Here is a 57,671-nt window from a genome sequence, read left to right as displayed (position 1 = left end):
TCCTGCCGCAACCCGATCGGATCGCCGACGCGGTCCGCGAGGTGCTGTACCGAAAGGGCTGATCGGTCATGGCCAAGATTCTCGATATGCCGAAGCTGTCCCCCACGATGGAGGAGGGACAGATCAGCGTCTGGCACAAGAAGGAAGGGGACACGATCGGCGTCGACGATCTGCTCGCCGAGGTCGAGACCGACAAGGCGACGATGGAGTATCGGTCCTTCGACAAGGGCACGATCCTCAAGATCCTGACGCCGGAAGGCAGCGTCGTGCGCCTCGGACAACCCGTGGCGATCATCGGCGCGCCGGGCGAGGACATCTCCGCGCTCGTCGCGAAAGCGGGCGGCGGAGCGCCGGCCCCGGCGCCGGCTCCAAAGGCAGAAGCTGCGCCCGCGCCTGCGCCTGCGCCCGCGCCCGCGCCTGCCCCCGCGGCCGCGCCCGCTCCCCCTCCGGCGCCGGCTCCCGCAGCCGCTCCCGCCCCCGCTCCGGCTCCCGCAGCCGCCCCCGCGGGCGAACCTGGGCGCGTAAAAGCCTCGCCGTACGTCCGCAAGCTCGCGCGGGAACGCGACCTGAGCCTCGCCGGCGTCACGGGCTCGGGCCCCGGCGGCCGTATCGTCGCCCGCGACCTCGACACGCTCCCGAAGGCCGCGCCGGCCCCGGCCCCCGCGGCCGCGCCCGCCGCTCCGGCGCCCGTCGCCGCGCCGGGCGAGCTCCTCGCGCCCGAGGTCCGTCCGCTCAGCATGATGCGCAAGGCCATCGCGCGGCGGCTCGTCGAGTCGAAGCAGACGGTCCCGCATTTCTATCTGACGATCGACGTCGACGCCGATCCGCTGAGCGCGCTGCGCGAGCAGATCAACGCCGAGCTCGCCGCCGCCGCGGAGGCCGGCAAGGACGCGGCGAAGATCTCCCTCAACGATCTGCTCGTCAAGGCCTGCGCCATTGCATTGCGCCGCGTGCCCGAGTGCAACGCGCAGTATTCGCCCGATGCCATTCTCGTGCACCGCCGCGTCGACATCTCGGTCGCCGTCGCCGTGTCCGAGGGACTCGTCACGCCCGTCGTGCGCGACGCCGACAAGAAGAGCATCACCACCATCGCCGCGGAGATCCGCGACCTCGCCTCGCGCGCCAAAGCGAAAAAACTCAAGCCCGAGGAGATGGCGAACGGCACGTTCTCCATCTCGAACCTCGGCATGTACGGGATCGACGAGTTCTCCGCGGTCATCAACCCGCCCGAGGGCGCGATCCTGGCCGTCGGCCAGGTGCGGCGCGAGCCTGTCGTGAAGGGCGACGCCGTGGTCCCCGGTCGCCGCCTCGCGATGACGCTCTCCTGCGATCACCGCGTCATCGACGGCGCCGTGGGCGCGACGTTCCTGAAGGCGCTGCGGGCGCTGATCGAGCGCCCGATGCAGATCCTCGTCTCCTGACGAGGTGAACAGGGTGCGCCCCCGACGCGGGGCGCACCCTCCTCCACTTATCCAATCACGGATTGGCCTGGCAGTTGCGGCGCGTGAGCCACTCGACCACGGACCGCACCATCGGCCGATAGCCGAACGCCGGCGACACGATGTCGTCGAGGTTCGCCGGACAAACCGAGCCGACCACCGCCTGATCGCCGAGCGCCTTGAAGAGCGCGAGCGGCCGGGTGCCCGGGTAGGCCTTGGCGCGGACTTGCAGCGTGCGCTGGCCGCTCGTGGGGTCGACCGCGCAGAGCGGGTTGTCGTTGTTCGACTCGGAGCAATCGCACGCCGAGAGGTTCGTGTCCGTGCAGTCGCGTTGCTCGCCCGGCAAGAGCGGCAGGATGCACGCGTACTGGAGATCGTCGTTGTCGATCGTCCACTCGTGCCCGTTGATCGGGTTCGCGTTCGGCATCGACGCGTCCACGAGGACGTCGCCGGTGATCGGGTTCGTCCCGACGCGCTTCGCGACCGACTGGATCATGAGCGGATCGAGCGGCGGCACGTTGCTCGCGGGGTCGCCGAGGATGACGTCCCAGGTCGACGCGCCGCTCGCGTTGATCGGCGCCGTGAGCTCGGCCGCGGACTTGAAGCCCTTCGAGGCGTCGGTCTTGTCCCGCGCCACGTCCTGCCAGGGCACGCCCACGAGGCCCGTGACGAGGACCTTCTCGGGCCCGCGGATGGCCGTGAGGTTATCGGTCGGGTCGAGGTCCGAGAAGAGCGGGTTCGGAACGAGCTCGCCGGCCCGGTTCGTGATGAAGGCCAGGCTGAAGGCCTGCGCGTATCGGTCGATCGGATACATGAAATCGATGCCGAAGCGGCGCTTCTGATCCCAGCAGCGCAGGTTGATGTCGTCCTCGTCGACGGTGTAGAGCGCTGGACCGCCGTTCGGATCCATGCACGTCGGATCGGCGGGGCAGTCCCCGGCCGCCTGGCCGCACGATTTGCAGCACGGATCGTTCGGATCGATCGCGCATTCCTGCCGCGCGCGCGGCAGCCGCACGTTCGTCGCGCCGATGCGGAGCTGGTTGACGTAATAGAACTGCCCGTACTCCTTCGTCGAGCAATCGTTCTCGTCGGTCAGCATGAGCACGGTGAGCAGCGAATCCGGCCGCAAAAACTCTGCGCGTTGCTGCAGGAGCACCGTGTCGACGCCCTGTGGCGTCGCCTTGCCGTCGATGACCGAGATGCTCTCGTAGGGCTCCGGATCCACGAGGAAGCGGTAGATGCTCTCGAGCTGCGACTCATAACCGCAGCCGATCTGCCCGACGCCGATGACCATGTCGCGCAGCGTCGGCACGAGGCCGCCGCCCATGCCGTCGTCGACCTGGTCCTCGCCCGGCGGGTTCTGCTGCTGGTTGGGATCCCAGGCGAGGAAGCCTTTGTTCGCGTACGTCGGCACCTGCCCCGAATTGCATTGATCCGCGCGCGAGAGCAGGTGGCCCTTGTCGTTGTTCGTCGTGTTCGGGTTCGGCGAACACTCCTTGCTGTTCGGATCGATGCTCGGGCACGCATCCGAGCCGTGGCCGCCGATGCTGGAGCTGATGACGCCGATGTGGATGTCCGTCATCGGCTCGAAGGCGCGGAACGTGCCGCTCGGACAGGCCTCCGCGGGCCCGCTCGGCTGCGTCTGCGCGGGCACGCCCTGCGCGTCGATGCACGGCGGGTTGACGACGCCCTGCACGAGGTCGGGGATCGCGCGCGCCAGGATGCTCTGCTTGTCGGCCATGCTGCGCGAATTGTCGATCGCGAAGAGCAGATCGAGCCGCTCGGCCGCGACGCACGCCGCGGAACCGCCGCTGCCGCCGCTGCCGCCGCTGCCGCCGTTGCCGGCGCCGCCCGCGCCGCCTTCACCGCCTGCGCCGCCGCTGCCGCCGGTGTTGATGCCGCCCGTGCCGCCGGCGCCGCCCGTGCCGCCGGTCCCGCCCGTTCCACCGGTGCCGCCCGTCGCGCCGGCCCCGCCCGTGCCGCCCGTCCCGCCGTTCCCGCCGCCCGTCACCCCGCCGTTGCACCCCGCCGCGAACGCGAGCACCGCCGCAAGGCCGAATCCGAAGATTGTCCCACGTCGACCGATCATGTCATGCCTCCTTCTAAGGATAAGGCGTGCGCCAGGAAACATGCATGAGCGGCGACCGTCAAGGGCGCAGCAAATCGCGGGCGCCGTCGGCGACGAATTGCACGGCGATCGCCGCGAGGATGAGGCCCATCACGCGCTCGAGGATCGCCACGCCGCTCTGCCCGAGGACGCGTTGCACGAGCGAGGCCGCGCGCAGGATGAAATAGGCCGCGACAAACGTGATCGTGACGGCGAGCAGGACGGGCACGGCGTAAAGCAGGTTCCGCGTGTTGCCCTGGGACATGAGCACCATCACGCTGGCGATGGATCCCGGGCCGGCGAGCAGGGGCATGGCGAGGGGCACGAGCGCCACGTCTTCCTTGCGGGCGCTCTCCTCGGTCTCCTCGGGCGAGGTGCGGGTGCCCGGGCGCTTGGCGCGGAGCATGTCGAGCGCGGTGAGCATGAGCAGGAGCCCGCCCGCCACGCGGAAGGCGCCCAGGCTGATGCCGAAGATCTTGAAAATGACGCCGCCGAAGATCGCGAACGTCATGAGGAGGAAGTAGCCCGTGAAGCAGGCGCGGCGCGCCATCTGCCGGATCTTTTCGGGCGGATCGTTCGACGTGATGGCGAGGAAAATCGGCACGACGCCGATCGGGTCGACCACGAAGAACACCGCCGAAAGGGCGACAAAGAAAAACGTCACGAGCTCGGTCAAGGGCGCATCCTGCGGATGCGCTCGCTATAGACCCGGAACGGGCGAGGCGCCAGGCTCATGGGCGGCGCGCGGGTTGACGTGCGGCAGACGCCGCGGTATCTCGCCCTTCCCATGTTCCGCGTGACCGAAGAAGTGCGGTTTTGTTATGGCCACCGCCTGCTCGACTACGAGGGCCCTTGCGCCCGCATCCATGGCCACAACGCCCGCGTCGAGATCGAGCTCTCGGCGCCTTCGCTCGACCGCAAAGGGTTCGTCGCGGATTTTTTCGACATCGAGAAGGCCGGCAAGGAGTGGATCCTCGCGCAGTTCGACCACCGCCTCATCCTGCGAGAGGACGACCCCGTCATTCCGTTCCTGAAGCAGGCGGGCGAGGCGTTCGTCACGCTCCCGGTGAATCCGAGCGCCGAGAATTTCGCCAAGCTCATTTTTGATCACCTGCGCGCGCACGGCTTGCCCGTCACGGCCGTGTCTTTTTACGAGACCGACACGGCCATCGCGACGTACGAAGAGCGCTAGGTGTTTCCCATGAACAAGGCAGCCCTCGTCACCGGCGCAGGCAAGCGGATCGGCCGCGCCATTGCGATGATGCTCGCGCGCGAAGGTTTTTCCGTGGCGGTCCATTATCATCGTTCGCGCGAGGACGCGGAGCACCTCGTCGCCGCCATCGAATCGGCCGGCGGGCGCGCGGCGGCGGTGGGAGCGAACCTCGCGGACGAGGTGGAGACGGGCTCGCTCGTGGATCACGCGACGGCGCTCGTGGGGCCGCTCGTGGCGCTCGTGAACAACGCCTCGACGTTCGAGTACGACACGCCGGAGACGGCCACGCGCGAGACGTGGGATTTGCACATGGAGGCGAACCTCCGGGCGCCCTTCGTGCTCACGCAGCAATTCGCGCGGCGCTTGCCCGGGGGCGTGGAGGGCGCGGTGGTGAACGTGCTGGATCAGCGCGTCTGGAACCTGAGCCCGCATTACACGACGTATACCGTGAGCAAGGCCGGGCTCTGGGCGCTCACGCAGTCGCTCGCGCTCGCGCTCGCGCCGCGCATCCGGGTGAACGCCGTGGGCCCCGGGCCGACGCTGCCGAGCACGCGTCAAACGCCCGAGCAGTTCGCCGCGCAATGCGAGAGCATGCCGCTCCGCCGCGGGGCCACGCCCGAGGACGTCTGCGACGCCGTCCGGTATCTGCTCACGGCGCGCGCGGTCACGGGGCAGATGATCGCCGTCGATGGCGGCCAGCACCTCGGCTGGGCCACGCCGCCGCCGGATTCGATACCCGATTGATCGTGGAAGGCCCGCGCGGCGGGCGTCGTGCGGCGGGCGATCCGTGTTATCGAGGGGTATGACCCCGACGGCGATCCCCACGGCCCCCGGCGAGAACCTGCTCGGCCACGCCCACCACTTCCAGAGCGACCGGCTCCCCTTCTTCCGGCGCGTCGCCGACACGGGCGACGTCGTCTCGGCCCGGATGCTCCACCGCACCTTCTATTTCGTGAACGGCCCCCAGACCGCGCACGAGATGCTCGTGGAGAAGGCGCGCAGCTTCGAAAAATCCCCCGGCATCCGCATCCTGCTCCACGATCTCGCGGGCCAGGGCCTCTTCACGAGCGAGGGGGATCTCTGGCGGCGCCAGCGCCGCTTGCTCTCGCCGCTCTTCCACCCGACGCAGCTCCAGACCTACGTGAGCGCGATGAACGGCGAGGCCCTGCGCGCCCGCGAGCGGCTGCGCGAGGGCGAACGCACGGATCTCGCCGCCGAGATGACGCGGATCGCGATGAGCGTCGTCGGCCGGACCCTCTTCGACGCGCGGACCTTCGACGAGGCCGACGAGCTCGGCGAGGCGCTCACCGTCGCGCTCGGCTGGGTGAACGACCACATGGGCACGCCGTACATGGTGCTGCAGGTCTCGGCGCTGGAGATGACCGAGGTCCTCGACGGAAAACTCCCGCCGTGGCTCGAGGACGTCCGCGCCCGCGCCCGCGCCGCGCTCGACGCGCCGATCTTCATGCCCGGCCGGAGCGAGCCCAAGATCGTGCGGGCCCTCGAGGTCCTCGACAAACGTATCCAGGCCATGATCGACGACCGGCGCGCGAGCCACGTCGCTCGAAATGACCTGCTCACGCGGCTCCTCCATGCACGCGACGCGGATCTCGGCGGCGAGGGCATGAGCGACAAGCAGGTCCGCGACGAGGCCAATACGCTGTTCATCGCGGGGCACGAGACGACGGCGACCGCGCTCGCCTGGTCGTTCTACCTGCTCTCGCGCGACCCCGCCGCGCGGGCGAAGGTGCAGGCCGAAGCCGACGCGTTCGGCCCCGAGGGCCCGACGTCCTACGACCCCGAAAAGCTCGCCTACACGACGCGCGTCTTCAAGGAGGCGCTGCGCCTTTATCCGCCGGTCATCGTGCTCCCGCGGCGCTCGCTCGAGCAGGTCGAGCTCGGCGGCCACAGCTTCCCCGAGCGGACCATCTTTTTCGTGAACGTCTACGGGATGCACCACCGGAACGACTGCTTCGCCGATCCCGAGCGGTTCGATCCGGACCGCTTCACCCCGGAGAACGAGGCGAAGCGCCCGAAATCAGCCTGGATCCCGTTCGGCGTGGGGCCCCGCGTATGCATCGGGAACCATTTCGCGTTGATGGAAGGGCCCGTCGTGCTCGCCACGTTGATGCGTGGTTTGTCCTTCGAGGTCGAGCCGCAAGACATCGAGCCCGAGACGTTCGCCACGCTCCGCCCGAAAGGCGGCGTCTGGGCGCGCGTCCGCCGCCGCAGCGCTTGACCCCCCTCCCCGCCCGCCACCCCGCCTCCCCCCTCTCCCCGTAGCTCCCCCACTCCCGCTCCCTGCCTTCGGGATGCATGCGTATCCTTGCGCACATTGTCTACACAAAAGTTTGGACGAAGCTTGCACAACGTATGAACAAACGATATTCCATAGAATGTTCGCTTCACAAAATAGCGAGCAGGGACACATCTACCCTTCGATCGAAGGCCAGGTTCAGGAGTACCGACCGTGAAGCAAGAGCTCCTCCGTTCTCCGCACGTGATGCTGGGCGCTGCGCTGCTCGTTTCGTCCCTCGGAGGCCTGGGCGCTTGCCAGAAGGCCGAGGAGGAGGCCCCAGAGGCCCCGGAGCCCGCCGTCGTGGCGCCCGGTCATTGCGTGTACACGAGCCCCTTCACCCAGGCCGAGGAGTGCCGCGACTACACCGGCAAGGGCTGGTCCGCCGAGACCGCCGAAGCCGATTGCAAGGCGCTCACGAAATCCACATTCACGAAAGCCGAAGCCTGCACCTACCCGAAGACGCTCGGGCGATGCGTGCTCGACGGCGGGACGGACGACGAATACAGCATCGTCTTCCCCGGCGAAGACACGGCCCAGTGCGCCTCGACCCAGCGCGGCTGCGAGCTCTTCGGCGGCGGCAAGTTCCTCCCCGACGCATGCGAAGGCGTGATCGACGAGCCAGGCAATCCCAATCCGGGGGCATCGGTCTTCCACTGGCCCGAGCAGGTATGCGTGGACCCCAAAGCCGGCGAGCCCGCAGGCCAGAGCAGCGGCAAGGTCTGCACGTTCGGCGCCATCTCGGGGTGTACGGAGCCCGGTCGAAAGTACACTGATTACGCGTCCTGCGAGCCAGTCCTAACGCAGCGCCCCTACTGGCCGGCCCCGCCCTCCGATTTCAAAACCCCCGAAGACGATCCGCGCCACTCAGACCCACAATGGCTCGGCGAGCTCGCATGGGTGACAGAGCAAGTCGAGTCGTGCGGCTGCGTATGTTGCCACTCGGAGAAGGCCGCCCCCGCAGAAGGTCCGTCGAACTGGTACATCGAGGCCAGCCCAATCTGGACCGACAGCTTCTATCCAACAGGCCTCGCACTCGCCGCCGGCTGGGTCTCCTCGGCCGCACTCGGCGCCTATCCGCCGGACCAGAACAACGGTTTCTCCCGCGACACCGCCGGCCTCCCAACCACAGACCCAGCGCGAATGATCGCATTCTTCGAAGGCGAGCTCCTCCGGCGCGGATACAAGAAGGAAGATTTCGCAAACGAAACCCCCTTCGGCGGGCCCCTCTACGAACAGAGCCTGTACGTGCCGAGCGATTGCGAAGCCGGCCAGGGCGTCGACGCCGCCGGCAAGATCACCTGGACCGGCGGCGACGCCCGTTACGTTTACATCTTATCAGCGGACGCCAAGGCCCCAGGCGCGCCGCCGAACCTCGACCTGCCCGAAGGGACGCTCTGGCGGCTCGACGTTCCATGGACCGCCGCGCCTGTGAAGAGCGGTATCACCTACGGCGAAATCCTGCCAAACACGAAGCAGGGATATCCCGTCGAAGGCAGCCCCGAGAAGCTCGTCCCGGGCACGAAATACTATCTATACGTGTGGGCAGACGTCGCCGTCCCGATCACGCGGTGTCTGTTCAACGTTCCACTTTGAGGAGCGGAGCGGGGCGGAGCGGGGCGTTGCCCCGCACCCCAGCAGGGGGCTGTCCGCCCCCTGCACCCCGGACCAGGCACGGCCTGGACCGAAGGCGTAAGAACTGCGCTCCGCGCAGTTCTTACGACGGGCCCGTGGCAAGACCATGAAGGTCGTCGCACGCAACGGCACGTTGTCGGTTGAACCGTTAACGCCGCGGTCTTGCTTGGCAGGGATGTCGCCGATCTTGCCACCGGCTGTTCGATGAACTGCGCATCGCGCAGTTCATCGACCCCGAGTCCAGCGCTTGCGCTGGTCCGGGTCCAGGGGTGGACAACCCCTGGTCGGGGGTCCGGGGTGAAACCCCGGGGTTACGCCCGGACAACCTCGATGACCACCGGCGGGCGGGGCCGCGCGGAAGTGCGCTGGCCGGTCTTCGCTTCGTGCCACGCCTCGAGTGCCCGCAACGCGTTTTTCGGGCCGACTGAATCCACGAAGGCGCGTGCCGCGCCGAATGCTGACCAATCGCGCTCCCGGTGCGTCACGGCGTAGGGGCCTCGTTCATCGAGACCGCCTTCGTCGAATGCCTGGAACACCTCGATCATTCGGCCGTCACGAACGCTCTTGCAACCGAATTTTGCGAGCTCCTCGCCGGTCGGCAAGGGGCTCACGAGATATGTCTCCGTGACGAGTGTTGCGCCACAGAGAATTGCTCCCGACACCTTGGAGATGGCGTCGAGCCATGCCGCGGAGGCGGCTGCCGTCTCGTCTTCTTCGTCGCCCCCTTCGAGCTCTGCCACGAGTGCCTCGAGGTCGTCCCGCTCGATCCGGCCCCACCGCCGTACCCACTTCTCACGACCGCGGCGGGGCCTGCGTTGACCATCGGTCGGATCGGCTGATTTGGATCGCATCGCGGGGTCTACCTGCTCCTCTGCACGATCCGAGCCCCGGGGACCTGGCGGAACCGCCACAGGGGGACGACCTCGGAAGATCGGGCGGGCGAGCCTCTACCGGGAAATCCGGACCACCGCAAGTGTTCTTTCGCGGACGTGACGTTCTCGCCTCGGACACACTCGTTCTTCCCATCTGCCCGGGACCGTGTGTAGAACGGCCGCCGCCCGCATGCGTACCTCCTCGTTCGAATGGATCGCCGATGACGGCAAGCCGATCTTCGTGCGTGTCTTCTCCCCTGACGAAGGCGCGAAGCCCCTCGGCGTCGTCCACGTGTCGCACGGCATGAGCGAGCATGGCGCTCGTTACGCGCGCGTTGCCGAGGCGCTCACGGCGCGTGGGCTCGTCGTCGAGGCCCACGATCATCGCGGCCATGGGCACACGGCCAAGTCGAGCGACGAGCTCGGTTACTTCGGCCCGGGCGATGGGTTCGGCCGTGTCGTCGCGGATCTGCGTGGCCTGCTCGCGCGCGCTCGTATGGCGTACGCTGGCCTTCCGCAGGCGCTCCTCGGCCATTCGATGGGCTCGCTCATCGCGCAGGGCGTCTTGCCCGAGGAGGGCGGCAAGCTCGCTGCCGTGATCCTTTCGGGGACCAACGGACCGCCGAGCATGATGGCGCGTGCGGGCGTGCTCGTGGCGAAGGCCGAGCGCGCGCGGCTCGGCGAGCGTGGCAAGAGTGCGGTGATCCAGGGGATGTCGTTCGACGCGTGGAACCGCACGTTCAGCCCGAACCGCACGCCCTACGACTGGCTGTCGCGTGACGCGGCCGAGGTCGACAAGTACGTCGCCGACGCGCTTTGTGGCTTCTCGGCGACGACGACGTTATGGGTGCAGCTCCTCGGCGCGATGCCCTCGCTCGCGCATCCGGGCGCGCTCGCGCGGATTCGGAAGGATCTGCCGGTGTACGTGGTCGCGGGCTCGGAGGATCCGGTCCACGAGCGGACGAAGAACCTGCGCGGGCTGCTCGACGCGTACGCGAAGGCGGGACTTTCCGATGTGACGTACCGCGTCTACCCGGGCGCGCGTCACGAGTTGTTCAACGAGACGAATCGGGACGAGGTGATCCGCGAGGCTGCGGAGTGGCTCGCCCGCAAGCTCGCGCGGTAGTCAGGGCACGAGCACGGCGTCCCCTTCGATCACGATGTCGTCGAACGTCCGCGCGGTCGGGTGACCCTCGATGGGCGGAGCGCCGTACCGGACGAGCGCGACCCGCAGGAGCCCGGCCGCGCGCGCGGCGTCGAGCTCGGCCTTCACGTCCGACAGAAAGAGCACCTCGTGCGGCTGGACCTCGAGCGCGGCCGCGATACGCGCGTAGGACGCGGGATCGGCCTTCTTGCCGGTCGTCGTGTCGAACCACGCGTCGAAGAAGCCCGAGAGATCCCCCTCGATCGTGTGCGCGAAGAGGAGCTTTTGCGCGAGCACCGACCCGGACGAGAACACGGCGATCCCGAGCCCACGCGCCTTCCACCGCGCGAGCGCGCCGGGGACGTCCGGGTACACGTGCGAGCGATACGCCCCCGCGTGATACCCCTCCTCCCAGATCATGCCCTGGATCGCCTTGAGCGACGTTGCCTTGCGGTCCTCGTCGATCCAGCGGAGCCAGAGCGTGATCACCGCCTCGTCGGACAGACCCGGATCCCCCGCCTCGGCCCGCGCCGCGTCGAGCGCCACAGCGACACGCGCCTCGCCCGCGTGCGTCCGGACGAACGATGGCAGCGCCCTTCGCGCGTGGACGAAGAGCGTGTTCGTCACGAAGCTGATCGACGTGGTGGTGCCCTCGATGTCCGTGACGATGCGCTTCACCATGGCGCGCCCTGTGCGAGGGTGTCGGCGTCGGGGAAACGCCGCGCGATCTCGTCGCCCGTGAAGGTTCCGATCCAGCCTGCGGGCGTGCCGAAGAAGCGAATCGCGCAGAAGTCGGGCTGCGTGCCCATGTCGAACCAGTGCCGCGTGCCGGCGGGGACCGAGATGAGATCGCCCCGCTCGCACCGCACCGCGAGCACCTGTCCGGCGAGGCGCAGGTAAAACACGCCGGCGCCGTGCACGAAGAAGCGGACCTCGTCCTCGTCGTGCGTGTGCTCTTCGAGGAATTTTCCGCGCGCCGCCTGGGCCTTCGCGGGCCAGCTCGGATCACTCGGATCCGGCGAGAGGCGCGCGACGTCGACGGAGGGATAACCGCCCTCGCGGCAGAGTTTTTCGATCGGCGCGTGGTATGCGGCGAGGATCTCCTCGGTCGTCGCCGAAGGCGTGAACGAAAAGGAAGCCTCCCAGGCCTCGAAGCGGATGCCTACGTCGCGCAGGATCGCCGCGATCTCGGCGTGGTCCTGCGTGGCGCGGACGAGCGCTCCGGGAGTGTTTTCCCGAAAGACGTGGATCGAGCTCACGCCTGGAGGATCGACCCAAACCGATCCTCGCTGCAAGCCCGTTCACGCGCTCAGTAATTCACCTGAATCTGGAGCCGCACGAGGCGCCCACTCTCCTGCGGATAAGGCGGCTCGGGGTAAGTTCGCTCGGCGATCGTGTAGGCGGCCGTGGCCTCGACGGCCGGGATGGGCTGCCATTCGAGGCCCATCTCCAGCTCGCGGACCTTGTAATGCGGCGCGTTCGTCTCGAACTTGCGCCCGCCGTCGTAGAGCACGCCGCGAACGTAGGGCACGAAGTTTCCGATCTTCGCCATGGCCATGACGTACCCGCCGTGGAGCGGACGCTCGACGACGCGGTCCCCCACGAGCTCCGGTCCGCGACCGATGTTGTATTCGGCCTGCAGGCCGATCGGCTGCGGATACAGGACGAACGAGGCGTGGGCGCGGATGTCGCGGATCTCGTCCGGCGCCGTGACGTCGTCCGAGGTCTTCACGACGAATTTGCCGGCATACCCGCCGCCGCCGATCTCCACGATCTGCTTGCCGATCTGGAACGGCCAGGTGATCCGACCGACGACGTGCGGCGTGTCGTTCCGCTCCTTCTGGTTCGCGGTCTGCCCATTGTACACGCCGAGCGCGATGACGCCGTAATCACCCGATCCCTTGAGCCCGTCGTCGACGAGCGCCTTGAACCGCTTGCGAATGCGCTCGGGGGCCCAGTAGAAGAAGATGCCGAGATCCCGCTCGTCCTTGACGGCGCTGTTCAATGCGTCCGAGCGATCGAACGGCGCGCGGTTCTGGCTCGACTGCATGTTCTCGAAGCCGTACGGCACCTTCGACTGCCCCACGCGGAAGCGGAATTCTTTTTTCTTGTCGAGGGCGATGTCCGCGTACCAGTCGCGCAGCGTGGGCACGTGGTACTGGTCGGAGACGACGGTCGCGAAATCGGGCTGGATGTACACGAAGACGCGCTCGTGCACGTCGCCCTGGAGGATCAGGCGGGCGCGGCGGATCAAGAAGCCGCCGTCCTTGCCGATCGAACGATCGCCCTGGGTGTTGACGAGTCGCTCGTTCGTCGCGCCGAGCTGGTTGTACCGGACCTGCGAGTAGCCGCGGATCTTGATCTTGTCGTACCAGTGCTGCGCGGCCTTGCCCGCGCCCTCGCCGGGCTTCGGCTTTTCGGGTTTGGCCGTGGGCTTCGGCGCGGGTTTGACTGCGGCGGGCACCGCGGGCGGGATCGTGGCCAGCGCGATCTCCGATCGGGGCGCGGCGGGGATGTCCTCCGCGGCCGAACGCGAAGACAAAAGAAGACCAAAAACCGCGGCGAGGGCCGAGCGCGCGGCCAGACGTGCGAGCGACATGGAAGGATTCCGGGGAAGTCCCGGCCTTTCTTCTTCTGACGCCCCACGCTAGGCGACTTCGGTGACGAACTCGTTACGGCTTCGTCGCGACGCCGTTACCGTTTCGTTTGCATTCGTTACAGTTCGGAGAAGTTGGGTGACGCCGCGCTCAGCGCTTGCCGTGCAGCACGCACTCGAGGAGGAACTCGATCGCCTCCACGTGCCGGGCCGCCTCGGTCGGCGTTTCGCCCCATGTGTAGAGGCCGTGTCCTGCGAGCAGGTAGCCGTAGACGCAGTCGTCGCCGCCGAGCTCTGCGTCGACTTGTGCGGCGAGGCGCGGGACGTCCTGATCGTTTGGGAAGATGGGCAGGCGGATCGAGGTCTCGTGCGTGTTCACGCCGACGAGGGCCTTGAGCATCTCGAAGCCGGAGAGGACGACGTATCCCTCCGCGATGAGCGCGCGTGACAGGACCGTGGCAGCGACGGAGTGCGTGTGCGCCACGGCGGTGACGCGCGAGCGGCGCCGGTAGATCTGCGCGTGGAGCGGCGTCTCGGCCGAGGGGCGGCCTTCGGTGAGGGGGGTTCCTTCGAGGTCGACGACGAGCAGGTCCTCGGCTCGGAGCGCGCCTTTGTCGAGACCGCTCTTCGTGATGACGAAGCGATGGGCGTCGAGGCGGACTGAAAAATTGCCGCTCGTTGCTGGGGCCCAGCCTCGCGCGTGGCAGCGACTCGCGAGCGCGAGCAAGGTGGTCGCGGCGGACTCGGGGAGGCGATGTTCCTGCACGCTCGACCCTACCCGGCCGGGGCAACGCGAGCAAGCCCTGGCATGTCTGGCCGAGGGGAGGTCCTCGCTTGACAATTCCGGCCGACTTTGCTGGCCTCGCGGCGTCCACGCGGAGATTTCCGTAGGAATGGGGCGGCCTCGGGTCGCTCGGCCGCTCTCGCCGATGTCTGCGTTCGAAGCCCTCCCAAAACGTCGCATCCCGTGGCTTGCCGCCTTGCTCCTCGGGATCCTCCTCGTGATCTCCCTCGTCGGTGTCCACCTCGATTCGCCGACGATGGACGAGCCGGTCCACCTCGTGCGGGGCCTGTCGTACTGGTGGATCCGCGACACCAGGCTCGGCTACGCGCACCCGCCGCTCGCGGACGCCTTGCTCGCGCTGCCGGCCGCGCTCCTCGGCGACCGCGTCGATCTGACCTCGTTTCCAGCGTGGGCCGACGCGGACACGGGCAAGCTGGCCGAGCAATACTTCACGGCGCACTGGGCGGCGGCGCGGGCCGAGCTCGTCATTGCGCGGCACGTGAACGTGCTTTTTTCGTTTCTGCTCGGGCTGTACGTGTTTCGCTTCGCGCGGCGGAGGGCTGGGGATCACGCGGCCCTCTTCGCGCTCGGGCTCCATTGCCTGCACCCGACGCTCCTCGCGCACGGCCGGCTCGTCACCACGGATTTGCCGATCGCGCTGGCCACGACGATCGCCGTGGGCGAGGCGGCCGAGCATTTCGAGCGGCCGCGGCTGCGGACGGCGATCACCACGACGCTCGCGGTGGCGGCGGCATTCTGCATCAAATACAGCGCGGCGTTCCTGGTCCCGCTCCTCGTCTCGCTGGGACTTTTTTTCGCTTGGCGCGGCGGCGCCGAGGGTGATGCGCCCACGCGGCGCGCGAGGCTCGGCCGGTTCGCCGCGCATGCCTTCGCCGTCACGCTCGCCGCGGTCCTCGCCGTCAATGCGGCGTATGGGTTTCAGCGCACGGGCTGGACGGTCGCGCGTATCCTCGCGGAGCCCGAGCCGCAGAGTTACATCTCGAAACGGGCGAATCATCGGCTCCTCGAAGAGCGCTCCCCGCTTGCGCGCCTGCCGCGCTGGCTGCCGGTGCCGCTTCCGTACACGTACGTCTTTGGTTTGTCGATGGTCTCGGTGCAGGGCCGCGACGGGCATGCGACCTATTTCCTCGGCCAGCGCGCGGACGGCGGCTGGGCCGGGTATTTCCCGGTCATGCTCGCGATCAAGAATCCGCTCGCCGTGCTCGTCTTGCTCGGCGTCGGGCTCGCCCGATCGATCCGCCGCCGCGCCGCGCCGGATCGCGTGGCCGGCACGCTCCTCGCAGCGTGTGGCCTCTACCTCGCCATTTCCATGGGCTCGAAGATCAACATCGGCGTGCGTCACGTCCTGCCGGTGGTGCCGTTTTTCGTCCTCGGCGCCGGGACCGTCGCCGCGCAGCTCTGGCAGGAAGGGACGCGCCGGACGCGGACGCTGCTCGCCTTGCTCGGCGCCGGCACCTTTGCCTCGGCGATTGCGTGGTATCGCCACCCCGTCGGGTATTTCAATGCCCTCACCCTCGGCCCCGTCTTCGGGCCCAAGGTCAGCGTCGTCGGCGAGGACTGGGGGCAGGACATGGCCGACGTCGCCGCCGCCCTGAAAGCCCGGAACCTCGGGCCCGTGTATTACCACCGTTATGGCTGGATGATGGCCCGCGAGCTCGAAGCGAACGGCATCGAATACGAGCGCCTTCGTTGCGGCGAGCGCCCCGGCCCCGGCGTCGCCGTCGTTCACGCCGTCACCCGCGCCCGGAGCCCCGGCTGCCACCCCGAGCTCTTCGCGAAGGCGCCGCTCCTCGTCGTGAACGGACGCCTCTTCGTCTACGCCCTCGACGCACCCGATCGCCCTGCCGCACCCGCGCCGCGTCCACGCCTGCGGTTCGTCCCGCCTCCCCCGCCGAGCAGCGCCTCCCCCGACGACGAGGACTGAATCCGCAAGCGTCCGCACGAGATCGCTTGACAGGTCGACCTTGGCCATGTACTGATATTGAACATCACTTTCATTATCAACGAGCACGCCACCCCGACCCAGACCCCAGGAGCACGACCATGTCTTGTCCCGCGAAGGCCTCTTCTTGCGCCCCCGTGACGCTCTCGCGCGGTCCCGTCGCCCGCGTCGACCATTGCCCGCAGTGCAACGTGATCTCGATCCACCTCGGCGCGACCTCGATCCGGCTCGAACCTGCGGCCTACGAGGCGCTCTGGGGCACGTTGTCCCACGCGCTGCGCGTGCTGCGCGGGCTCACCGAGGCGCCCGAAGCCGCGCCGACGATGTGGACGTCGTCCGGTGGGAGCGCGTAGCTAGAAACCCAGGTCGTCCGACATCCGCCGGCCTGCAGGCTTGGCCGGCGGCGATGCCGGTGCGGTCGGCTTGCGCTGCCCGGCCCACGGATCCTCCAGCTCCAGGCTACGCGTCGGAGGTGCAGGAGACACGGGAGACGCGGACGGCGAGACCGGTGAACCAGCCGGAGCGGCCCCCTCCACCGCTTCGAGCTTCGCCCGCCCGTTCTTCACCGTCGCCTTGATCTGCCCCGCGTCGATCATCGCCTGCGCCCGCGCCGCGATCGCCTGCGGCGACTCGGCCGTCGCGCGCGCGCGCTCCCGCTCGGCGATCCCCGCCCGCTCGATCCGCTCGAGGTTCTGCGCGACCTCGTCCTGCTTGCGCGCGACCGACTCCGCCTTCGCCGCGGCCTCGCGCCCCACCTCGCCGATGACACCCGCGAGGTAGGAGAGCTGCTGCCCGACGTACATCTGCCGCCCTTCGAGCGCCGCGAGCCGCGCCTCGGTCGCGCGCGCCTCGGCCCTGAGCTTCTGCACCTCCGCGAGCGCCATGTCGCCCGCGGTGTTGTCCACGCACCCGACGCACGCGAACGAGAGCACCCCGGCGCAGGGCACGAGGAGGCGAACGAGGATCGCAGAGAGCAGCTTCGAAGCCATCGAGGGCGCGATGCTACCGCGCGCCGAGCATGCAAGGAAAGGCCTCGTGCAGGCTCCCTCACGGCCCTTCCCTTTACGCCTCGACGCGGGTCGGGCATCCTCGGGGGCGGCGAGCTCCATGGACGTACCCCGCGGCGCTCGTTTCGAAGACCCTTGGAGACCCTCGACCCGGCCCTTTCGAGCCTGATCACGCGCCCCCCGGAGCAGAGGCGCATCGGCCCCTTCGTCCTCGTCGAGCAGCTCGGCGCGGGCGGATACGCGCCGGTCTGGCTCGCGCGCGAGACCTACGGCAAGGCCGAGCTGCGCACCGCGGCCGTCAAGCTGTTCTCGCTCGAAGTGAACGCGAGCGATCGCAGCCGCATCCTCGAAGAGGCGCGCGCGCTTTGCCGCGTCGAGCACCCGAACGTGGTGCGCTTCTACGCGCTCGCCGTCGACGAAGCGGCCGGGGTCATGGGCCTCGCGATGGAGCACGTCGCCGGGCGATCGCTGGAGGACCGGATCGAGGCCGAAGGAACGCTCTCCGTCGACGAGACGTTGCGCGTGGGTGTGGCCATCGCCTCCGCGCTCGCCGCGGTGCACGGCGCAGGCCTCGTGCACCGCGACGTCAAGCCGAGCAACATCGTCGAGGAAGCCGGCGGCGCGTACAAGCTCATCGATTTCGGCATCGCGTCGGCGTCCTCGACCCCGGCCGCCGTGGAGGACGTGATCCCGGCCGAGCCGGACGACGGCATGACCCCACGCGCGCTCGCCGCGACCGCGCGGATCTCGGGCCGCATCACGGGCACGTATGGCTACATCGATCCCGCGGTCTTCGGCGCGGGCGCGCCACCCTCGGCCGCGAGTGATCTCTACGCGCTCGGCGTCACGCTGCATCGTTGCCTCTCGGGCGCGTTGCCCGCCGAGCGCTTCGGCGGCGACGGCGCGCTCGATCCCGGCGTGCTCACGGGGTACGCGCGGCCTTTGCCGCTCGCCGCGCGCATCGAAGGTGTCCCGCGCGCGCTCGCCGAGCTCATCGATCACCTGCTCGCGCCGCGCACCGAGGACAGGCCTCCGCGGGCCTCGTGGGTCGCGCATCACCTCGAGCAGATCCGCCGCGATCTCGCGGGCCGCGCGCGCGTCTTGCCCGACGAGGACGAGGGCCCGTTCCGGGGCCTTCGCCGCTTCGAAGCGCGCGACCGCGACGTCTTCTTCGGCCGCACGCCCGAGGTCGCGGCCGCGATCGAGCTCTGCCGCGGCCGTGGCCTCATCGCGCTCGTCGGCCCCTCGGGCAGCGGCAAATCCAGCCTCGCGCGCGCGGGCATCTTGCCGGCGCTCGCCGAGGGCGGGATCGTCGGCTGGCCCGAGGTGTGGGACACGGCCATCGCCGAGCCCGGACGAGATCCACGCGCCGCGATCGCCGCCGCGCTCGCGCCGTTCATCCCGAACGCGGCCGAGCTCGCGCCGGGCCCGCTCTGCGAGGCGATGGCCCGGCGCGCGAGCGAGGAGGAGCGGGGCATCGTCCTCTTCGTCGATCAGCTCGAAGAGCTCGTCACTACCTCGTCGGCCGGGAGCCGCGAAGAAGCGGCCGCTTTGCTCGTGCGCATCGGCGCGCAGCCCTTGCCCGGCGTGCGCGTGATCGTCGCGGCGCGTAGTGATCTCTTGCATCACCTCCTCGCGATGGGGGATCTCGGCAACACGATGGCGCGTGGCCTCTGCCGCGTGGAGCCGCTCTCGCCGACGTACTGGCGCGACAGCGTCGAGCGCGCGCTCGCGTCGTATGGCTACGCGCTCGAGGACGCGGCGCTCGCGGAGGAGCTCTTCGCGGGGATCGACGCGACGGCCGGCGCGATGCCGCTCGTCGAGTTCGCGCTGACCGAGCTCTGGAGCGCGCGCGACAAGGGGAAAAAGCTCCTCTTGCGCTCGGCGCTCACGGCCGTGGGCGGCGTCGAGGGCGCGCTCGAGCGGCACGCCGAGGCGGTGCTCGCGTCGATGGAGCAGGCCGAAGAGGGCTCGATCGAGGCGGCGCGCGCCGTCTTGCTCGCGCTCACGACGGCCGAGGGGACGCGGCGCGTGATGAGCGTGGACGAGCTCGCGGCGATCGCGGGGCCGCAGGCGCGACGCGTGATCGAAGCGCTCGGCGAGGCGCGGCTCGTGGTGCCGGCCGAGGGCCCCGAAACCTCCGTGACGCTCGCGCACGAAGCGCTGCTCTCGCGCTGGGGCCGGCTCGCGTCGTGGATCGCCGAGGCGAAGGGCGATCGCATGCTCGCCGAGGAGATCGAGCACGACGCGGCGCGCTTCGATCGCGACGCGGAGAGCGCCACGCTCTGGCGAGGGCGGAGGCTCGAGTTCGCGAAGGAGCTCCTCCGGAAAAACACGGTCCGTTTGTCGGCGGCGGCCGAGCGGTTCATCCACGCGAGCGTGCGCGTCTCACGGCGGGGCACGGTGCTCGCGGCGACCGCGGGGGCGATCGTCGCGGCGTCGATCGTCGTCGGCGGGCTCGGGTACGTGCGGGCCGTGCGCGCGGAGGAGCGCGCGGCGCAGGAGAAACTCGAGCGCGAGCAGAAAGAACGCGCCGAGGCCGAGCGGAACGACAAGGAAAAAGCCAAACTCCTGGAAGAGGTCCGCGCGACGGCGGCGCTGAACAAGGACCTCGAAGAGCGCATCCAGAAGACGCTCTCCGGGCCCACGCAGCCCGATCCGCAGGCCACCACGTCCCCGTCCACGAACCCCGCGCCACAGCCCGTGCTCGCGAACGTGGCGCAGGGCGGAAGCCCCATCCCCAAGGCCGCCTCGCCCGCGCCCGCGGCCCCGACCTCGACCACGATGCCGGCGAGCACGTCCGCGCCCTCGGAGACGACCCCGCCGGCCCCGAGCGGCGCCCCGGCCCCCACGGCGCCGAAGGCCGACGCGAAAGGCCCCGTCACGAAACCGGACGACGAATTCTAGTGATGCGTGTCCCCCGAAACGCCCTCGGAATCGGCCTCGCGATGCTGCTTGGCGCCGCCGCGCTCCTCGCGCCGCGCCCCGCGTCGGCCTGCGGCCCCTACCCGCCGCCGCGCGTGCTCTCGCCTGCGGACAAGGCCCTGGCGATGAGGCTCTTCCAGGAGGGCCGCGCGCTCGAAGGCGAGGGCAAACTCGAACGAGCCCTCGCGCGTTACCTCGCCTCCCGCGACATCCTCCCGCGCAAATCGAACACCAAGAACGCCGCCGTTTGCCTCGACAAGCTCGGCCGCGCGGCCGAGGCGATCCCCCTCTACGAAGAGGTCCTCGATCGATTCCGCAGCGAGCTCACGCCCGAGGAGCAAAAAGCGCTCATCGACGACGTGCGGCGCCTGCGCGGCCTCGTCGCTACGCTCCACGTCGTCGACGGCGAGGGCGCCCTTTACGTCGACGGAAAAGAAATCGGCCCGCTGCCGCGCGAATGCCCGCTGTATCTGCCTGCCGGCCACCACACCGTGCGCGTCAACCGCCGGGCCGTGCTGCTCGATCACGACCTGCCGGCCGGCGAATCGCTGCGCATCGTGGTCGGCTCGGCGCCGCCGGACCCGCCCCCGGCGCGCTCGCAGGGCTGGTTCGCCCAGGCCTTCGGCGGCCCCGCGCTCGGCGGCTCCATGGACAGCAATGCCGAGCGCGACGCCCAGAGCATCTGCACCGACCATTGCCCCTTCGCGAGCGGATTCCTCGCCGGCGCGCGCGGCGGCTACATCACGGCGAACAACGTCTCCGTCGAGCTCTTCACCGGCTTTTTCTCCGTCGAATCGACGTTCGAACGCACGATGACGCGCGACGTCCGGGTCCCGGACGGGAGCTCGATCGTCACGTACACGCTCTCGCACCGGCTCTCCCTGCGCGGCCCGTTCATGGGGCCGGCGGTCGGGTATCGGCTCGACCTCGGTCCGCGCTTTCGGGCCGTCTTCCGCGGCTCCCTCGGCCTCGTCGCCGCGCAATCCTCCGATCCGGTGAGCGGCACGGGCCGCGACGATCGTGGCCATGCCTCGCAGCTCATGTTCACGGGCACGAGCACCGTCCTCCGCTCGGCGCCCACCTTCCTCATGCCGGAGGTCGGCATCGAGGCGAAGCTCGGCGGCGTCCGCGTGGGTTTGTCCCTCGGCTACATCCTTTTCCTGACCCAGGGAAACATCTTCAATGGCCGCGCCTTCGACGCCGTGGCGCCCTGCCCGCCGTCCGGCGACAACGGCGTCGCCTGCGCGCCGGAGACCGTGGCCGACGTCTCCGGACAAGGGCTGCAGACCGCGCACGGCCTCATGCAGCTCTGGGTCCCTCAGCTCACCTTCGGCTTCTTCCCCTGAGCGCCGCCGCGATCCCGACCATCACGAACAGCCACGCGCCTCGCCCCTCCCCCTCGCCGCCGCGCGCCGCGCACGAATACATCGGCGGCGGGCCGTCCGGCACGAGCATGGGCCCGCAGAATCGCTCTTTTTTGCAGACCAGGCTCACGGGGCAATCGACGTCCGACGAGCAACGCTCGTAGCACTGCGAGCGGCGGCAAACCCCGGCGTCGTCGTCGCCGCACGGAGCCCCCTCCGTGTCGCATTGATCGGGGAGCTGCACGCAGAAGCCCTCGACGCCGCACGTATAGGTGTGTTTGTCCGGCACCCGCGGAGTGCACGGGTCGAACCCGGCGCCCTCGCTGCACCTGCATTTGCCGCCCTGGCACGCGCCGCTCGGGCAATCCGTGTCGAATTGGCAGTGCGGCGGAGCGGGCAGGCATTCCGTATCCGGACAGACGTAACCGCAGGGGCAAAGCGCGGGGCTGTTCGGGCACTTCCGCAACTCGGCCTCGCAAATGTTGCCGCTTCCGCCGGCCCCGCCCGCCGGGGGCGTCTCGGGCCGCAGCGATGCGCGCTCGTCCACCCCGCCGGCGCCGTCCCCGGACGCGCCGAGCAACGCGCCGAGGCAGACGATCGCGAGGATCACCCGCTGCGAGAAGCGTCCCCGTTCCGCCATCGCCCCCTCACCTCTTCCTCGGCCGCGGCAGATCATACTCTTCCAGCCGGGACACCAGGGTCCGCCGCGAAATCCCCAGCATCTCGGCCGCGCGTGTCTGGTTGTGGGCGCATTTCTCCAGTGCGTCGAGGATCCGCTGCCGCTCGTTGATCCCCTTCAGCGCCTCGCTCACGTCGGACTCCGAGATCGGCTGCGTCGCCGTCCATACCACCCCCGCGGGGGGCGCCGCGGTCTTGTCCGGCGACGGCCTCGGCGACCGCGCGATCCGCGGCGGAAGGTGCTCCGGCAGCACGGTGTCGCCCGCGCAGAGCACCGCGGCCCGCTCCATCGCGTTCTTCAGCTCGCGCACGTTGCCCGGAAACGCGTGCCGTTCGAGCAGCTCCCGCGCCTCCGTCGCGATGGAAGGCTCGCCCTTGCGCTCGAGCTTCTTCCACGCGTCCTCGAGGAAAAACGCTGCAAGCTGGCTGATCTCCGCTTTCCGCTCGCGCAGCGGCGGCACGACGAAGGTGATCCCGTTCAGCCGGTAGAAGAGGTCCTGCCGGAACGTCCCGCGCAAGGCCTCGGCCTCCAGATCCCGGTTCGTGGCCGCGATGAACCGCACGTCGACGGGCCGCGGCGCGACCGCGCCGATCCGGAGCACCGCGCGATCTTCGAGCACGCGCAGGAGCTTCACCTGCACCGAAGGCGACAGCTCGCCGATCTCGTCGAGCAGCACGGTGCCTCCGTCGGCGGCCTCGAAGAGCCCCTTCTTGTCCTCGGTCGCGCCGGTGAACGAGCCCTTCTTGTGCCCGAAGAGCTCGCTCTCGAGCAGCGTCTCGCTGAGCGCGGCGCAGTGCACGGCCACGAACGGCTTGCCCCGCCGCGGCGAGGCCTCGTGAATGGCCCGCGCGAGGATCTCCTTGCCGACGCCGGTCTCGCCGAGCAGGAGCACGTTGAACGGCGACCCTGCGGCCCTGCGCGCCTCCTCGTACAGCGCGCGCATGCTGGGATCCGCGACGACGACGCGGCTCATGGCCCCGCGCCGCGCCTCGTCGGACGCCTTCGTTCCCTCCTCGTGCCGCGCGCGCCGGACGACGGCGATGACGGATCCGAGGACGATACAATCTCCCAGCTCGACGAAGAACGTCTCGCCTGGCGCGCGATGCACGCGGCGGGTCTCGACGGCGCTGCCCTTGTCCTCGCTCTTGCGCACGAACGTGCCGTTCGCGCTGCCCTTGTCCTCGATGCGAAGCACCGGCCCGACGTGGAGCACGGCATGCCGGCGCGAGACGGACGCATCGTCGATGCGCACGTCGTTGCCCTCCCCGCGCCCGATGGTGACACTGCCGGCTTTGGGCAGGGCGGTGGCCGCGGCCTCGTCTCCCGCGGCGTACACCACGAGCTCGAGCGCCCCTCGTTGCTCCTGCCGATCCACCTGACCCATCCTGTCGTGTTCTCCGAGGGCCGAGGGTACGGGAAAACGAGGGCCGGAGGAAGCGGCGCGTCAGGGGGGTGGGATGGGAGGGGGGTGGGATGCGAGCGTGGGCGGAAGCGGAAGCCACGGGTCGACACTCCCCGAGGCCCACCCCTGCCGCGGTGTGTGCGTCGCGCCGGCGGCGGTCGATCCTATCACTCGACGGATGCCCGGCTCGATGGTTCGCCGCTTGCGATGAGAGCCAGCGAGCCTCCATGTTCATGCAGCAACGTGGACCCCTCACGCATCTCGCAACCGGACGGGAAGGAGTGTCTCTATGGATCGATTTGCCATTGCCTCCATGTTGGCGATCGGCCTCGCGTCGGCTAGCCACACGTCCCTCGCGGCAGACCCTGCCGCGCGCGACGACGCTGCCGACATCGAGCGAGGTGTGGATTCCCTTGCGGTCATCAGCCATGTCGACAGCATGTGCCAGATCTGGGTCAACGGGACATTGCGGGCGACCATTGGTCCCTTCGGAAACAGCGGCGTCCTCACCACCGCGCCGAGCTCCCGCGCTTCCCGACTCGAGCTCATGGCTCGCTGCGACAATGCGATCTATTTCAAGGTCCTCGACGAGAGCCGCCGTCATTGCGATTTCACGATCGATCCGAGGGTGGAGGGAAACGAGCTCGTCGTCGGGCCCTGCGACAACTGAGCGCCCGCGGGCTATCACGCGTGTGCGCGACGCGGCATCTCGTCATGGCGGTCCTTTCCTGCCTTTCGGTCGCCTCTTGCGGGGCGCCCGCCGAGGAGCCTCTCGCCGCGGCGCTCCCGATCGTCGGCGGTACGCCCGTTCCCGCCGAGCAATGGGACAGCGCCGTGGCCATCACCCGCCGCGGGCTCATCACCTGCTCGGGCGCGCTCGTGCACCCGCGCCTCGTGGTGACGGCTGCGCATTGCGTGCGCGGTCTCGACGATCCGGAAGCCTTGCAAAAAGCTTTCGTGCATGTCGGGCGGGGCGCGGAAGGCGGCGCCGCGCGCCCCACGGTGGCCATCGCCCGGGCCGTCATGCATCCGCTGTACAGGAAAGCCAGCCCCGAAGACCTCTTCGGGCGATACGACGTCGGTCTCGTGATCCTCGCGGAGCCACTTCCTGCGATTTCGACGCCGCCGCTCTTGACCGACGTCGTGGAGACGCGGGAAGCCCTCGCGAAAGCCCGGGAGATGCTCCTCGTCGGCTACGGCTTCCGGACGCCCGCGGAGGACGGCTCCGAATACGGGCTCAAATACGCCGCGTGGACCCACATCGTCGCGGTCGGCCGGGGCGAGCTGCGGGCCGGGGGCGCGCGGGCCGATGCTTGCGGCGGAGATAGCGGCGGCCCGGCCTTCGTGCGCCTCGAAAGCGGCGCGTTTCGACTCGTGGGCCTCGCGTCGCGCGGGCCCGTCCCCTGCGCCGACGACACCAAGCCGGGCAAATGGAGCGTCCTGCGCGAGACGATATGCTGGATTCAGGAGGAATCCGGCATCGATCTCGCTCTCGGGGACCTGGATTGCGCGCCCCCGCCGCGCTCCTTTCAGGAACATCCAGAGGGAGAATCGTCTTCGGCCCTTTGCGACGCCATGGAAAACATGGGCCCTGGTCCGGCGCGCACGCTGCGCGCCCTCGCCGCAGCGCTCGGGGAGCCGATTGCAGCGGGGGGCTTGCCGGATTGCCAGCGCATCGAGGGGCGCCTCGCCGCGACGGAATCGCTCTCGCTCGACAACCTGGCGCTGACGGACCTCTCGCCGCTCGCTGGGCTCGCCGGGATGCGCCGCCTCTCGCTGCGCGGCAACTGGCTGCGGTCGCTCGCGCCGCTCGAACGCCTGCCTGATCTGCAATGGGTGGACGTCACGGCAAACGACGTGGACGACCCGGAGCAGGTGCGACGGCTCGAGGCGCGCGGCGTCACGGTGGTGGGCGGGGAAGCGCAACTCGCGCCGTGGGAACGGTGAGCCGCGCTCGCGCCCCTGGGTTCGTTCCTTCGCGCGTCAAGCCGAGGGGCATTCCCAGAGGTTTTGGAGGTACGAGCACGGCAGGCAGCCATCCGGAGTGCAGTAATCAGCGGACGAGCCGGGCAGCTCCGTGGCGCTCACAGAACACGTATTGTTCCCTCTCGGGCCAGGGGTGACCACGAGCGACCTCGGCTGCAGGTTCCGGTGGCATTTGTAGATACCCACGGGCGCGCTGCCGTGCATGGCATCCGCCGCCTCCGCGGGGGGCGGCTCGGCCGAGGGCCCCGACACGCCGTCGCCTTCGTCGGACACGCAGCCGTTCACGAAGGCGAGCGCAGCGAGCAGCGCAAGCCCGAATCCGGCCAGGAGAGGGCGACCCGATGGATGAGGATTGTGCATGATGGCCTCCCTTTTCGAGCTCATCGGAGCGGCTGCCGATAGGGGCATTTCAAAGAAATTCTAAGATCCTGGCAATCCGGACACGTCATGAAGATGCCGGAGCCGCTGCAAAAGAGCTTCGAAGAACCCGCGAGCACCGGCGCAAAGAACGTACAGCTCGAGTTCCCCCATGGGCCGGGGTAGGCCACCATGGACGCGCTGATCAGCCCCCCGCTGAGGGTGCATCTGAAGATGCCCACGGGAGCTGGGGTTTGCAGGTCCGCCTCGGCCTCCGCGCTGGATGGCTCGAGGGATTGTCCCTCCTCGTCGTCGGCCTCCTCGGGCGCGCAGCCATGCACGAGGGCGAGCGTCGCCATGAACGCCATACCGAACCCGCTCCGGAGAGAGCGACCCGCTGGATGAGAATTGTTCACGATCCCCTCCTTTCTTCAACGAGGGTCGGCGCGCCTGCGCAGCGCCGACGCCCCCGAGCGATTGATTGCAATGACGTGCCCCCCGCACCTCGCGTCGAAAACGAGCCCTTTCGCGCCCTCGAAACGCGCCACCTACGGAACCATCAAGCATCCGAGCGAGAGTCGGAGGGCTCTGCAGTCCGGGCAGGTGCCCGCGAAGGGGGGAGTCACGATGGAACTTTGGCAGAACCTCCTCGATGAGCGGCGCCGCTCCGGGGCGGCGATCCTGCACGTCGGCTGCCCGCCGGAGGCGGTGAAGACCTCCAGGGAGCCGAGCATCAGTCCCTCCGCGAGAGAGCATGTATAAACGCTTCGGGCCTCTCGGCTCTCCAGGTCCTCCGTGGCCTCGCCGCTCGATGGGTCATCGGTTTGTCCGTCGATATCCTCCGCCCCACAGCCATTCGCGAACGCGACCGCGGCCAGAAGGCAGAGCCTGGACACGGTTGGAAGGACGCGAGACATCGCGTATCGCCTGTTCATGGGTTCGCTCCTTTGTCGATGTCGATCGCGGCGGGACCGATCAACCTCGGTTCATGAGCCGATCGGCACGAGGAAGCATCCTTCCCTGAGGTCCTGGCAATCCTGGCAGGAAAGGAAGGGGAATGCTCCCGAGCAATACTCACGCGAGGATCCGACGTACTCCGGCTGGACGATGCTGCACGTTCCACCGGGCCGCACCACCAGCGTGGACAGGATCAACCCTCCTCCCGTCGTGCAAGTATAATGGCCGACGGGGAGGATGCTCACCAGGTTTTCGGTGGCCTGGTCAGCGGATGACTCGGATTCCCCTGCGACATCCTCCGAAGCGCAGCCATTCACGAGCGCGAACATCCCCACGAGCGAGAGGCCGAAACCGAGCCGGAGAGCGCGACCCATCTTATGCAGAGTGCTCATGCTTGCCTTCCTTTCCGATCGAGGCCCAGCGTGCCAACGCGGCGTCGGCGAACCTCGATCGTCTAGGGTGCAATCTAGATGCCGTGGCGCATCTGTAACCCGGGGGCCCAATGCCATGCAGCGCCGCCCACGTGCACTCGCTTTGAAGGCCTCGGCCTCGAGGGCATTGCCGGATGCGTCGAGCTGGACGAGCGCCGCAAGGTTTTTCCCGCTGGGCATGAGCGGAATACGGACGGCTTTGCCAGCGAGGCCCGTCACCGCGGCAGGTGAATGCCGTGAGGCCCTGAGCATTCTCCCGATCTCGATGGGGTCATCACGCCCGGCACGTCGAGCGGCCAGGCCAGAGGGAGAGAGGCCGAGCGCGGCCTGAATTTCCCTGTCGGCCGCCTCGAATCCGCCCCCGCCTTCGGCAGAGCCCTCTTGTCGGTGTGGATCCAGGCGGCGCAGAAGGGCGTGCCTGGCTGGCCAGCGGCGAGCTGGTTCCCGGCGCCTCCTGGGCGGGAGACGCCGCGGGGATCACTCAGCCGTCATTCCCACAAAATGAATTGTTCCCGAACGGCGGGAACGACTCCCCCGGCTTCCAGTCGAGCACGCACAGGAGCAGCGCCGGATCACATTTCACCTTGAAATCGGGGTGGATGCCGGAGCCGAAGGGCCTGCCCTGGTCCGGATCGGCCTTGGCGCAGCAGCGCGCGTCGTCGGGCATCCCCGTCGCTTGCCCCATGGCGTCCACCGCCTCGCACCCGACGGCGGGGAACAGCGCGCTCGCGACGTAGGTCGTGGTGCACGTCTCGCGATCGCCGGTCACGGGATCCTCGCTCTCCCGCGTGATGGTCACCTCGCCCGTCGCGGCGTTGCCCGGCGTGGCGAATGCCATGTGCACACGCACGTCGCGCCATTCGTACGCGAGCCGCGTCTCGGGATAGATCGCCGGATTACCGTCCGCATCCGTGTAGGCCGTCTCCGGGATGTGCTGCTCGGCGACGGAGAGGTCCGAGGCTGCGCAAAAATCGTTCGCGTCCGGCCGAGCGGTGTAATTGCCGAACGAATATTGCTTGTGGTTCGGATCCGGATCCGTCGCGCTCGCCGTGGCCTTGGCCGTGTCTGCCAGGACGCCCATCGAGGATGCCTGGATCGCGACCGTCGCCCGCAGGGCATCGATTTCCCTGTCGTCTCCCTTCGGCGGATTGTACACGGACATGCCGACCCGCTCGCCTGGCAGCATGAGGCAATCGCTGCCCGCGTCTTTCGGGAAGTATTTCACGGCATAGGCGCCGCTCGCGACCTCGCAGAGGATCGGCGGCTGCTCGCAGGACGTGCCGAAGGCGGCCGTGAACAGGAGCGCGCAGGCCCCGAGGGCGATCGACTTGAAGTAGTCGTGGCGATTCATGGTTCGTCTCCTCGTTCGCGCGATCAGAAGGTCAACCGGACGCCCATGCGGATCGTCCTCGGGCTCTGGTACGACGTGGGGCTGCCGTAATTCGGGTTTCGATTGGCGGGATCGAAGGGCGAGCCGTCCTCGAAGTTCACGAGTTTGTACCGACAACCCGCGCCGGTGGCGCAGGCCGACTCGCCCTTGTCCGGCAGATCCGACAAGGTTCCGCCTTCGATGGGCCGGACGTTCGCGTACGTGAAGGATTGGTCGCGGCTGGTCTCGGCCTGGAAGTTGAACAGATTGAACACGTCCACGCTCACGGAGAGCGTGCTGTCCTTGGTGATCTTGTAGCCGACGGCGAGGTTCGAATCGACGCTGTGGACCCAGGGCAAATTGCCACCCGAGCCGCGGGGCAGGATGAACGCGGCGCCCCGCCCGTAATAGGGGTGCGCGCCGAGGACGTCGAGCGGAGCGCCCGACGTGCCGGTGTAGCTCATGCCGACGTTGATGCGGATGTTCTTCGGGAGGGCGAACTCCTTGGCGCCGTAGACCTTGACGGAATGGCGTCGATCCCCCGGGAGCGGGCCCGTTCGGTTCGGCAGGAGCGACAGGAGGTCGAAGTCGGAGAGCGTATGCGGGGACGGATACGACCCTTCGGCGAGGCCGGGATAGTTCCCACGGAGATACGACGCCGTGTAGCTGGCCAGCGCGAGCCACCCTCCGGAGAAGGATTTCTGGAAGAACAGCGTGACGGCATCGTAATCGCGCCGCGCTTCGGGGAAGTCGGACGCCGCGCCGTATCCGGGGTTGCCCACGAGGAACGAAGTCCCTTCGTCCCGGCTCATATTCTCGATGACGCGATGAATCGACCGGTGCGTGTAGTTGACGCCGACGCGCGCATCATCGAAGACCTGGTATTCGCCGCCCCCCGAGATCTCGTCCATCGACTGCGCCTCGATCTCCGGATCCACCGGCGCGCGATCCCCGTAATAAAACCCCCATTGCCGGTTCGGCGAGTAGGGCGCCCCGATCGTGAGGCGGTTCTTCGGGTCCAGGCAGGCCTCGACCTTCGTGGGATCCGACGGGTCGCACACGGATTTCGACACGTTCGACACGGTGAACGGCCGCTGGACGAACAAGCCCTCGGCGAGGCCGAGGGGCACGTTCTCGTAATAACGCGCGTAACTCGCGAAGATCTTCGACCGGCCCTGACCGGTGGGGTCGTAAATGGCGCCGACGCGCGGAGACCACTGGTTGGGCAGCACCATGCCCACCCCCTCGCTGCTCGACATCATCTGCGCGTCGTACCGCAAGCCCGCATTCACCGTGACCCGGTCGAGGAACGTGAAGCTATCCTGCACGAACCCGCCGACGATGGTGGAGTGCGTCGTGGGGGACTGCAATTTCGGGACGTACACGTCGTCCGGGTTCGTGAGGTTTCCAATACGCCAGACCTGCCACGCCGAGCCGTCGTACGTTTCCGAAAACCACACGTTTCCGGTGTTTGCCCGGGCGAACAGGCTGTTCGACACCTCGACGTCGATCCCCGCCTTGATGACGTGTTGCCCGAGCGCGCTCGCGAGGTACGTGACGACGGCTCGACCCTGGAAGCGGTTCGTGATGGTCTCGTTGACGTTCCCGGGGCCGCCGGTCAGGTAGGCGCGCACGGGGCAATAGATGACGCTCGTCGCTCCCTTGGGCTCGCAGCCGCTCCCTGCCGGGAGGTTCTCGAAATCGGCGATGGTGTGCGGGCTCCCCCGCGTCCACGAGATGCCGGGCACGGTGTCGAGCCCCTGGCCACTGCCGATCCCCACCCCGTCGACCGGCAGGCGGTTCGAGTAGGCGTAATGATATCCGACCGTCGCGTCGAGCAGGAGCCTCTTTTCCAGGAAGGACGACGAGAGCTTGAGCGAGACCGTATTCAGCATCTGCTCTTCCTGCCGCCCGAAGGCCGCGTATTCTCCTTCCAGCAAGTTCGTGTTGATCGTCGTGGTCGTGCCCGTGACCCCGTTGAGCGAGATGCGCCCGTCCCCGCCGGACCATGTGGGCGACCCGAACACCGACAACGTCAACGAGTGGGAGGGGTTGATGAGCCAGGTCAGCTTGCCGATGTATTGCAGCGTCTCTTTGGCCGCGACGTACCGCCGCGTTCCCCCTTCAATCGGCGAGGTGAGCTGAAATCCGTATTCGTCGCGAAGGCTGATGGGGTTGCCGGCCGCGTCGAGCTTCAAGGACCCGTCGGGGTTCGTCTCGTACCGCAAGCGGTTCAGCGAGCGCACGATGTCGAGATCCTGGAGGGCCACGTTCAAGCCCGCGTAGAACCAGAGGCGATCCTTCTTGATGGGCCCGCCGATCTCGAAGCCGAAATCACGAATGGCGCGGAGCTTCTGGTCGACGGCGACCACCGTGCCCTCCGCGCGCACGGGCTTTCGTTGTCCCTCGAATGCGCCCGGCGTGTAGCTGCCGAAGATCGACCCATGAAACTCGTTGCCACCCGACTTCGTGACGACATCGAACACGCCGCCGGTCGTCCGGCCGTATTCGGGCATGTATCCGCCCGTGGCGATGTTGACTTCGCGGACGAACTCGAGGGAGAGCGGCGTATCGTTGATGCCGTCCGCAGCGTTGCCCACGGAGACGCCGTCGATCTGGAATCGGTTTTCGGGGGCCGAGGAGCCATTGATGGAAAAGCCGATGGGGGTCGGCTGCGCGCCGGGCACGAGCGCTCCGAGGCTTTCGAACGATCGCACGGCAGAGGCACGACCTCCCGGGGGGGCCACGGCGAGACGATGCGAAAGATTCGAATCGACGATCAAGCCCGTCGTCGTCGATCCGATGTCGACCACCGGGGGCCGGGCCAGGAGCACGATTTCCTCGCGCAACTCGTCCGGCATGAGCTGCAGATTGGCGCGGAGCGTGCTGCCCGTGCGGAGCGTGATCCCGCCGCGCGCGAAGGACTTGTACTCAGCGCCGTCCAGGCGGATCGTGTATTCACCCGGCGGGAGCTGGGGGACACGATAGTTGCCGGCTGCGTCGGTCACGACGATCTGCTCACCCTGCAACGCGGGGGAGGTCACGGTGACAACGACGTTGGCGATCGGCTTTTGGGTGGACGCGTCGATGACGGTCCCGGTCAAGACCGAGTCTCCGGCGGCGAAGGCGGGGGGAGCGACGAGCAGCCCGAAGCAGGTCGCTCCTATCAGAAAGCATCGTGTGGCTCTGGAGGTCAAGCGCATGTCCATCCTCTATTCTCGGTGCACTTCACTTTAGGGGCCGTTCCACACAAGCAATACTCGTACCATGCCCGATTCGGCCTATGATGCCTGCGTTTGAGGTAATGACGTGGTGCGCGCCCTCGTGTCAGCGTCACGCGCGCGTGACACTGACACAGCGCCGTGACACCGCCACTCGGGCGATCGTCGCACGGACGTGACGCGCCGACGTGCGGCATGCCGGCGGACTTCGATGCGGACGCCGCCATCGAGACTCCGGCGTGTGTCGGCGGGAGTTGTTGAAAGAGGGATGATTGTCGCCGACTAAAGCTCCGGCGGTCGATACATCGGACCGCCCGAAGGCTGCGCAGGCGCCGTCGCGGGCGCGCTCGGATCACGCTTCGTCGTCGCCGCGGTCTTTCCCGCCTTCGACGAGGCGGGCGCTGCTCGCGCGGACTCCGTCGCCCGAGGCGCAGGCGCCTCGGAGGCGCTCGTCGGGGGCGCCGGCGCGACAGCAGCGGTCGGCATCGTCGTGATCGTCGGGGGATCGAACGACGGCGCCGGTGTCGACGATGCCAGAGGCGCGACCTCGTTTGCCCGTGGAGGACGAAGCCCCCAGAATGCTCCGACGCCGAGCGCGATCGCCGCGGCGATCGCCATGGCGAGCGGCGCCGGCCGCAAGCGCCTGCCTCGGCTCGCCTCCGGAGGCACAATGACCGCCGACGCGCTGGCCGAGGATTTCACGTCGGAGGTGCTCACGCGCGCGCGCCCGGAGCTCGGATTCTCGATTCGTGTCGCAACGAGCGCGGCGTGGCCTTCCTCGCTGCTCTTCGAGCGCAACTCCGCGAGCGGGGTGTGAATCCCCTGGGCCCGGACGAACGACGCCACGGCGCGCGGCGTCGCGAGTTTCATTCCCATGCTGCGGACGGCGTCATCCAGAGCTTCGGCGAAATCGGCCGCCGTGGCATATCGAGCATCCACATTCTTCTCGAGCCCGCGCATGCACACGGCGTCGAGCGGCTCCGGTACGTCGGGGTTCACGGAGCGCGGCGAGGGCGTCTCGCTCGCCACGACCTTCGCGAGCATCTCGGCCTCGCTGTCGCCGCGAATGAGCCGCTTCAGCGCCATGAGCTCCCAGAGCAAGACGGCGGCTGCATAAACGTCCGTCCGCCGATCGACCGGCAATCGTCCCGCTTGCTCGGGCGACATATAGCCGATCTTGCCCTTGAGCTGCGAGCCATGCGTCGTCGAGATCCGCGCTTCGGCCCGCGCCACGCCGAAATCCGTGATCCTCGCGACGCCGTCCACGCCGATGAGGACGTTCTGCGGCGAGACGTCGCGGTGCACGAGGTGGAGGGGTTTGCCCTGTACGTCTGTCAGCTCGTGCGCCGCGTGCAGCCCGGCGAGCATGTCCAGAAATACGCGGAGCGCGATGTCGAGCGGCAGCGTGGCCCCCTGCTTGTGGAGGGCGCGCAGGAGCTGCTGCAGAGAAGCCCCCTCGATGTACTCCATGACGATGAAGACGCCCCGCTCGTCCTGCTGGACGTCGATCGTACCGACCACGTTCGGGTGGCGGATCTGCGCGGCGAGGCGCGCCTCGTCGAGGAACATCGCGACGAACTCGGGCTCGTCGGCGAGGTGCGCGTGCATCGTCTTGATCGCCACGAGCCGCTCGAAGCCGCCCATGCCGAGGGCGCGCCCGAGGTGCACGGTCGCCATTCCGCCCGATGCAATCAGGTGCAGGATCTCGTATCGCCCTCCACGCAGCTCCATCGCCCGCCCCTCAAGGCTCATTTCCCCAGACGAGGACGCCCTTGGAATAAAGTGTGACGTTCGCCCAGTCGGTGAAGGAGGTCTTCGTCGGATCGAACGAGTAATCACCCGCCTGGTTCATGGTCGTGAAATTCTGCGTGTGCAGGCGCGCCTGGATCTCCCCGCTGTCGGTGCCGGCGATCAGCACGCCGGCTTCGACCGCGAACGATATCGCGGCGTACATGTCGGCTTTCGCGCCGGAGGCCGGGACGAACGCCCCCGATGTATGAATACAGTTGAACTGGGCAAAATCGCAATCGTAGATGAAGTTCCCCATGCCGTCGCGCGTGAACCAGTAACGGATCTCGAGGTCGCTCAGGGGCACGTTCTCCAGGGTCTCGTTCACGATCTTGAAATGCGGCTGCATCTGTATGTCGTCGGCCTTCGGATTGGCATTCTTGTACTGCAAGCGAAAGCCAGTCGAAGGCGCGCCGCCCGCGCCGCCGCCATCACCGCCCATTCCGCCGGCGCCCATTCCCCCGACGTTCATTCCGCCGATGCCCACGCCCCCTGCTCCGCCATCACCGCCGGCGCCGGGCCCGGTCGCGCCGGGTGCGCCGTTCGACGCGAGCCGCGGATCGTATCCCTCCCAATCGAAGCTACACGCGCTCGCGCTGCCGAACGACGCGGCGACGGCGGCGGCGAACAGCAGAGGCGACGACGCAGGACCACGCTCACGGATCGAAGCCATTGCGCCTCCTAAAAAGCCACCGTGCAGTGGACGCCCGCTCCTCCCGGCGACATCGTGAAGCCCGCGCCCACGACAGTGCCTTCGGGCGACACGAAGCCCGTGCTCGAAGGCGCCGAGCGCGGCCCGCCGAGCAAGATCATGAGCCCCCCGCCGACGATTCCCGCCGCGCCGATGGCAAGGCCCGTATTGGCCGCCGTCGTCAGCGCCATGCCGCTGTCGACGACGTCGGCATATTTCATATCGGTACAGCGCGCCGCGTGGCACTCTTCTTCGAGCGTCGCGAATCGGCTCCGGGCCATGAGCCCCGTGACGCCGAAGACCGCCATCCCCGCGACGCCGAGGCCCGCGACGACGAACCCCGCCGTTCGCACCGCGCCGCCTGTTCGAAGCTCGTCGCCGCGCGGCTTCGCATGATCCACGCGCACAGGCGCCGGCGCCTCGATCTTCTTGGGCCCGGCGTCCGGAAACACGAGCGATACCTGCGCGCTCGCGCCCGCCTCGACCGTCTGCTCGCGCCGCACGGACCGCCCGTCCGCGCGCGTCGCCGCGACGACGACCGTCCCGGGGTCCACCGCGAAAGGAACGCCGAGCTTCTCCGGCGGTACACGCGAGCCATTGACCGTCACCTCGACGCCCGATGGATCCGCAACCTCGACGACGAGTTTTCCCACCTTCGACTCGAGCAGCGCGACGTGTTTCGCGGCGGCGTCGCGTGTCAGTGCATATTTCGGCTCGGTCTCTGCGCGCTTCGTCGCCTCGCGCAGCGTCGCGGACATCTCCTCGTAGGCCTCGGCGGTCCTGCCGAGCGCGACGAGGCAATTGCCGATCATGATGCGCGCGTTCGGGCTGCCCGACGCGTTATGAGCGTGGCGAAAGCCGACGAGCGCTTCGGCGAAGTTGCCTCGATCGAAGAGCTTCTGCGCCGACACGTAGAGGTCTTGCGCGGAGGGCGCGTCCTGCGCTCGTTCGCCGGCGATCGCGGGCGCCGCAGCGCTCACGAGCAGGGCGATCACGAACCACGGGAACACGCGATTGCGGCGGTAGGTCACTTGCCTTTCCCCCTTGAAAGCTGCTGCGGCTCGTGGGCAGGATCCTTCGACATAGAGCCTCGGCCGCCCGATCCCCGCGGCACGAGGCCCTGGTCGCGTCACGAGGACACGTCGAGCGCGGGGCGGGATGACGCAGCGGCGCGGCGGGCCGCCGCGAGGCGCGCGACGCCGCCCGCGAAGAACACCCGCCAGAGGATGGTGTCGATCCCCCGGATGCTGCGATCACGCGCAGCGCCGCGTGTGTCTCCCCGCAAAACCCCATCGTCGGGAACGTACGGTACATGAAAGGTTCCGACGTCGCGACGGCGTTGATGGTAAAACATCATGTTTAACCGAACGGCAACCGTTACGCGGGGCGTCAACGGCGAAGGCGGCAGCGGGTGCGGGCGCGTTGCCCTACCTCTCCTGCATCCGCTCGCGCGGCTCCAGGACGAACGCCCGGGGAGCTAGCGGAGCTCGCGAGGCGTGCCCTCCAGCGCGCCGAGGACACGTCCACGTGTGGGAACGTGCCATGCGACGAAGATCGTCGAAATGGCCGCGAGCGGCACGTAGTCCTCGGGGCTCGGGACGATCCGCCCCGACCCGTCCGAGAATTGATGGCAGTAGACGATGATCCCCGACTCCACCAATGCCAGGAAACAGATCGGCAAGAGCATCACGAGCACCATGGCCAGGCGGCCTTCGTATCGGAGCACGGCCGCATGTCGCGCGAGCTCGAGTCTCGAGGACTGAAGCAGGGTGCCTGGTGCGCGGGTGGTGCGGCGGAGCAACCGGGTGAGCGATCGGCGATGCCATACGACCGGGAGAACGACGCTCCCCATCGCAAGGGCGAGAGCGACGAGGCACAGGCGCAATTCAGGCCCGCCATCGGACCACTCGAAACATGGACGATGGGAGGGCGGGCAGGTGTCGAGCCTCCACCACCGCGCATAAAGGAACGGCAAGGCATAGAGGTAAAGTGGAGAGAGCATCGCGAGCGACCACATGGCCCACAACGTCCCGAACCCACGTTGCCTCCCGCCTCCTTGCATCCAGCACGAGGATACCCCGCTCGTCGCCGTTCGTCAGCCCTTCCTTGGAGAGTGATGGAGGCGCCGCTTTTCTGGTAGATTGACCGCTGCACTGTAGTAAGACGCGGGCATGTCCAGGGTACGGCTCCAGGCGTCGATCCTCGTCGGCGCGCTCGTCACAGCGTGCACGTCTTCATCCCCTCCTGCCCGAACATCTGCTGCGGCGAATGCGGCGGCGTCGACCGATACGCCTGCGCCGGCGGCGGACACGCCCTCCACGACGTCCATCATCGAGCTGCAAAACCTCGTCATCAGCGAGGACGGCCTGATCCTCGCTCGCCTGCGCGCGGATGGGCGCACGCAGTACCGGCTCTACGGCGAGTCCGACGAGGAAATCTGGATCCCCGGACCGACCCTGAAGGCCGACGGGACCATCCTCTTCCGGGGCGGCGTCACGGCCAGGGTTCAGCCGGACGGTTGCATCTATATCGTGAATCCACCTGGCCACACGCCCGCGGAGCACCTGTTCGGTCGCATCTCGGGCGACACGCTCGTGCTCGCCAACCCGGCGGACGAGGTCCGTGTCGACGGCAATATGCTCCACTTGCCGAACCGCCACATCCCCAGCCAGATCCACGGGATGGTCGATGCGAGATCACGGCACACCGCGCTCGTCATGGCGGCGGCGTTTTACATCAACACCGGGATCGTCCCGGAGTGAGCTTTTGCTTCGTGACGGGCGGGCCGAGAGGTCAGCCTGGAGCATCCGTCGTGTGATGCATGAGCGCTCTCCAAACCCCCTCGCGCTGCTGCCATACTGCGCTGAACACGAGGAGTTTTTCCAGGCGCTCCCCACCCACGAGCTCTACCCGCCCGAGGTACACCCCCGTGATCAGCGCGACACGCTCGGCGACGATGCGCACGTCGAACCGCCGAAACTCCTCGGTATACGACGTCACGCCCTGGATGAGCGCCCAGTAATCCTTTTTGCCGCGCTGTGCGCCGGTGGAATCGATGTATTCCCAGCTCTCGTCCACGTGCCGCTCGAAATACCCTGCGTCCTTGGCGCTCACGGCCGCGGTCCACTGGTGCATGAGCGCGAGGAGCTCTTCTTTTGCTCGTTCGGGAACGATGATGTCGGTCATGGCGTGTACCTCCCCCGAGCGCAGATCAGGTCGACGCCTCGGCGCTCGTCGCGCGAAGTGATGCGCGCTCGCGGATGGAATCGGCGATCCGCTCGTCGATGTGATGGTCCACCTCGATGTCGATGTGCCTCGCCTCCGGAATGACGGCGCGTACGGCCACCTCGATATCGTCGATTTCGCTGCTGATCGCGCGGAGCGCGCCATCCGCCACCACCCGGAGCGTCCTTTCACGCTCCGCGCCCGAGAGCGCGCCGGGCTGCGCGGGCAGCGCCTGATCGAGCCGGGCCGCGAGGAACGCTGCGTCGAACGTGACCTCGGCTTTGAGCTTGTAGACCTCCGGCGTGATCCGCCGGCTCTTCACGTCCCGCACCCCGCGGACGCTCGGGCGCTCGCGGAGCACCCGGACGAACGTCTCCTCCACGCCATCGGGGACGGCCATTCCGATCAGCAAATCGCGATTCTGGGTGACGAGGTGGATCGCGACGTACCCGAGGAGCAAACCGACGAGGATGGACGCAATCGCATCCCAGACCGGGCTGCCCGTATAATACGACGCAAGGATGCCGATCGCCGCGAGGAGCAAGCCCAGCACGGCAGCGCCGTCCTCGAGCAGGATGGCCACCGACGCCGGATCCGCCTTCTCGCGCACATATCGAAAGAAAGGCATGCTCCCGCGCTGCGCGGCGATGCTCCGCGCGGCGAAGAGCAGCGCGCTGCCCTCGATGAGGAACGAGAGGCCGAGGACCACGAACGTGACCACGTTGACCGAGGTCGCGTGCGGATGACGGAGCCCCTCGATACCATGGTAGACGGTGACGCCGCAGCCGATGAAGAAGATGCCGGCCGCCGAGAGCAAGCCGAACACGAAGCGCTCGCCGCCGTAGCCATAAGGGAATTCCTCGTCGCCCTGCCGCGCGCCGCGCTTCAGCCCGATGAAGAGCAAGAGCTGGTTGCCCGTGTCCGCAGCGCTGTGGATGGCCTCGGAGAGCATCGCGCCCGAGCCGGACAGGAAAAAGGCCACGAACTTGAGCAGTGTCACGAGCGTGTTCGCGGCGAGCGCAGCGATCACGGCAGGCAGAGAAGAAGGGGTCGCCATCGCGGGTCCCCTGCATCCCAGCGCGAGACGGGCTCCGGGTCAAGTCGTGCCTTACTGGCAGCGTGTCGTCATGCCCTCGTCGACGCACGTCTTGTTGGAGTCCGCGCAGTCGACCGCCACGACGAAGCGAGGGACTCCCTCGGGCGCGATGAGCTTCGGGCGGCACGTCACCCGGAACGTCCCGTCGCACGACTCGTCGAACGTGTCGTCACACGAAGCTTGCGGCGCACGCGCGCAGTACGCCACGTCCTCCGCGGCCTCGACGCAAACCTCGTTGGGCGCCACGCAAGGCGTGTCGTGCACCTTCCGGTTGACGACCTGGTCCGGCCCCTCGCCGCAGATCTCCAGGACGTTACCATTGCATTGTTCCTTGAAACTACATTCGTTGCCGCACCCGTTCACCACGAGGAACGTCGCCGCTGCCAGGAAGATTTTCTGCATGATCCGAGAATTGTCCCAGACAGCAACCGCACACAAGCGCTTTTTGCGCGGATCCATGCCCACGACGAGGCGCTCGGTTGGTCCTCCCGAGGGCCGCTCCAAGACCGCCCGACAAACGAATGGAAATCTTCCGGCTCATTGGAGGCGAGCCCAGGGGAGAACGAGTGCAGTGCTACCCAGAGGCAGGAAGGGGAACGGCAGATGATTCTCGTGACGGGAGCGACAGGAAACGTTGGCAGCGCGGTGCTCGAGCAGCTCGTCGAGGCGGGCCAGAAGGTCCGCGCGCTCGTGCGCGACCCGGCCAAGCTGGGAGAGCTCGGCCGCAAGGTCGAGGTCGTGAAGGGCGATCTCACAAGACCCGAGACGCTCGACGCCGCATTCGCAGGCGTGGACAAAGCATTCGTGCTCTTCACGGGGGCCGACCTGGCGACGCTCGCAAGCAACGCGGCGGAGGCGGCCAAAAAAGCAGACGTCACGCACCTCGTGATGCTCTCGTCGTCGACCGTCGTCCAGGCACCCGAGAGTCACCTCGGTCGCTGGCACATCGACGCCGAGGCAAAGATCAAGGCATCGGGGCTCGCCTTCACGATCCTCCAGCCAGGAGCCTTTGCCTCGAACACCCTCAACTGGGCCGGTTCGATCAAGAGCCGCGGCGCAGTCTTCCAACCCACGGGCGACGGGAAGGCGGCGCCAATCGATCCACACGATATCGCGGCCGTCGCCGTGAAGGTCTTGACCTCACCGGGGCACGAAGGAAAATCATACATGCTCACCGGGCCGGAGGCACTGAGCACAGCGGAGCAGGTGGCAAAGATCAGCGCGGCAATCGGGAAGCCCGTCGCATTCGTCGACGTGACCGAGGACGCCGCCCGTGACGGAATGGTGAAGGCTGGTTTGCCCGAGGTATTCATCCGCGCCATCCTCGAGGCAAACGCAATGGTCAGGGCCGGGCGTGGAGCGGACATCACGAATACGGTCGAAGAGCTCCTCGGCCGCAAAGCACGGACCTTCGACGATTGGCTGAAATCCCACGGGAAGGCGTTCCAGTAGGAGAGAGAACGCGCGCGCGGGGCGTTGCCCCGCACCCCAGAAGGGGGCTGTCCGCCCCCTTCACCCCGGACCAGCGCAAGCGCTGGACTCGGGGTCGATGAACTGCGCGATGCGCAGTTCATCGAACGGCCCAGGTCAAGACTGGCGACGACGCTGCCGGCCAAGACCGCAACGCTGACGCTTCAAGCTTGAAACGCACCTCCGCGGTCTTGCCACCGGCCCGCTGGAAAAACTGCGCGGAGCGCAGTTTTTCCACCTGAGGTCCAGCGCTGGCGCTGGTCCGGGTCCAGGGGTGGACAACCCCTGGTCGGGCCCGGGGTGAAACCCCGGCGCTACGCTGCCCACTCGATCAAGTGGAACGGCACGCCTTGCGGTGATTTGAGCAGCGCGAAACGCCCGACCCCGGGGATCTCCTGCACCGGGATGCAAAGCGACGCGCCGAGCTCCACGCCTCGCCGTGCTGTCTCGTCGGCGTTGTCGACTGCGAAGGACGTGCCCCAGTGCGGCGGGACGTCCCCCACGTGCGGCATGGCCTGCATTGCGCCGGCGACGGGGACACCGTCGAGCTTGAAGAGCGTGTAGGTCATGCCGGGCACGGGACACTGGTCTTCCGGCGTCCAGCCGAAGAGCGCTGCGTAAAACGCCGTTGCTCGGCTGACGTCGCTCGTGATCGTCTCGAACCAGCTCGGCGCGCCGTGCGCGTGGCTGTCGACGTCGATGCCGGACTGCTTCTTTGGCTGCCACAGACCGAAGACGGCGCCGTTTGGGTCCGTGCACATGGCCATCCTGCCGTTTTCGAGCACGTCGAACGCTGGATCGGCGCGCCCGCCGAGTGAGGCGACCTTTGCGACGGCGGCGTCGGCGTCCTCGACCTTCATCATGACCCCGATGACTGCCGGCGTGCCTTTGGGCAGGTTCGCCACGGAGAGATCCATGAGCGCGCCGGCCGTGCGCCCGCCGACCAGGATGAGCTGACCGCCGGGGACGCCCGGCATCTCACCGTACGTCCAGCCGAACAGCGCACCGAAGAATGCGCGCGCTCGCTCGGCCTCGGGGGTCATCAGGTTGATCCAGCAGAAATCGTGCGTCTTGCGGGTACCCGTCGTCATCGTGATGTCCTTTCCTTCCCCGTAGACCGGGCCTGCGCTGGAAAATCATCGGTCGGGCCGGAAAAAAGTTCGGCGGACGGAGAAGGCGGGCAGCTCACCGCCGATCCGAGGGCGAGCGCCCTGCCCCCTCGACGTGTTGGTTGGTTGCCGCCCTATTCACGAGAACGTTTCTCCGACCGAGCTTCGCGCTTGGCTTTAGGTTCTTCCGCGCGGGGGAATGCATGCGGGCGGGGGACGTCATCGACGATCGGTTCGTCATCGAGCGGGTTGCCGGTTCGGGGGGAATGGGCTCGGTTTTCCGGGCGCACGACCGCCATTCTGGCGGGCCGGCGGCGGTCAAGGTGCTCCACGATCGGGAGCCACGCGACGTTGCGCGTTTCGACATGGAGGCGCGTGTGCTCGCGGGGCTCGATCATCCCGGCATCGTCCGGTATGTCGCGCACGGCGTCACCAGCGCGGGCGAGCCCTTCCTCGCCATGGAATGGCTCGATGGAGAGGACCTCGGCGCGCGGCTTTCGCGCGGGAGGCTCACGGTCCGGGAGAGTCTTGCGGTGATCGGCGCGGCGGCCTCGGCCCTCGCGACGGCGCATGCGCGCGGCGTGGTGCACCGGGATATCAAGCCGAGCAACGTCTTTCTCGTGAATGGCGCGCTCGATCGCGTCAAATTGCTCGATTTTGGTCTCGCGCGTTTGCCGTTTTCGCCACGGCTCACCCGGACCGGCGTGGTGCTGGGGACGCCGAGTTACATGGCACCCGAGCAGGCGCGCGGCGCGCCGATGCTCGACGCGCGCGTGGATGTTTTTGCGCTCGGCGCCGTGCTGTTCGAGTGCTTGACCGGGCGGCCCGCATTCCAGGGCGAGCACGTGATGGCCATCCTGGCGAAGGTTTTGCTCGAGGATCCACCGCCCTTACGAAAGCTCCGGCCCGAGGTGTCGGTGCGGCTCGAAGCGCTGGTCGCCTGTATGCTCGCGAAGGATCCGGCGGATCGGCTCACGGATGCGGGGGAGGTCGCGGAGGCGCTTGCCTGCCTCGATGCGCGGGATGCTTGGTCGTGGCTTTCCGAGGTGCCGCCCGCGGAGGCCCTGACGAAGAGCGAGCAGCGATTGCTGAGCATCGTCGCCGTGGGCGCGCCGGCCGAAGACGTCGACGCCGAACTCGCGAGCGCGCGCCGAGAGGTCCTGGAATCGGCCGCGGGGGCGTTTGGCGCGCGTATCGAATGGCTGGCGGACGGATCGATGCTGGCGGTCTTCATGAATGCAACGAGCGCATCGGCCTCGGATGCGGCGGCGCGGGCCGCGCGTTGTGCCCTCCGGCTGCGCCCGCGCGTCCCGGACGCGCCCATCACGATTGCCACCGGTCTCGGCGAGGTCGCGGAGGCTTTGCCGGTTGGACAGGTCCTCGATCGGGCCGCTGCGCTCCTGCGCAACGCGGGCCGCTGGGTGCTCGTCGACGAGGTGACCGCGGGGCTCTTCGACGCGCGCCTCGTGGTGGTGCGTGGGCCGGGCGGGCTCGAGCTTCGGCGCGAGGAGGAGATCAGCGCAACGGCGCGCACGCTGCTCGGAAAACCGAGCCCGTTCGTGGGGCGCGGTCGAGAGCTGCGCATTCTGCTCGACTTGCTCGACGAATCCGTCGGCGAGGGCGTCGCGCGTGTGGTGCTCGTGACCGGGCCGCCCGGAATCGGAAAATCCCGCCTGCGCCAGGAGTTCGTCCGCGCGGTCGAGCAGCGTTTTCCAGGGGTCGAGCTGTGGATCGGGCGCGGCGACGCGATGAGCAAAGGTTCGGCGTTTTCCCTCATTGGCTCGGCGCTGCGCCACGCGTTCGCGCTGGCGGGTCACGAGCCGATCGAGCAGCGGAGGCGCAAGCTCTTCGAGCGGGTCGCGCGCCACGTGGCCAAGGCCGAGGCGCGCCACGTGGCCGGGTTTCTCGGTGAGATGACGGGCACGCCCTTCCCGGACGACGAGAGCGCGAAGGTCCGCGCCGCGCGCCTCGATGCGCGGCTCATGGCCGATCAGATCCCGTTTTCGTTTCGGCAGTTCATGGCCGCCGAGTGTGGTGCGCACCCGGTGCTGCTCGTCCTCGAGGATTTGCATTGGGGCGATCGCCCCTCGGTGAAGCTCGTCGACGCGGCGCTGCGGGACCTCGCAGGCAAGCCGCTGCTCGTGGCGGCATTCGGCCGGCCCGAGCTATACGACGTTTTTCCCAAGGTATGGGCCGAGCGTGGTCTGTCCGAGCTTCGCCTGGGGGAGCTGACCCCACGGGCCGCCGGGGAGCTCGCCCGAAGTGCGCTCGGAGATACGATGGAACCTCGGACGATTGCACGAATCGTGAAACGCGCCGCGGGGCATCCGTTTTTCCTGGAGGAGCTCATCCGGGCGGTGGCCGAGGGGCGCGGAGAGCAATTGCCGGAGACCGTGCTGGCGATGGTCGAGGCACGCCTCGCCGCCCTCCCCGCAGGCGCGCGGCGCGTGTTACGCGCGGCCAGCATCTTCGGGGATGTCTTCTGGTGCGGCGGCGTCGAGCACCTGCTCGGCGGGGGGGACGAGACGCTCGACGCGCACGATTGGCTCGACATGCTGGCCGCGCGCGAGGTCGTGCAGCGCAACGAGACGAGCAGGTTTCCGGGGGAGGAGCAGTATTCGTTCCGGCATTCGCTCTTGAGAGAGGGCGCTCATGCGATGCTGACGGAGCAAGACCGCACGCTCGGGCATCGGCTCGCGGGGGAGTGGCTCCTGCAATGGGGCGAGGGCGACGCGATGCGTTTGGCCGAGCACTTCGAGCGGGGGGAGCGGCCGAAGCTCGCGGCGGAGTGGTATCTCGCGGCGGCCAGGCAGATGCTCCAGGCCAATGACCTGCGCGGAGCGATTGCCTGCGCCGATCGTGGCCTCGGCTGTGGAGCTTCGGGCGAACTGCATGCCGTGCTCTTGTTGGTTCGCGGCGAGGCATATGGGTGGAGAGGCGACTGGGCCGCGTTCGCGACGGCCATGGAGGAGATCCTGCACCTGACCACGCCGCGCACGCCGCTCTGGACCGCGGCCATGGCTTGGAAGCTTGCGAGCGCGCTTGTGCTCGGCGCGTGTACTGCGCGCAGAGAAGACGTGCTTTCGCTCGTCGACCTGGAGCCGGCCCCCGAGGGCGTGCGGCCGCTCGTATTTGCCCTGGGGCTCGCCTGGGAAACCCTGATTCAGCAAGGCAGGCGTGCTCTGGCCCAGCTCTGCGCGGCTCGAATGGAGCAGCTCGGTAGCTCCCTTGCAGCGCACGATTCCACGGTTCGAGGCCGGCTGTACGAGGCACGAAGCGCGACACTTTACTTCGAGGGTGAAATCTGGGAATCCCTTTCGGCTGCAAGCGTCGCCGTGGCGAGCTACGAGGAGGCCGGCGAGCGGCAGCACATCGGATGGGCCCACCTGTTCGTCGCGGTGAATTACGTGTGCCTCGGCGCGTACGCGCGCGCGGACCAGGAAATGCGCGACGTGCTCCAGGGGGGCGAGGAGGCAGCCACCTATGCGATGTGGGGAAGATGGGTCTGGGCCTGCGCGCTCGCGGGTCAGGGGGCCCTGGACGACGCGCGCGCGCTACTCTGGAGCGTCCTGCACTCCGAGTACGCGCCGAGGCACCAGAATCTGCTGGGCACCGTCCGCGCGACGCTGGCCTCCATCCTTCTACGCTGCGGGGATCTCGGCGCGGCGGAGCGCGAGGCACGCGCGGCCGTCGAGAATCTTTCTGGTAGCACTCCCTGGCGCGCGACGGCAATGACGGCACTCGCGGCCGTCCTTCTCCAGCAACGGCGCGCGGACGAGGCGCTGCGCCTCATCGAGGAAGCGGTCATGCAGCGAGACGCGGGCGGCGTGCGTGGACCTCATGAGATGGCTCTGCACCTCACGCACGCCGAAGCATTACGCGCGACAGGCGATCACGCCCGAGCGCTGGCCCTGCTCCTCGACACGCGCGATCTGTTGCTCTCGCGCGCGGCAAAGATCGGCGACCCGGAGCTACGCCGGAGCTTCCTCGAAAACGTCCCCGAAAACGCACGCATCCTCGCCCTCGCTGCCGCCTGGGAACAAGCTGCCGCTTAGAACCCAAATCCGCCCCCAAGCCCACGCTCGACCCCGTCGGATTGCTGGCTCCCGCCGCGGGAAAGGTCATTTCTTCGCTCAGGCCGCCTCGTTGCCAGAAAACGTGCCCACCCTTCCCCGCGCTCGTTCGCGCTGCTCTGGAAGTGCTCTCGCCGTCGGGTATGTAGAAGAGTCGCTGGACCGCTCCGCTGGGAAAGGTTGACGACGTGCACGAGAAAGCGAGCGACTTGAGCGCGCAGGCGGCGGAGAGCACGTTGCGCGAGATGCTCGGGGGACATGGGAGCGGCCTTTCGCTCCTCGACAGCCTCGGCGCCATCGTCTGGCTCGCCGACGGGACCGACCTGTCGCTCTCCTTCCTGAACCGAAAAGCCCGCGCGTTGCTCGGCCTCGCGAGGAGCGATGTCTCGCCCCCTTCGAGCGTCCTTTCCCGTGTTCCCCACGAGGACCAGGCGCACCTCCGCGAGGTATGCAACGCCGTGGCGGCCACCGGCACGAGCCGGCCGGTCGATTACCGCATCGTCGGAGGCGGCGGGCAGCTCGTACCGCTCTCGGGGCACGTGCACGCCGTGCGGGCGGAGAGCGGGGAGGCGCTCGTGGCGCTCGCCTTCGTGGGGATCGCCCGCCCCGAACAGGAGCCGGCGAACGGCCTGGACGGCGCGAGAAACGGCAAGGAGGCCGTGCACACGATCGGTGAGCCGCTCAGCGTCCGGCGAGCGGCCCGGTTGAGCCGCATCGAGGATATCATCGACAATATCGACGGCATCGTGTGGGAGGTCGACGCGGACACGTTCCGCTTCAGCTACGTGAGCGCCCACGCCGAGCAGATCCTCGGATATCCCGCAGCGCGATGGATCGAGGATCCGACGTTCTGGATGGACCACATCCACCCCGACGATCTCCACTGGTGCATGGCCCTCTGCAAGGACGCGACGGCCCGAGGCGTACCTCATCGATTCGAATACAGGATGATCGCCGCCGATGGCCGCGTGGTCTGGCTACGGGACTATGTGCGCGTGGTGCTCGAGGATGGCCGTCCTGCAAGGCTGCGCGGGGTGATGGTCGACATCACCGAGGTGAAGCACGTGCAGGCGGAGCTCGAAAAAACGATCTCGCTCCTGCGCACGACCCTCGAGTCGACGGCGGATGGAATCCTCGTCACCGCGTCGGACGGGTCGACCATCAATGCGTACAACCAGCAGTTCGTGCAAATGTGGCGCGTACCCTTGCAAGTCCTCGAACAAGGGAGCGACGAGCAGGCATTGGCCACCGTCATCGATCAGCTCGCCGAGCCGGACGCGTTCTACGCGAAGCTCCGGTGGCTCTACGCGTACCCGGAGGAAGAATGCCACGATTTCGTCGCATTCAAAGATGGTCGCCTCTTCGAGCGTTATTCACGCCCGCAGCGACTCGGCCGGGAGGTCATCGGCAGGGTCTTCAGCTTCCGCGACGTGACGCGGCGCTTTCACGCCGAGGCGGAGCGTGATCGGCTGCTGGTCGAGGAGCGCCGCTTGCGAGGCGAGGCGGAGCGCGCGCACGGTCGCATGGCATTCCTCGCCGAGGCGAGCCGCAAGCTCGCGGCCGCGGCGCTCGACGTCGAGCCCATGCTCGCAGCGGTCGTCACGCTCGCGGTCCCGGCGCTGGCCCGGTGGTGTGCCATCGTCCTGCCCGAGGGCATCGGCGTGAACGACCGACCCACCGCGGCGGCGGCGCACGACAGCGCGTCGATCGTCGATTGCCTCTGTTCCCTCCTCCAGCGTTCTCCGCCGGGCCCCGACGACCCGATTGGCTTCGCGGAGGTCATGCGAACGGGCGAGCCCCTCCTCGCACCCAGCGTCCCCGACCAGGCGCTCCGCGCCGCCGCGCGCGACGAGGCGCACCTCGCGCTCCTGCGCGCCCTCGGCGCCACGCCTCGAATGCTCGTCCCCTTGATGAGCAAGGGGCGCGCGATTGGCGTGCTCGCGCTCGGCGCGATGACGCTCGGCGCCCATTTCTCGCCGGAGGACCAGGCGCTCGTCGAGGAGTTCGGTCGGAGGTGCGCGACGGCGCTGGAGAATACGCGGCTCTATGGCGAAGCGCAGGAAGCCCTGCGCCGCAAGGAAGAGTCGCTGGCGCTGCTCGACACGCTCTTCACGACCGCCCCCGTTGGGCTCGCGTTCCTCGATACGGACATGCGATATGTCCGCAGCAACCGGGCTCTCGCGGTGGACATCCATCGGCGTTCGCCCGAGGACGAAGTCGGAATGACGCTCCACCAAGCGATCCCGGAGCTCGCCCCGCGCGTCGAGCGTTACATTCGCCACGTCCTCGATACGGGCGAGCCGCTCGTCGGCGTGGAGGTATCGGCCAGGGTCCCGGGCTCGCCCGACCACGACCGTCACTGGCTCGCGAGTTATTATCCCGTCAGGACCGTGCGGGGAGACCTCCTCGGCGTGGGCGTCGTCGTCGTCGACATGACCGAACAGAAGCGCGCCGAGGAGGTGCGCGCGAGGCTCTACCAGGACGCGCAGGAGGCGATCCGGGTGCGGGACGATTTTCTTTCCATTGCTTCCCACGAGCTGAAAACCCCGCTCGCCACGCTCACGTTACGCCTCGAGCAAATGGCGCGCCGCCTCCGCGACGGGCTGCCCGTGGACAAGGAGCCGATTGCCCGGGCGCTCGCGCAGGTCGGCCGGCTGACGGCGCTGACGAATGATCTGCTCGACGTCTCGCGTATCGCGGCGGGACGGCTCACGATCCGGGCGGAGCAAGTCTCGCTCGCCGACCTCGCGCGCGAGGCGGTGGCGAATGCGGCCATGAGCTTGCAGAAGCACGCGATCGTCATCGTCGAGCCGTTCGAAGACCTCGTCGTGGTCGGCGATCGAAGTCGTCTCGCGCAGGTGGTCGGAAACCTCCTCGACAATGCGATCAAATATTCGCCTTCCGGCGGGACGATTCGTGTCGCATTGTCGAAGCGCGACGAGCACGCGCTCCTGTCCGTCACCGATCCGGGCATCGGGATCCCGAAAGAGGAGCAAGCGATGCTCTTCGAGCGTTACTTCCGGGCCCAAAACGCGCCCATCACGGCGTATGGCGGGCTCGGGCTCGGCCTCTACATCAGCCGCGACATCGTCGAGCGGCACGGCGGGCGAATCTCGATGGAGAGCGAGATCGGGCAGGGCTCGACCTTCACGATGGCGCTCCCGCTCGAAGGCCCCGAGGACGAGCACACGCGCACGGGCTGAAGACACCAGGAAGACGGCTCAGGCTGGCACACTTTCGACACCGTTCGACCTGGCGGCCGGCCACTGGTGCGCGGGGATCGTCGGGGTTTCGTGATGGGCGCCGAGATTGCCATGCAGGCCGACGGAGAGGTCGAGCCCATGCCCGTCCTCGGTCCAAGGAGGCGCAACGTGATATCGTGGTGGATGCGTGGTGCAATGGCGTCGGGGCTCGTGCTTTTGGCGGCGTGCGGGAGCACGGTGAACCAGGATGGATCCGGCGGCTCCGGCGGTTCCGGTGGGTCCGGCGGCACCGGGGGCACCGGCGGCGGGACGGGAGGGAGCGGCGGCGAGGGAGGCGTGATCCCGCCGGAGTGCGTGGTCGAGACGTCGGAGAGCGGGCCGTACGAGGTGACGTTCCAGTTCGAGAACGGCGGGGCATTTCCGGCCTTCCTGCGCGAGGATTGCTTCCTGCAGTACACGATTGAATCGTGCGAGGATGGTTATTCGTCGTCGGTGCCCATCTACGCCGGGTGCACCCAGGCGTGCAGCAGCAGCACCGACGGTTGCCTCACCTGCGGAGCCTGCCTGATGGCCAGCGTGCCGGTCGACATCGGCGCGCAGGCCACGGATACCTGGTCCGGGAAGCGGTATACCTTCGGAATGACCGACGATGGGTGCTCCTGCCACGAACCGCACGTGGCGCGGGCGGGGCGATATCGAATCCGGGTGCCGGTGTATGCCTCCGACATGGACGCGCAGGTGGGCACCCCCTCGTACGAGGTGACGATGAATTTCGAGCTGCCGGCGCCGAACGGCGTCGTGATCGTGCCCATCGGGCAGTCGCCGTGAGACGGGCACCCAAGGCCGCAGCGGACGAACTTGACGCGATGCAACGTGCGGGTTAGCGTTTCTCGGCGAGATGCCTGATCGATCCGCCGTTTCGCCGAGGAAGTTGCCACAGCAGCGCCGCTCGCAGGCGCTCGTCAGCGCGGTGATCGAGGCTGCGGTCCGCATCTTGAAGCTCGGCCGCGAAGAGGCATTGACGACCCGCCGCGTCGCCGAGATTGCAGGGGCGAGCGTCGGGTCGCTTTACCAGTACTTTCCCAATCGTGACGCCATCGTTCGCGCGCTGATCGATTCCCACGTGCGGGAGATGCTCGCGCGTGTCGACGAGAAGATGCGTGATGCATTCTGCGCCACGTGCCCCGAAGAAATGGTCCGCCGCTTCGCCACGGGCCTCGTCGCCGCGCATACCGTCGATCTCGATCGGTGGCAGGTGATCGCGTTGCAGGTGCTCCGTTTCGGCGATCTCGATGCGAACGACGAGGCATGGCAAATGCTCGACGAGCGCGCCCGGGAGCTCGTCCACCGCGTCGCGCCCGAGCTTCCCGTGGACGAAGCCGCCCGGGCTGCCGCGCGCCTCGTCTTCCTCGTCCGCGCCCTTCTCATGGACGCCCTGACCCAGCGGCCGGACGAGCTGCGAGACCTCCGGCTCACCGCAGACATCACCGACCTGATCCTGGGCTACCTCGGGCGCCTGCGGGCACGGCACGTCGCCGAGCACGCGGCCCCCGTTACGCCCGGCTGATCAAGGCTTCGGAAACCAGGTAACGAAAACGTCGAGCGCGCCGCTGGGAGCCTGGGTCCCGATGGGCGGGAACTCGAGCGGGTTGATCCAGCCACCTGCCAGGACCGCCCCGGAAGCGCCGGTCGCCACGCAGACCGAACGGGGCATGAGGGGTTCGCCCGTGCCGCCGAATTGATGGGCCCAGGAAGGTACGCCGTCCGGGGAGAGCCGGATCAGAAAAATGTCGTTGTCGTTGCTCGTGATATCGGCGCCGGAACGGACCTGCATCGTCCCGGAGAAATGGCCCGCGGCCAGAACGCCGCCGTCCGCCGTGAGCGCGAGGCTGGTCGCGAGCTGATCCTGATTCCCCGAGAGCTGCGTGCTCCACATGGTATTGCCGCTCGCCTTGTCGAGCGCGAGGACGAAGGTGTCCTTGCCCGTTGCCGTGAAGGTCTGCTTGTCGAAGTCGACCATGCCGCTCATCGTGCCGGTCACGAACACCTTGCCGTCGATGGCGGAGGCATCCACGGCCACCGCGGCGCCCTCTGCCTCGCCGGCGTCTCCGTCGCCGAACGTGCGAATCCATCTTCCGTTCGGCGTGCCGTCAATCTTCAGGACGAACGCGCGGGCCGTCGCGCCGGCATCGGGGACCACCAACCCGGGGACGTTCATGGTGCCGGTGTAGCTGCCCGTCACGTACACGTTCCCCCCGCTGTCGATGGTCATGGCGCGAGGCTTGTGGATTCCACCAGGAAAAACCTCGACCCACCTGCATTGGCTGATGCTCGTGTCGTAGCTCACGACGAAGAGATCGTCGTCAGCGGCGTTGTACGCGAGCGACCCCCCGGCGTCGCAGGGAAAGGTCCCCGTCCCTCGGACCGTGCCGGTCAGGTAGGCATAACCTTGCGCGTCGACGGCCACCGCCACGGGCTCTTCGTCCCCGGTCGCGGCGAACGGCGTGACGTTCGCCGTCGACCCGGTACCCCAGGCCAGGAAGGCGTCCCGATCCCCCTGAGCGGTGGTGTAATACCCCGTGGCAATCACGTGGTTTTTCCCGCCCGACGCCACCGCGACCGCCCGCCGAGGCTGCTTTCCAAGAGTGCCGAACCGCTGAATCCACGTGGGACTCCCGGTCGGAGACAACATGGCCACGAAGGCGTCGTCCGTCGTCTCCTCGGGTGACGGACCGACCGTGAGCGCGTCGGACGCATTCAGCGCGAGGACGCCTTGATATCGCCCAGCCAGAATGACGCTCCCATTGGCGTCGACCGCGGCCGCGAGCACCTCCTGATCCTTGCCGTCCCCAAACCGCCGGCTCCATGCGGCCCCCGGACACGTGGCGGCTTTGCAGCTCTCGCTGTAGTCCGTGCGGCAGATTTCGACGCCGGGCAGGATCTCGCCCTCGCAAGCCCCCCAAATGCCGTCCGGGAGGCAGGTCCGCATTCCCGCCTTGCAGGGCTCCACGTTCTGCGCGCCCGGAGGCCCGGAGAAACAGCTCTCGATCAACCCCTGCTCACACGGGCCGGAGCCCGCCGCGCCCCCGGACCCGCCGACGCCCCCGGTTCCCCCGTCTCCCCCGGTTCCGCCTTGCCCGGGCGTGTCGTCCTCGTGGAAATCGCTGTAATCGTATATCAGCGCGCAGCCGCCGAACGCGACGAGGCCTGCGGCCACCGCGAATGCAGAGATGAACCGCATCAGAACCTCCCCGAAATGCACAAGCCTCCGCCGCCCGGCACGGCGAGCGGCGCGATCGAAGCCTCCCGCCCCTGCGCGTCGCCCGCCTTCCCCGACGGCGCCGTGAGCACGAGCACGAGCCCCGCTGCGATTCCCGCGATCCCCACCCCCCACGCAACGGTATTCCCCACGAGGAGCGGCCCGCTGTTCTGAGACAACGTGTAGCCCTCGCTCCCCTTCCTGCAGACACCGTCGTCGTTGCAATCCTTCGTGATCTGCCCGTCACGCGCGACGAGCATGCCCCCGGTGATCCCCGCCGCCACGATGCCCGCGAGGCCGACCCCGCCCACGACGAACCCCGCCGTCCTCCGTCCGCTCGCCGGCGCCGGCGGCGGTGGGGCCTCGGCGCTGCCGCTCGCCAGCGGAGGGGGCTTGGGCGCCTCGACCGGGACCACCTCCGGCCCCGGCCCGGCGACCACCTCCGTCCGCTCCTTCTCGGCGAGATCGACCTCGTAGCGCTTGTCCTCCCGCCCCGGCGCGCGCACCACGATCACGTGCTTGCCCGGCTCCACGCGCAGCGGCGCCTCCAGCCTGCTCGGCGCGAGCTCCGTCCCGTCGAGCGAAAGGGTGCCGATGGCCTGCCCCACCGGCAAGATCACCCGCAGCCGCGGGACCCGCGCGTCGAGCGCGTCGATCCGCTCCTTCGCGACCTTCGCCCGCGGATCCTTGGCGTCGATCAGCGAGAGCCCCCGCTGCCAGTACTCCTGCGCGGCCGCGATCCGCCCTTCTTCCTCGTCGCAACGCGCCACGTTGAACAACGTGTTTGGCGTCGCGAACAAGGAAAGGCTCTCGCGCAGCTTGGTACACCCGGCCTGCTTGTTGCCCGCCTGGATGTCCGTGAGCCCCTCGAAAAACAGCTTTTGCGCCCGAGCCTTCGGGTCCTCTTCGGCTGCCACGGGGGAAGATGCGAGCGCGGAGAACAGGAGCGCGGCGGCGACGCCCCCGACAAACCCGCGCCGCAAGGCGTTGGATGTGTTCATGCGCCGCCGGAGCGTAGCGCTCGGCACCATCGCCTCGGGCGGGCGGAGGCAAATGCGAACATCAACGCCGATCATGCCACCGGCGTGTCACGACCCGACCCGAAATATCGATGAAAAACGCGGCTCGCGCCTCTCTTCCAGAATGCGAACTCGCGCGAGCGCATCGCCCCCACGGCGCCGCCTCGTCAAAGGCCCGGAGGCGGGAGATAGACGGCCGTCGCGGGGTCGAGGAGGTATCCGCCCTGGCCCGTCATCAGGACCTCGCGCAGCCCGAGCTTGCGCAGGGTCGCGAGCGCCACGCGCACGCGGTTCGCCGCGGCGTCCACGCCGATCCGTTCCCCAGGCCATCCGGCACGGATGATCTCGTCGAGAGGCAACGTCTGCCCCGGGGCGGACGCCCGTAACTTCGCCAGGGCGAGCAGGATGCGGCGCAGCGGCGCGCGGCGCGACAGGTCCACGGACGCGCGGGCACCCGGAAGCCGAAACCTTGCCCCTTCGTCGGAGATCACCAGCGCCTCCGCGGGCGCCGCGAGCCCACGCCGGCCGGCCGCGAGCAGGATCCGCAAGGCGAAACGCACGTCGTCGTTCGAGCGCCCGAGCGCGAGCGCGCGCGCTTCGTCGAGGAGCCGCGCCCGCTCGGGTTCGCTCGCGTTCGCCAGCGCGACGTGGGCTTCGTGGATCGCGACGGTCGCCTGGAGCGCCGGCTCGCTTTCACACGCAGCGGCCGCGCGTTGCGCCTTCGCGAGCCATTCGGCGGAGGCCTCGGGATCCCCTTCGTCGGACCATACCGACGCGAGGCAACCGGCGATCAGCGCCTCGTACCTCTGGAAGCCGGCCGCGCCCATGAGCTCGAACGAGCGCGAAAGGAGCTTCGTCGCTTCGCCCGGCGAACCTCGCTCGAGGAAGGCCCCGCCGAGGTAGTAGAGCGCGCTGCCCTCGCGATGACGGCTCCCGATTTCGTGGAACAACCGCACTGCGCGCGCATGGCACGCGAGCGCCTCGTCGAGCTTTCCCCGTTCCTGAAAAAGGATGCCCTGCGCGCTGAGGAGCGCGCCCTCGGCGTGTTTGTCGCCAATACGCCGCACGATCACGAGCGCCTCGTCGAAACACGCGGTCGCCTCGGCGTAGCTCTCCCGAAAGAGGGCGATGACCCCCGTCTCGTAGAGCACCCGCGGCAGCCGATCCTCGCCGTCGGCCTCGCGGTAGAGCGCGAGCGCGCGCTTCGCCTCGCGTTCGGCCGCCGCGAGCTCGCCCTCACGGCGGAGTGCGTGCCCGAGGCAGGCCCGGATCTCGGCCTCGCGTACGCGCCGAGACCGGCCGCCGGCCGCACCCCCGAGGCAAGCGAGCCCTCGCACGAAATGCGCTCGCGCCTCCACCGTACGGCCGAGCGTCTCGACGATCTCCCCGAGGTGCATGCACGCGAGCGCCTCGAGCGCCGCATCGCCGCGCGCGCGAGCGAGCGCGAGGCCGGCTTCCAGGTCAGAGGCCGCGGCCTTCGGGTCACCGAGCTCGCGCCGAGCGCCGCCCCGCGCGACGAGGGCGGCCGCGAAATCCGGCAGGCTCGTCCCGGCCACGGTCGCCTGCGCAGCTTGGATGGCTCGGTCGAGCAAGACGAGCCGCAGCTCGAACAGCCCTCGTGGCACGACGACGGGTTCGAGCGCGAGCGCGAGCCCGAGCGCGAGCTCCGCGCCGTCCCCGTCCGGCGCACGTTCGGCATCGGCGAGCGCGCGCGCGTGCGCCGCCACCATGTTGTCCATCTCGCGGCCGAGCTTTTCCCGCGCGGCGCCGCCGAACGCCGCCTCCTCGGCGAGCGCGCGGCCGAACCGCGAAAACCAGCGCGTGTGCCGGTTCGCCGCACGGTCGAGCTCTCCCGGCCGCTTTTGCAGCTCCTCCGCGGCGAGCTCGTGGATCGCCTCGAAAAGCGAGAAGCGCGCCTCGTCGCCCTCCGCGCGCATCCGCACGAGTGAGCGCGCGACGAGCCCCTCCAGCACCGACAGGACGTCCGCGCCCGGCCGTGCGAGCACGCTCTCCGCCGCCTCCAGCGTGAACCCCCCGCGAAACACCGATGACGCCGCGAAGCACGCGCGCTCGGTCTCGTCGAGCTGCACGAGCGAGTCCAGGATCGCGCGCCGCATCGACGAATGCCGCCCGCGGTCCTCGCGCCGGACCAAGAAATCGAGCGGCTCGGCGAGGCGACTCCGGATCTGTCCGAGCCCGAGGAGCCGCACGCGCGCCGCGGAGAGCTCGATCGCGAGCGGGATCCCGTCCGTCGCGCGGACGACGTCCCCGAGCGCCGCGAGCTCACCCGGCCCGACCTCGAAATCGGGCCGCACCTCCCGCGCGCGGCTCATGAACAGGGCCACGCCTTCCGTCGCGAAGAGCTCCTCGCGGCTCGCGCCGGGCTCCGGCACCCGAAGCGGCTCGAGCGGCACGAGGTGCTCGCCCGCGATGCCGAGCACGGCGCGCGACGTCACCAGGATGCGCGCGTGCGGCGCGACCTTCATCCACGCGGCCACCACCCCGGCGGCCGCGGTCGCGATGTGCTCCACGTTGTCGAGCACCAAGAGCACGCGGTTCTTCCGCGCGATCGCCTGCCCCAGCGCCGCCACCACGGCGCTCTCCTCGGTCGTCCGTTCGAGCGCCACGCCGAGGACCGATGCCACGGCGCGGCACATCGCGGCCACGTCGCCGGCATCGGTCAGGTCGCAAAACCAGACGCCGCCTCCGTGCGCCGCGTAGGCTGCGCCGTGGAGCGTGGCGAATCGTGTCGCCACGCGCGTCTTGCCCATGCCCCCGGGCGCGACGATCGTCACGAGCCGCGCGCCCTCGTCGAACCGGGCGAGGATCGTCGCGAGGGAAAAGGCGCGGCCCACGAACGAGGACGGGCCCTCGTACACGTTCGTGGGCGCCTTGGATTTCATGGCATCCGACATGCGTGAACCGCGCCTCGGCCGCCATGTTCGCCCAGCCTGCGCGGGGACGCGAGCGGCGAGCGGCGCGTGGCTCTGTTCACCGTGAGGCGTCGGAGGCCCTTCCAGGAACGACCCGGGCCGGATTTACCTGCACTGGCCGTCTTTGTCGGACTGCCTCTGGCAATCGGAGGGATCCGGCGGGTGCTCCTTCATGCAGCGCTCGCCGCAGCTCATGTCGCTGCTCGACATGCAGCGCGAGAGGCACGCGGCGGACTCGCCGGCGCATTTGTTCACCGCCGCGACCGAGGGGCACTGGTAATAGGAGCCGTTCACGCAGCAATGCGCCGAGGCATTGCCCTGCCCGCCCCCCGAGCCATTGCCCTGCCCGGGCCCCGTGTTGACCTGGATGCCCCCGAGGACGCCCGTGGCCGCGTCGAGAAATCCGCCGAGCCCGCCGCCGCTGCTCGAGCCCCCGTTCCCGGAGGCCTTGGCCTGGGCGGCTTCGCGCTCCGCTTCCCTCCGCTCCGCCTCCGCGCGCGCTGCGGCCTCGGCCCTCTCCTTTTCCGCCGCGACCTTTTCGCGTTGGATCGCGTCCTCGCTCGCCTCGCGCCAGATCGCCTCCCCGACGGCCGTCGCCTCGTCCGTCAGCGCCTTTCGCTTGTCGGCAGGCATCTTCTTGCCATCGACCACGTCGACGGCCATCACGACCTTGCCCGCTCCCGTCTTGAAATGGACCCAGACCTCCTGGCCGTACTGGAACTTGCAGAACTCGCGCTCTTTGCAGACGGGGCGATAACCTCGCTTTTGAATCGCGACCTCGAGGGACGCCACCGTGGAACGCCCGTCCTCGCCCGCGTAGGCGAGGGGCGTCGTTTGTCGCACATTGCTGCACGCAGCCAGCGAGAGGGACAAAGCGAGCACAAGAGAGAAGGCTTTCGTGTTCATGTTCACAGCTCCGAACGTCAGCATGCTGCCCGACGGCGCGTCGTCGGGCGCGGGCCCCGTATCCCGGGGATGCTCGTCACGTCCCGGGGTCGCATTTTTTTTCGGGAATCTCGATCCCGGCTCCGCGACCTAGGCCTGCGACCGCAGCGTGATCTCGAGCCGGCTCTGGATGAGGCGGAGAATGTCGTCCAGCTCGCCACGTTCGACCTGTAAGCGCTCGCGCATGCGCTGCCGTGTACCCGACGCGAGGCGCTCGCGGGCGCGGGCGAGCCAGCGGGCGGCCGTGGCGCGGTGGATGTCGTAGAGCGCGCCGAGCTCATCGATGCCGAGGCCCTGCTGGTAGTGCTGGCGGAGGAGGTTGCGCTCACGCGGGGACAGCGAGGCCAGCGCTTCCCGGAACGCGGTCTTGAACTCCTCGTGGTAAAGCCGCTCGATCCGGGCGAGCTCGGGATCCCCCGACGCGGGGTCGAGCTGGGCGAGCTCGAGGTGGACGCGCTCCTCCCGCTTCTGTTTGCGCAAGAGGCCGAGCGCCTCCCGGACGGCGACGACGCGGAGCCACCCGCGTAGATCCCCGCGGCCGGCGTATTCGGCGATCCGCGGGAGCGAGCCGCCCTCACCAATGAGAATCCGATGCCGGATACGGTCCCTGAGGTCCTCCAGCGTGGTGCTCCCGAGGTCGATACGCGACAGCGCAGCGGTGACGTCGCGCAGCAAGGCCTTGTCGAACGTCGCGAGGGCCGCCCTGTCGCCGCGGGCGCAGGCGCAGGCGAGGTACAGATCCGTGCACGCGCGGGACGACAGCGCACGAATCAATGGCACATCGGTGCCGATCCTCGCGGCGAGGTAGGGAATGAATACATCGGGCTCGATTTTCACCTCGGCCCAGGTCGCGTGCGCCGCGGCGAGGAGGGTGGCGAGCGCCGCCTCGAGGGAGTCCGCATCCAGATCGAGCCAATCCGCGGGAGCATCCGGCCGCGCGGCTTTCCACGCAGACGAGAAGCAACGAGCCAGGGCCGGTCCATCTCCCATTGGTAAATCCTATCTCTTCCTCCGCGGACATCCGCGCCTGGGTTGAGCAAGACTCCCGTTCAAACCGTGCGTGCGGATTTCCCGCACACGGCTTACCGGTGGTCTCTCGGGCGACAGCATCAT

General features: G+C 68.5%; 48 protein-coding genes (1 of these 48 running past the window's edge). 19 read left to right on the top strand and 29 right to left on the bottom strand.

Translation table 11 applies throughout. From position 1 onward, the window contains the following. Together QHF84_RS32465 and QHF84_RS32460 are read left to right on the top strand one after the other, a co-directional pair. Positions 1–62: the 3' portion of a pyruvate dehydrogenase complex E1 component subunit beta gene (locus tag QHF84_RS32465; protein ID WP_281317368.1), read on the top strand. 925 nt of this gene lie to the left of the window's left edge; 62 of the gene's 987 nt are visible here — the last part of the coding sequence; the start codon falls outside the window, past its left edge; it ends in the stop codon at positions 60–62. 6 nt (positions 63–68) lie between these two features. Next, on the top strand, positions 69–1,421 hold the full coding sequence (locus QHF84_RS32460) for a pyruvate dehydrogenase complex dihydrolipoamide acetyltransferase (protein ID WP_281317367.1): 1,353 nt from the start codon (positions 69–71) through the stop codon (positions 1,419–1,421). 55 nt (positions 1,422–1,476) lie between these two features. Here the strand turns inward: QHF84_RS32460 and QHF84_RS32455 are convergent, their stop codons facing one another. Both QHF84_RS32455 and QHF84_RS32450 read right to left on the bottom strand, forming a co-directional pair. Then, entirely contained in the window at positions 1,477–3,528 is a 2,052-nt protein-coding gene (locus QHF84_RS32455; protein WP_281317366.1) for a hypothetical protein, read from the bottom strand. 58 nt (positions 3,529–3,586) lie between these two features. Further along, on the bottom strand, positions 3,587–4,222 hold the full coding sequence (locus QHF84_RS32450) for a MarC family protein (protein WP_281317365.1): 636 nt from the start codon (positions 4,220–4,222) through the stop codon (positions 3,587–3,589). A gap of 111 nt (positions 4,223–4,333) precedes the next feature. On the opposite strand from QHF84_RS32450, the gene QHF84_RS32445 reads away from it, so the two are divergent. The 4 genes from QHF84_RS32445 to QHF84_RS32430 all read left to right on the top strand — a co-directional run bounded on the left by QHF84_RS32445 (position 4,334) and on the right by QHF84_RS32430 (position 8,651). Next, complete coding sequence (locus QHF84_RS32445; protein WP_281317364.1) at positions 4,334–4,738, top strand: 6-carboxytetrahydropterin synthase; 405 nt, start codon at positions 4,334–4,336, stop codon at positions 4,736–4,738. Positions 4,739–4,747: 9 nt separating this feature from the next. Beyond that, on the top strand, positions 4,748–5,503 hold the full coding sequence (locus QHF84_RS32440) for an SDR family oxidoreductase (RefSeq protein WP_281317363.1): 756 nt from the start codon (positions 4,748–4,750) through the stop codon (positions 5,501–5,503). 58 nt (positions 5,504–5,561) lie between these two features. Beyond that, the gene (locus tag QHF84_RS32435; protein ID WP_281317362.1) at positions 5,562–6,998 is read left to right on the top strand and encodes a cytochrome P450; all 1,437 of its coding nucleotides are present in this window, start codon (positions 5,562–5,564) and stop codon (positions 6,996–6,998) included. A 231-nt stretch (positions 6,999–7,229) separates the two neighbouring features. After that, positions 7,230–8,651, top strand: coding sequence for a proteinase inhibitor (locus tag QHF84_RS32430; protein ID WP_281317361.1), 1,422 nt, complete (start codon positions 7,230–7,232; stop codon positions 8,649–8,651). 350 nt (positions 8,652–9,001) lie between these two features. On the opposite strand, the gene QHF84_RS32425 is transcribed toward QHF84_RS32430, so the two are convergent. After that, positions 9,002–9,430, bottom strand: coding sequence for a hypothetical protein (locus QHF84_RS32425; RefSeq protein ID WP_281317360.1), 429 nt, complete (start codon positions 9,428–9,430; stop codon positions 9,002–9,004). Positions 9,431–9,752: 322 nt separating this feature from the next. On the opposite strand from QHF84_RS32425, the gene QHF84_RS32420 reads away from it, so the two are divergent. Further along, positions 9,753–10,688, top strand: coding sequence for an alpha/beta hydrolase (locus QHF84_RS32420; RefSeq protein ID WP_281317359.1), 936 nt, complete (start codon positions 9,753–9,755; stop codon positions 10,686–10,688). On the opposite strand, the gene mtnC is transcribed toward QHF84_RS32420, so the two are convergent. The 4 genes from mtnC to QHF84_RS32400 form a co-directional block, all read right to left on the bottom strand. Next, a complete protein-coding gene (mtnC, locus tag QHF84_RS32415) occupies positions 10,689–11,387 on the bottom strand; it encodes an acireductone synthase (RefSeq protein ID WP_281317358.1) in 699 nt (232 codons plus the stop codon). Continuing rightward, the gene (locus QHF84_RS32410) at positions 11,381–11,965 is read right to left on the bottom strand and encodes an acireductone dioxygenase (RefSeq protein ID WP_281317357.1); all 585 of its coding nucleotides are present in this window, start codon (positions 11,963–11,965) and stop codon (positions 11,381–11,383) included. The genes mtnC and QHF84_RS32410 overlap by 7 nt, the downstream gene beginning before the upstream one ends. 50 nt (positions 11,966–12,015) lie before the next feature. Further along, positions 12,016–13,305, bottom strand: coding sequence for a porin (locus tag QHF84_RS32405; protein ID WP_281317356.1), 1,290 nt, complete (start codon positions 13,303–13,305; stop codon positions 12,016–12,018). A 148-nt stretch (positions 13,306–13,453) separates the two neighbouring features. Next, positions 13,454–14,068, bottom strand: a complete 615-nt coding sequence (locus tag QHF84_RS32400; protein ID WP_281317355.1) for a methylthioribulose 1-phosphate dehydratase — start codon at positions 14,066–14,068, stop codon at positions 13,454–13,456. 235 nt (positions 14,069–14,303) lie between these two features. Here QHF84_RS32400 and QHF84_RS32395 point away from each other — a divergent pair, with 235 nt between their 5' ends. Further along, the gene (locus QHF84_RS32395) at positions 14,304–16,031 is read left to right on the top strand and encodes a glycosyltransferase family 39 protein (RefSeq protein WP_281317354.1); all 1,728 of its coding nucleotides are present in this window, start codon (positions 14,304–14,306) and stop codon (positions 16,029–16,031) included. 119 nt (positions 16,032–16,150) lie between these two features. Beyond that, positions 16,151–16,402, top strand: coding sequence for a hypothetical protein (locus QHF84_RS32390; protein ID WP_281317353.1), 252 nt, complete (start codon positions 16,151–16,153; stop codon positions 16,400–16,402). On the opposite strand, the gene QHF84_RS32385 is transcribed toward QHF84_RS32390, so the two are convergent. Beyond that, the gene (locus QHF84_RS32385; RefSeq protein WP_281317352.1) at positions 16,403–17,038 is read right to left on the bottom strand and encodes a hypothetical protein; all 636 of its coding nucleotides are present in this window, start codon (positions 17,036–17,038) and stop codon (positions 16,403–16,405) included. Positions 17,039–17,191: 153 nt separating this feature from the next. Between QHF84_RS32385 and QHF84_RS32380 the strand changes: the two genes are divergently transcribed. Then, positions 17,192–19,963 (top strand): protein kinase, encoded by a 2,772-nt coding sequence (locus QHF84_RS32380; RefSeq protein WP_281317351.1) that lies wholly within the window; start codon positions 17,192–17,194, stop codon positions 19,961–19,963. 2 nt (positions 19,964–19,965) lie between these two features. After that, entirely contained in the window at positions 19,966–21,327 is a 1,362-nt protein-coding gene (locus QHF84_RS32375) for a tetratricopeptide repeat protein (protein ID WP_281317350.1), read from the top strand. On the opposite strand, the gene QHF84_RS32370 is transcribed toward QHF84_RS32375, so the two are convergent. Then, the gene (locus QHF84_RS32370) at positions 21,305–21,985 is read right to left on the bottom strand and encodes a hypothetical protein (protein WP_281317349.1); all 681 of its coding nucleotides are present in this window, start codon (positions 21,983–21,985) and stop codon (positions 21,305–21,307) included. The two genes, QHF84_RS32375 and QHF84_RS32370, sit on opposite strands and share 23 nt — an antisense overlap. Positions 21,986–21,992: 7 nt before the next feature. Then, positions 21,993–23,408 carry a sigma 54-interacting transcriptional regulator gene (locus QHF84_RS32365; RefSeq protein WP_281317348.1) on the bottom strand — a complete coding sequence of 472 codons (1,416 nt, stop codon included), beginning with the start codon at positions 23,406–23,408 and terminating at the stop codon, positions 21,993–21,995. A 307-nt stretch (positions 23,409–23,715) separates the two neighbouring features. On the opposite strand from QHF84_RS32365, the gene QHF84_RS32360 reads away from it, so the two are divergent. Both QHF84_RS32360 and QHF84_RS32355 read left to right on the top strand, forming a co-directional pair. Further along, positions 23,716–24,096: a hypothetical protein gene (locus tag QHF84_RS32360; RefSeq protein ID WP_281317347.1), complete on the top strand. Its 381-nt coding sequence runs from the start codon at positions 23,716–23,718 to the stop codon at positions 24,094–24,096. Between the two features lie 44 nt (positions 24,097–24,140). Next, positions 24,141–25,373: a trypsin-like serine protease gene (locus QHF84_RS32355; RefSeq protein WP_281317346.1), complete on the top strand. Its 1,233-nt coding sequence runs from the start codon at positions 24,141–24,143 to the stop codon at positions 25,371–25,373. 36 nt (positions 25,374–25,409) lie between these two features. Here QHF84_RS32355 and QHF84_RS32350 read toward each other — a convergent pair whose 3' ends face one another. From QHF84_RS32350 to QHF84_RS32305, 10 genes are all read right to left on the bottom strand, one after another. Continuing rightward, positions 25,410–25,772 carry a hypothetical protein gene (locus tag QHF84_RS32350; RefSeq protein ID WP_281317345.1) on the bottom strand — a complete coding sequence of 121 codons (363 nt, stop codon included), beginning with the start codon at positions 25,770–25,772 and terminating at the stop codon, positions 25,410–25,412. Between the two features lie 20 nt (positions 25,773–25,792). After that, positions 25,793–26,185: a hypothetical protein gene (locus QHF84_RS32345; RefSeq protein WP_281317344.1), complete on the bottom strand. Its 393-nt coding sequence runs from the start codon at positions 26,183–26,185 to the stop codon at positions 25,793–25,795. Between the two features lie 570 nt (positions 26,186–26,755). Further along, a complete protein-coding gene (locus tag QHF84_RS32340; RefSeq protein WP_281317343.1) occupies positions 26,756–27,118 on the bottom strand; it encodes a hypothetical protein in 363 nt (120 codons plus the stop codon). A gap of 520 nt (positions 27,119–27,638) precedes the next feature. Continuing rightward, on the bottom strand, positions 27,639–28,508 hold the full coding sequence (locus QHF84_RS32335) for a hypothetical protein (protein ID WP_281317342.1): 870 nt from the start codon (positions 28,506–28,508) through the stop codon (positions 27,639–27,641). 23 nt (positions 28,509–28,531) lie between these two features. Next, the gene (locus QHF84_RS32330; RefSeq protein WP_281317341.1) at positions 28,532–31,630 is read right to left on the bottom strand and encodes a TonB-dependent receptor; all 3,099 of its coding nucleotides are present in this window, start codon (positions 31,628–31,630) and stop codon (positions 28,532–28,534) included. A gap of 399 nt (positions 31,631–32,029) precedes the next feature. After that, positions 32,030–33,478 carry a serine/threonine-protein kinase gene (locus tag QHF84_RS32325; RefSeq protein ID WP_281317340.1) on the bottom strand — a complete coding sequence of 483 codons (1,449 nt, stop codon included), beginning with the start codon at positions 33,476–33,478 and terminating at the stop codon, positions 32,030–32,032. Between the two features lie 10 nt (positions 33,479–33,488). Beyond that, positions 33,489–34,208 carry a cellulose binding domain-containing protein gene (locus QHF84_RS32320; protein WP_281317339.1) on the bottom strand — a complete coding sequence of 240 codons (720 nt, stop codon included), beginning with the start codon at positions 34,206–34,208 and terminating at the stop codon, positions 33,489–33,491. Between the two features lie 8 nt (positions 34,209–34,216). Continuing rightward, a complete protein-coding gene (locus QHF84_RS32315) occupies positions 34,217–35,257 on the bottom strand; it encodes a hypothetical protein (RefSeq protein ID WP_281317338.1) in 1,041 nt (346 codons plus the stop codon). Positions 35,258–35,355: 98 nt separating this feature from the next. Further along, a complete protein-coding gene (locus QHF84_RS32310; RefSeq protein ID WP_281317337.1) occupies positions 35,356–35,511 on the bottom strand; it encodes a hypothetical protein in 156 nt (51 codons plus the stop codon). Positions 35,512–35,703: 192 nt separating this feature from the next. Further along, positions 35,704–35,952 (bottom strand): hypothetical protein, encoded by a 249-nt coding sequence (locus QHF84_RS32305; protein WP_281317336.1) that lies wholly within the window; start codon positions 35,950–35,952, stop codon positions 35,704–35,706. Positions 35,953–36,397: 445 nt separating this feature from the next. Here QHF84_RS32305 and QHF84_RS32300 point away from each other — a divergent pair, with 445 nt between their 5' ends. Beyond that, positions 36,398–36,988: a hypothetical protein gene (locus QHF84_RS32300; RefSeq protein WP_281317335.1), complete on the top strand. Its 591-nt coding sequence runs from the start codon at positions 36,398–36,400 to the stop codon at positions 36,986–36,988. A gap of 31 nt (positions 36,989–37,019) precedes the next feature. On the opposite strand, the gene QHF84_RS32295 is transcribed toward QHF84_RS32300, so the two are convergent. Genes QHF84_RS32295 through QHF84_RS32285 form a run of 3 tightly spaced genes read right to left on the bottom strand, consistent with a single transcriptional unit; the run spans position 37,020 to position 38,949 of the window. Beyond that, positions 37,020–37,412, bottom strand: a complete 393-nt coding sequence (locus tag QHF84_RS32295; protein WP_281317334.1) for a nuclear transport factor 2 family protein — start codon at positions 37,410–37,412, stop codon at positions 37,020–37,022. A gap of 25 nt (positions 37,413–37,437) precedes the next feature. Beyond that, on the bottom strand, positions 37,438–38,508 hold the full coding sequence (locus QHF84_RS32290; RefSeq protein WP_281317333.1) for a cation diffusion facilitator family transporter: 1,071 nt from the start codon (positions 38,506–38,508) through the stop codon (positions 37,438–37,440). Positions 38,509–38,559: 51 nt separating this feature from the next. After that, positions 38,560–38,949: a hypothetical protein gene (locus QHF84_RS32285; protein ID WP_281317332.1), complete on the bottom strand. Its 390-nt coding sequence runs from the start codon at positions 38,947–38,949 to the stop codon at positions 38,560–38,562. A gap of 201 nt (positions 38,950–39,150) precedes the next feature. Between QHF84_RS32285 and QHF84_RS32280 the strand changes: the two genes are divergently transcribed. Further along, positions 39,151–39,999, top strand: a complete 849-nt coding sequence (locus QHF84_RS32280; protein ID WP_281317331.1) for an SDR family oxidoreductase — start codon at positions 39,151–39,153, stop codon at positions 39,997–39,999. Positions 40,000–40,331: 332 nt separating this feature from the next. On the opposite strand, the gene QHF84_RS32275 is transcribed toward QHF84_RS32280, so the two are convergent. Further along, positions 40,332–41,108, bottom strand: a complete 777-nt coding sequence (locus tag QHF84_RS32275; protein WP_281317330.1) for a VOC family protein — start codon at positions 41,106–41,108, stop codon at positions 40,332–40,334. Positions 41,109–41,329: 221 nt separating this feature from the next. On the opposite strand from QHF84_RS32275, the gene QHF84_RS32270 reads away from it, so the two are divergent. The 4 genes from QHF84_RS32270 (at position 41,330) to QHF84_RS32255 (ending at position 49,969) form a co-directional block, all read left to right on the top strand. After that, entirely contained in the window at positions 41,330–45,181 is a 3,852-nt protein-coding gene (locus QHF84_RS32270) for a serine/threonine-protein kinase (protein WP_281317329.1), read from the top strand. Positions 45,182–45,387: 206 nt separating this feature from the next. Then, complete coding sequence (locus QHF84_RS32265; RefSeq protein ID WP_281317328.1) at positions 45,388–48,402, top strand: ATP-binding protein; 3,015 nt, start codon at positions 45,388–45,390, stop codon at positions 48,400–48,402. 111 nt (positions 48,403–48,513) lie between these two features. Next, complete coding sequence (locus QHF84_RS32260; protein ID WP_281317327.1) at positions 48,514–49,230, top strand: hypothetical protein; 717 nt, start codon at positions 48,514–48,516, stop codon at positions 49,228–49,230. 70 nt (positions 49,231–49,300) lie between these two features. Beyond that, positions 49,301–49,969: a TetR/AcrR family transcriptional regulator gene (locus QHF84_RS32255; RefSeq protein WP_281317326.1), complete on the top strand. Its 669-nt coding sequence runs from the start codon at positions 49,301–49,303 to the stop codon at positions 49,967–49,969. On the opposite strand, the gene QHF84_RS32250 is transcribed toward QHF84_RS32255, so the two are convergent. The 5 genes from QHF84_RS32250 to QHF84_RS32230 form a co-directional block, all read right to left on the bottom strand. After that, complete coding sequence (locus tag QHF84_RS32250; RefSeq protein WP_281317325.1) at positions 49,970–51,643, bottom strand: hypothetical protein; 1,674 nt, start codon at positions 51,641–51,643, stop codon at positions 49,970–49,972. Next, positions 51,643–52,662, bottom strand: a complete 1,020-nt coding sequence (locus QHF84_RS32245; protein WP_281317324.1) for a hypothetical protein — start codon at positions 52,660–52,662, stop codon at positions 51,643–51,645. The genes QHF84_RS32250 and QHF84_RS32245 overlap by 1 nt, the downstream gene beginning before the upstream one ends. A gap of 185 nt (positions 52,663–52,847) precedes the next feature. Further along, positions 52,848–55,583, bottom strand: a complete 2,736-nt coding sequence (locus tag QHF84_RS32240; protein ID WP_281317323.1) for a tetratricopeptide repeat protein — start codon at positions 55,581–55,583, stop codon at positions 52,848–52,850. Positions 55,584–55,718: 135 nt separating this feature from the next. Then, entirely contained in the window at positions 55,719–56,519 is an 801-nt protein-coding gene (locus QHF84_RS32235) for a hypothetical protein (protein ID WP_281317322.1), read from the bottom strand. A gap of 129 nt (positions 56,520–56,648) precedes the next feature. Continuing rightward, positions 56,649–57,548, bottom strand: coding sequence for a sigma-70 family RNA polymerase sigma factor (locus tag QHF84_RS32230; protein WP_281317321.1), 900 nt, complete (start codon positions 57,546–57,548; stop codon positions 56,649–56,651). Positions 57,549–57,671: the final 123 nt, after the last annotated feature.

Source organism: Polyangium sp. y55x31 (assembly GCF_029946505.1).
GTDB lineage: Bacteria > Myxococcota_A > Polyangia > Polyangiales > Polyangiaceae > Polyangium.
The sequence above is the reverse complement of the archived record's forward strand: the minus strand, read 5'-3'. Positions and strand labels throughout refer to the sequence as shown.

What these genes read in the sequence shown, in the direction of transcription:
- QHF84_RS32460 (WP_281317367.1), top strand. Translation starts at nt 69, where the DNA reads ATGGCCAAGATTCTCGATATGCCGAAGCTGTCCCCCACGATGGAGGAG.
- QHF84_RS32455 (WP_281317366.1), bottom strand. Translation starts at nt 3,528, where the DNA reads ATGATCGGTCGACGTGGGACAATCTTCGGATTCGGCCTTGCGGCGGTG.
- QHF84_RS32445 (WP_281317364.1), top strand. Translation starts at nt 4,334, where the DNA reads ATGTTCCGCGTGACCGAAGAAGTGCGGTTTTGTTATGGCCACCGCCTG.
- QHF84_RS32440 (WP_281317363.1), top strand. Translation starts at nt 4,748, where the DNA reads ATGAACAAGGCAGCCCTCGTCACCGGCGCAGGCAAGCGGATCGGCCGC.
- QHF84_RS32435 (WP_281317362.1), top strand. Translation starts at nt 5,562, where the DNA reads ATGACCCCGACGGCGATCCCCACGGCCCCCGGCGAGAACCTGCTCGGC.
- QHF84_RS32420 (WP_281317359.1), top strand. Translation starts at nt 9,753, where the DNA reads ATGCGTACCTCCTCGTTCGAATGGATCGCCGATGACGGCAAGCCGATC.
- mtnC (WP_281317358.1), bottom strand. Translation starts at nt 11,387, where the DNA reads ATGGTGAAGCGCATCGTCACGGACATCGAGGGCACCACCACGTCGATC.
- QHF84_RS32405 (WP_281317356.1), bottom strand. Translation starts at nt 13,305, where the DNA reads ATGTCGCTCGCACGTCTGGCCGCGCGCTCGGCCCTCGCCGCGGTTTTT.
- QHF84_RS32390 (WP_281317353.1), top strand. Translation starts at nt 16,151, where the DNA reads ATGTCTTGTCCCGCGAAGGCCTCTTCTTGCGCCCCCGTGACGCTCTCG.
- QHF84_RS32385 (WP_281317352.1), bottom strand. Translation starts at nt 17,038, where the DNA reads ATGGCTTCGAAGCTGCTCTCTGCGATCCTCGTTCGCCTCCTCGTGCCC.
- QHF84_RS32375 (WP_281317350.1), top strand. Translation starts at nt 19,966, where the DNA reads ATGCGTGTCCCCCGAAACGCCCTCGGAATCGGCCTCGCGATGCTGCTT.
- QHF84_RS32370 (WP_281317349.1), bottom strand. Translation starts at nt 21,985, where the DNA reads ATGGCGGAACGGGGACGCTTCTCGCAGCGGGTGATCCTCGCGATCGTC.
- QHF84_RS32365 (WP_281317348.1), bottom strand. Translation starts at nt 23,408, where the DNA reads ATGGGTCAGGTGGATCGGCAGGAGCAACGAGGGGCGCTCGAGCTCGTG.
- QHF84_RS32360 (WP_281317347.1), top strand. Translation starts at nt 23,716, where the DNA reads ATGGATCGATTTGCCATTGCCTCCATGTTGGCGATCGGCCTCGCGTCG.
- QHF84_RS32355 (WP_281317346.1), top strand. Translation starts at nt 24,141, where the DNA reads ATGGCGGTCCTTTCCTGCCTTTCGGTCGCCTCTTGCGGGGCGCCCGCC.
- QHF84_RS32350 (WP_281317345.1), bottom strand. Translation starts at nt 25,772, where the DNA reads ATGCACAATCCTCATCCATCGGGTCGCCCTCTCCTGGCCGGATTCGGG.
- QHF84_RS32340 (WP_281317343.1), bottom strand. Translation starts at nt 27,118, where the DNA reads ATGAGCACTCTGCATAAGATGGGTCGCGCTCTCCGGCTCGGTTTCGGC.
- QHF84_RS32335 (WP_281317342.1), bottom strand. Translation starts at nt 28,508, where the DNA reads ATGAATCGCCACGACTACTTCAAGTCGATCGCCCTCGGGGCCTGCGCG.
- QHF84_RS32325 (WP_281317340.1), bottom strand. Translation starts at nt 33,478, where the DNA reads ATGGAGCTGCGTGGAGGGCGATACGAGATCCTGCACCTGATTGCATCG.
- QHF84_RS32320 (WP_281317339.1), bottom strand. Translation starts at nt 34,208, where the DNA reads ATGGCTTCGATCCGTGAGCGTGGTCCTGCGTCGTCGCCTCTGCTGTTC.
- QHF84_RS32300 (WP_281317335.1), top strand. Translation starts at nt 36,398, where the DNA reads ATGTCCAGGGTACGGCTCCAGGCGTCGATCCTCGTCGGCGCGCTCGTC.
- QHF84_RS32295 (WP_281317334.1), bottom strand. Translation starts at nt 37,412, where the DNA reads ATGACCGACATCATCGTTCCCGAACGAGCAAAAGAAGAGCTCCTCGCG.
- QHF84_RS32290 (WP_281317333.1), bottom strand. Translation starts at nt 38,508, where the DNA reads ATGGCGACCCCTTCTTCTCTGCCTGCCGTGATCGCTGCGCTCGCCGCG.
- QHF84_RS32285 (WP_281317332.1), bottom strand. Translation starts at nt 38,949, where the DNA reads ATGCAGAAAATCTTCCTGGCAGCGGCGACGTTCCTCGTGGTGAACGGG.
- QHF84_RS32280 (WP_281317331.1), top strand. Translation starts at nt 39,151, where the DNA reads ATGATTCTCGTGACGGGAGCGACAGGAAACGTTGGCAGCGCGGTGCTC.
- QHF84_RS32275 (WP_281317330.1), bottom strand. Translation starts at nt 41,108, where the DNA reads ATGACGACGGGTACCCGCAAGACGCACGATTTCTGCTGGATCAACCTG.
- QHF84_RS32270 (WP_281317329.1), top strand. Translation starts at nt 41,330, where the DNA reads ATGCGGGCGGGGGACGTCATCGACGATCGGTTCGTCATCGAGCGGGTT.
- QHF84_RS32260 (WP_281317327.1), top strand. Translation starts at nt 48,514, where the DNA reads ATGCAGGCCGACGGAGAGGTCGAGCCCATGCCCGTCCTCGGTCCAAGG.
- QHF84_RS32255 (WP_281317326.1), top strand. Translation starts at nt 49,301, where the DNA reads ATGCCTGATCGATCCGCCGTTTCGCCGAGGAAGTTGCCACAGCAGCGC.
- QHF84_RS32250 (WP_281317325.1), bottom strand. Translation starts at nt 51,643, where the DNA reads ATGCGGTTCATCTCTGCATTCGCGGTGGCCGCAGGCCTCGTCGCGTTC.
- QHF84_RS32245 (WP_281317324.1), bottom strand. Translation starts at nt 52,662, where the DNA reads ATGAACACATCCAACGCCTTGCGGCGCGGGTTTGTCGGGGGCGTCGCC.
- QHF84_RS32240 (WP_281317323.1), bottom strand. Translation starts at nt 55,583, where the DNA reads ATGAAATCCAAGGCGCCCACGAACGTGTACGAGGGCCCGTCCTCGTTC.
- QHF84_RS32235 (WP_281317322.1), bottom strand. Translation starts at nt 56,519, where the DNA reads ATGAACACGAAAGCCTTCTCTCTTGTGCTCGCTTTGTCCCTCTCGCTG.
- QHF84_RS32230 (WP_281317321.1), bottom strand. Translation starts at nt 57,548, where the DNA reads ATGGGAGATGGACCGGCCCTGGCTCGTTGCTTCTCGTCTGCGTGGAAA.